The organism is Aquimarina litoralis, assembly GCF_019295435.1.
Lineage (GTDB): Bacteria > Bacteroidota > Bacteroidia > Flavobacteriales > Flavobacteriaceae > Aquimarina > Aquimarina litoralis_A.
This window is the reverse complement of the sequence record NZ_WEKL01000015.1, coordinates 1-57,671: the sequence shown is the minus strand read 5'-3', so window position 1 is coordinate 57,671 and position 57,671 is coordinate 1. Positions and strand designations below refer to the sequence as shown.

General features: G+C 33.9%; 35 protein-coding genes, 1 tRNA gene and 1 pseudogene (1 of these 37 running past the window's edge). 27 read left to right on the top strand and 10 right to left on the bottom strand.

The window, feature by feature from the left end; translation table 11 throughout:
• The 4 genes in view from GBO31_RS10080 to GBO31_RS10065 are tightly spaced (at most 54 nt apart) and all read left to right on the top strand, a layout consistent with a single transcriptional unit that may run on beyond the window.
• Window positions 1-506 carry the 3' portion of a DUF4097 family beta strand repeat-containing protein gene (locus tag GBO31_RS10080; RefSeq protein WP_219008208.1) on the top strand. Its footprint begins 253 nt before the window's first position, so 506 of the gene's 759 nt are visible here — the last part of the coding sequence; its start codon lies off the left edge, out of view; the stop codon is at window positions 504-506.
• A gap of 32 nt (window positions 507-538) precedes the next feature.
• Window positions 539-1,240 (top strand): DUF4097 family beta strand repeat-containing protein, encoded by a 702-nt coding sequence (locus GBO31_RS10075; protein WP_219008207.1) that lies wholly within the window; start codon window positions 539-541, stop codon window positions 1,238-1,240.
• Between the two features lie 54 nt (window positions 1,241-1,294).
• On the top strand, window positions 1,295-1,915 hold the full coding sequence (locus GBO31_RS10070) for a hypothetical protein (protein WP_219008206.1): 621 nt from the start codon (window positions 1,295-1,297) through the stop codon (window positions 1,913-1,915).
• Window positions 1,916-1,958: 43 nt separating this feature from the next.
• Window positions 1,959-2,570, top strand: coding sequence for a lipoprotein signal peptidase (locus GBO31_RS10065; RefSeq protein WP_219008205.1), 612 nt, complete (start codon window positions 1,959-1,961; stop codon window positions 2,568-2,570).
• Window positions 2,571-2,594: 24 nt separating this feature from the next.
• Here the strand turns inward: GBO31_RS10065 and GBO31_RS10060 are convergent, their stop codons facing one another.
• From GBO31_RS10060 to GBO31_RS10045, 4 genes are read right to left on the bottom strand one after another with little or no spacing between them, the layout of a single operon-like run.
• Window positions 2,595-3,164, bottom strand: a complete 570-nt coding sequence (locus tag GBO31_RS10060) for a 5-formyltetrahydrofolate cyclo-ligase (protein WP_219008204.1) — start codon at window positions 3,162-3,164, stop codon at window positions 2,595-2,597.
• 2 nt (window positions 3,165-3,166) lie between these two features.
• On the bottom strand, window positions 3,167-4,144 hold the full coding sequence (locus tag GBO31_RS10055; protein ID WP_219008203.1) for a succinylglutamate desuccinylase/aspartoacylase family protein: 978 nt from the start codon (window positions 4,142-4,144) through the stop codon (window positions 3,167-3,169).
• Between the two features lie 6 nt (window positions 4,145-4,150).
• Window positions 4,151-5,023, bottom strand: a complete 873-nt coding sequence (rimK, locus tag GBO31_RS10050; protein ID WP_219008202.1) for a 30S ribosomal protein S6--L-glutamate ligase — start codon at window positions 5,021-5,023, stop codon at window positions 4,151-4,153.
• Window positions 5,023-5,451 (bottom strand): ATP-dependent zinc protease family protein, encoded by a 429-nt coding sequence (locus GBO31_RS10045; RefSeq protein ID WP_219008201.1) that lies wholly within the window; start codon window positions 5,449-5,451, stop codon window positions 5,023-5,025. Before GBO31_RS10045 ends, rimK begins: the two co-directional genes overlap by 1 nt.
• A gap of 162 nt (window positions 5,452-5,613) precedes the next feature.
• On the opposite strand from GBO31_RS10045, the gene uvrC reads away from it, so the two are divergent.
• The 17 genes from uvrC to GBO31_RS09960 all read left to right on the top strand — a co-directional run bounded on the left by uvrC (window position 5,614) and on the right by GBO31_RS09960 (window position 45,924).
• Window positions 5,614-7,413, top strand: coding sequence for an excinuclease ABC subunit UvrC (gene uvrC, locus GBO31_RS10040; RefSeq protein WP_219008200.1), 1,800 nt, complete (start codon window positions 5,614-5,616; stop codon window positions 7,411-7,413).
• A gap of 4 nt (window positions 7,414-7,417) precedes the next feature.
• Entirely contained in the window at window positions 7,418-9,706 is a 2,289-nt protein-coding gene (locus tag GBO31_RS10035; protein WP_246615836.1) for a patatin-like phospholipase family protein, read from the top strand.
• A 178-nt stretch (window positions 9,707-9,884) separates the two neighbouring features.
• On the top strand, window positions 9,885-11,042 hold the full coding sequence (locus tag GBO31_RS10030; RefSeq protein WP_219008199.1) for a homogentisate 1,2-dioxygenase: 1,158 nt from the start codon (window positions 9,885-9,887) through the stop codon (window positions 11,040-11,042).
• Between the two features lie 151 nt (window positions 11,043-11,193).
• Window positions 11,194-12,333 (top strand): 4-hydroxyphenylpyruvate dioxygenase, encoded by a 1,140-nt coding sequence (gene hppD, locus GBO31_RS10025; protein ID WP_219008198.1) that lies wholly within the window; start codon window positions 11,194-11,196, stop codon window positions 12,331-12,333.
• A 402-nt stretch (window positions 12,334-12,735) separates the two neighbouring features.
• A complete protein-coding gene (locus GBO31_RS10020; RefSeq protein WP_219008197.1) occupies window positions 12,736-13,512 on the top strand; it encodes a DUF3108 domain-containing protein in 777 nt (258 codons plus the stop codon).
• Window positions 13,512-14,477, top strand: coding sequence for a tryptophan 2,3-dioxygenase family protein (locus GBO31_RS10015; protein ID WP_219008196.1), 966 nt, complete (start codon window positions 13,512-13,514; stop codon window positions 14,475-14,477). The genes GBO31_RS10020 and GBO31_RS10015 overlap by 1 nt, the downstream gene beginning before the upstream one ends.
• Before the next feature lie 8 nt (window positions 14,478-14,485).
• Window positions 14,486-15,742, top strand: a complete 1,257-nt coding sequence (locus tag GBO31_RS10010; RefSeq protein ID WP_246615835.1) for a peptidoglycan DD-metalloendopeptidase family protein — start codon at window positions 14,486-14,488, stop codon at window positions 15,740-15,742.
• Window positions 15,743-15,746: 4 nt separating this feature from the next.
• Window positions 15,747-17,384 (top strand): glucose-6-phosphate isomerase, encoded by a 1,638-nt coding sequence (gene pgi, locus GBO31_RS10005; RefSeq protein ID WP_219008195.1) that lies wholly within the window; start codon window positions 15,747-15,749, stop codon window positions 17,382-17,384.
• Window positions 17,385-17,559: 175 nt separating this feature from the next.
• Complete coding sequence (locus GBO31_RS10000) at window positions 17,560-20,841, top strand: TonB-dependent receptor (RefSeq protein WP_219008194.1); 3,282 nt, start codon at window positions 17,560-17,562, stop codon at window positions 20,839-20,841.
• Between the two features lie 309 nt (window positions 20,842-21,150).
• Complete coding sequence (locus tag GBO31_RS09995) at window positions 21,151-23,628, top strand: hypothetical protein (RefSeq protein ID WP_219008193.1); 2,478 nt, start codon at window positions 21,151-21,153, stop codon at window positions 23,626-23,628.
• Between the two features lie 23 nt (window positions 23,629-23,651).
• Window positions 23,652-29,621 (top strand): fibronectin type III domain-containing protein, encoded by a 5,970-nt coding sequence (locus GBO31_RS09990; RefSeq protein ID WP_219008192.1) that lies wholly within the window; start codon window positions 23,652-23,654, stop codon window positions 29,619-29,621.
• A 7-nt stretch (window positions 29,622-29,628) separates the two neighbouring features.
• Window positions 29,629-30,111, top strand: coding sequence for a hypothetical protein (locus GBO31_RS09985; RefSeq protein ID WP_219008191.1), 483 nt, complete (start codon window positions 29,629-29,631; stop codon window positions 30,109-30,111).
• 20 nt (window positions 30,112-30,131) lie between these two features.
• Window positions 30,132-30,548, top strand: coding sequence for a hypothetical protein (locus tag GBO31_RS09980; protein WP_219008190.1), 417 nt, complete (start codon window positions 30,132-30,134; stop codon window positions 30,546-30,548).
• Between the two features lie 191 nt (window positions 30,549-30,739).
• Complete coding sequence (locus tag GBO31_RS09975; RefSeq protein WP_219008189.1) at window positions 30,740-35,524, top strand: hypothetical protein; 4,785 nt, start codon at window positions 30,740-30,742, stop codon at window positions 35,522-35,524.
• A gap of 277 nt (window positions 35,525-35,801) precedes the next feature.
• Entirely contained in the window at window positions 35,802-37,790 is a 1,989-nt protein-coding gene (locus tag GBO31_RS09970) for a hypothetical protein (RefSeq protein WP_219008188.1), read from the top strand.
• A 6-nt stretch (window positions 37,791-37,796) separates the two neighbouring features.
• The gene (locus GBO31_RS09965) at window positions 37,797-45,395 is read left to right on the top strand and encodes a T9SS type A sorting domain-containing protein (protein ID WP_219008187.1); all 7,599 of its coding nucleotides are present in this window, start codon (window positions 37,797-37,799) and stop codon (window positions 45,393-45,395) included.
• Window positions 45,396-45,486: 91 nt separating this feature from the next.
• Window positions 45,487-45,924, top strand: coding sequence for a hypothetical protein (locus GBO31_RS09960; protein WP_219008186.1), 438 nt, complete (start codon window positions 45,487-45,489; stop codon window positions 45,922-45,924).
• On the opposite strand, the gene GBO31_RS09955 is transcribed toward GBO31_RS09960, so the two are convergent.
• Window positions 45,921-46,343 carry a secondary thiamine-phosphate synthase enzyme YjbQ gene (locus tag GBO31_RS09955; protein WP_219008185.1) on the bottom strand — a complete coding sequence of 141 codons (423 nt, stop codon included), beginning with the start codon at window positions 46,341-46,343 and terminating at the stop codon, window positions 45,921-45,923. The two genes, GBO31_RS09960 and GBO31_RS09955, sit on opposite strands and share 4 nt — an antisense overlap.
• A gap of 102 nt (window positions 46,344-46,445) precedes the next feature.
• Here GBO31_RS09955 and GBO31_RS09950 point away from each other — a divergent pair, with 102 nt between their 5' ends.
• Window positions 46,446-47,264, top strand: coding sequence for an HAD family hydrolase (locus GBO31_RS09950; RefSeq protein WP_219008184.1), 819 nt, complete (start codon window positions 46,446-46,448; stop codon window positions 47,262-47,264).
• Between the two features lie 284 nt (window positions 47,265-47,548).
• On the opposite strand, the gene lepA is transcribed toward GBO31_RS09950, so the two are convergent.
• Window positions 47,549-49,345, bottom strand: a complete 1,797-nt coding sequence (gene lepA, locus GBO31_RS09945; protein WP_219008247.1) for a translation elongation factor 4 — start codon at window positions 49,343-49,345, stop codon at window positions 47,549-47,551.
• 552 nt (window positions 49,346-49,897) lie between these two features.
• Here lepA and dusB point away from each other — a divergent pair.
• A complete protein-coding gene (gene dusB / locus GBO31_RS09940; protein WP_219008246.1) occupies window positions 49,898-50,890 on the top strand; it encodes a tRNA dihydrouridine synthase DusB in 993 nt (330 codons plus the stop codon).
• A 10-nt stretch (window positions 50,891-50,900) separates the two neighbouring features.
• Here the strand turns inward: dusB and GBO31_RS09935 are convergent, their stop codons facing one another.
• Together GBO31_RS09935 and rbfA are read right to left on the bottom strand one after the other, a co-directional pair.
• Entirely contained in the window at window positions 50,901-52,106 is a 1,206-nt protein-coding gene (locus GBO31_RS09935) for an ABC transporter permease (RefSeq protein WP_219008183.1), read from the bottom strand.
• A gap of 94 nt (window positions 52,107-52,200) precedes the next feature.
• A complete protein-coding gene (rbfA, locus tag GBO31_RS09930) occupies window positions 52,201-52,593 on the bottom strand; it encodes a 30S ribosome-binding factor RbfA (RefSeq protein WP_219008182.1) in 393 nt (130 codons plus the stop codon).
• Between the two features lie 126 nt (window positions 52,594-52,719).
• On the opposite strand from rbfA, the gene mce reads away from it, so the two are divergent.
• On the top strand, window positions 52,720-53,121 hold the full coding sequence (gene mce / locus GBO31_RS09925; protein WP_219008245.1) for a methylmalonyl-CoA epimerase: 402 nt from the start codon (window positions 52,720-52,722) through the stop codon (window positions 53,119-53,121).
• A 57-nt stretch (window positions 53,122-53,178) separates the two neighbouring features.
• A tRNA-Ile gene (locus GBO31_RS09920) sits at window positions 53,179-53,252 on the top strand.
• Window positions 53,253-53,433: 181 nt separating this feature from the next.
• Here GBO31_RS09920 and GBO31_RS09915 read toward each other — a convergent pair.
• Together GBO31_RS09915 and GBO31_RS09910 are read right to left on the bottom strand one after the other, a co-directional pair.
• Window positions 53,434-54,180: a LytR/AlgR family response regulator transcription factor gene (locus tag GBO31_RS09915; protein ID WP_343211302.1), complete on the bottom strand. Its 747-nt coding sequence runs from the start codon at window positions 54,178-54,180 to the stop codon at window positions 53,434-53,436.
• Window positions 54,177-55,175 carry a sensor histidine kinase gene (locus tag GBO31_RS09910; protein ID WP_219008181.1) on the bottom strand — a complete coding sequence of 333 codons (999 nt, stop codon included), beginning with the start codon at window positions 55,173-55,175 and terminating at the stop codon, window positions 54,177-54,179. The genes GBO31_RS09915 and GBO31_RS09910 overlap by 4 nt, the downstream gene beginning before the upstream one ends.
• Window positions 55,176-55,409: 234 nt before the next feature.
• Between GBO31_RS09910 and GBO31_RS09905 the strand changes: the two genes are divergently transcribed.
• Window positions 55,410-56,279: an ABC transporter ATP-binding protein gene (locus GBO31_RS09905; protein ID WP_219008180.1), complete on the top strand. Its 870-nt coding sequence runs from the start codon at window positions 55,410-55,412 to the stop codon at window positions 56,277-56,279.
• 12 nt (window positions 56,280-56,291) lie between these two features.
• Window positions 56,292-57,671 (top strand): annotated as a pseudogene (locus GBO31_RS09900) (hypothetical protein); the annotation flags it as partial.

Here is a 57,671-nt window from a genome sequence, read left to right as displayed (position 1 = left end):
AAAAAGAAGGAGGAACATTAACGATTAGAAATCTTAAAAGTGCTTATACAGGTATTTTAGAAATTTTCCTTCCAAAAAACGTGAATATTAAAATTGAAAAAAGTAATCTTGGAAAAATTGAAGCAGAAGGCTTTTCTTCAGAAATTGAAGCTTCAACAAATGTGGGTAATATTATATTAAAAAATGTCACTGGACCTATAGTAGCAAAAACTGCTACTGGAGAAATCAATATTGTATTCGATAAAGTAAGCCAAAGTTCTCCTATTTCATTAGTGTCAGCTACTGGTGCAATTGACGTGAGTCTTCCATCAAATACATCTGCAAATTTAGAGCTCAAAACAACCATGGGAGAAATTTTCACAGATTTCGACATTAAATTTCCAGTTCCAGAAAGCAATATGAAGCTTGTTAGTGGTAAAAGAACCATAAAAACAGAACTTAATAACGGTGGAGTAGAAATTAGTCTTAGATCTTCAACCGGAAACATTTACCTAAGAAAACAATAAAGAGGTCAAACATCAATCGAAAATCAATAATCATGAAAAATTTAGTAAACCTTATCGCATTTTGTTTTATAGTATTACAAACAAACGCGCAAAAAGTAATTGAAAAAGAAATAACAACATCAGCAGATCAAATACGGATAGAATTCAAATTTGCGGAAGACATCATTATCAAAACCTGGGATAAAAGTAATGTATATGTGAAAGCTGAAGTAGATATTAACGATGGAGAGTTCAATGACTATTTTGAACTTAACATAGATAACTCTTCTACTGTGTTGAACATAGAATCCAGCTACGGTGATTTATTCAAAAAATGGAATAAAAACAAAAAAGGCAATTGGGGACCTTGTAACAACTTAGATATGGATGCAAATTATACATTATACATTCCTGAAAATATGAAGTTACGTGTTAAAAGTATTTCTGGAAGTGTAGCCTCAGAAAACTACAACGGAGAATTGGAGATAGATATCATTAGTGGAAATATTGATATCAAAAAATACCAAGGAGATTTAACCCTAAAAACAATTAGTGGTACTATAGACGTACACATCGCTAAGTCAAGACTTAGAGCAGAAACAGTTACTGGAATGATCTATTCAGATAAAGATTTAGAGTTTGATCAAGGAAAAAACAGGGTTGTAGGAAGTAAAGTAACCGGGACTTTTGGAGATATTAAAAGTGAGTTGGAGCTCAAAACCGTAAGTGGTGATATTTTTATACGAAAACAATAGCTTATTTTTAAAAAAAAGCGCCTAAAATCAAGAAAAAAGCTACCTTAGAAAAGTATGAGGCAGCTTTTTTCTTTTTTAACACTACTCCTATTTTGGTCATCTGCACAATCACAATCAAGTTTTAGCAAAACTATTGATGCTACAGATATAACCGAGACCTTTTTTATTCTAGATAATACTTTTCAAATTGAAGTTACAAACACTTCCGAAAACAAGATTGTAATTAATGCTGTTGCTGAAGGTGAATATCAGAACCATGTTTTATTAAATGTAAAACGAGATCAACATATGCTTACCATTCTTGATGATATTCAACCTTTTTCTGAAAAACATAATGATAAATTAAGTGCCCATAAAGTAATAGCTTTGAAGGTCAACATACAATTACCAAGACATTTAGCCGTTACAATAACTTCAAAACTTGGTTCATTAGAATTCAATGGACACTTAAAATCCTTATTTGTGGAGTTAAATTCAGGAGATTGTTTAGTACAAAATTTTATCGGAAACGCTGTGATCAATACTTTAGGAGGAAATATAGAGCTACACACAAAAAATGCAAAGATCAAAACAGCAACAAAATCAGGTGTTATTTCCAAGGATAAAATTTTTGGAAAGCATCAGATTGAGCTAAAATCCATAACAGGAAATATAAGTGTCTACAAAACAAAATAAAACACTATTTTTGTCCGTCACTATTCTGAAATCAAAGAAATTTATGTCTCTAAAGAAATCTATTTTAGTCATTATCGTGGTTCTGCTAATTGATCAGATTTCCAAAATATATATCAAAACTAATTTTTCATTACATGAAGAAGTACCAGTTTTTAGTTGGTTTCGAATTGTATTTGTAGAAAACAAAGGAATGGCTTGGGGATTTGAGCTTCCAGGAAACTATGGTAAATTAGTTCTGACTTTATTTAGATTAGTGGCGATAACTGGAATAGGATACTGGCTTTATGATTCGGTTCGAAAAAATAGCCCTAAGATTTTAACCTTCTGTATCGCATTAATATTTGCAGGAGCTTTCGGAAATATTATAGATTCTATTTTCTATGGTCTTATTTTTGATGCAAGTACTACTACACAAATAGCACAATTCATGCCTGAAGCTGGAGGTTATGAAAGTGTCTTTTACGGTAAAGTTGTAGATATGATTCAATTTACATTTTACGATGATATCTTACCGGAGTGGATTCCATTTTGGGGAGGAAAGCATTTTTCTTTCTTTGATCCAGTATTTAATGTTGCTGACTCCGCTATAAGCATTGGTGTTTTCTTATTATTAGTATTTAACAAAAAAGCATTTCCAAAAAAGGAAGAAGCGTAATAACTGTATAAACAAAAGGTTTCTTTACGTATTAAAATCATATATTTTTAAAGGAGTAACACAATAGTCTAATCTTATATCTGTAGACAAGATCTCTTCAATTTTTTCTTCAGCAGAAAAAAAAGAGACTCCTATTTTAATAACTTGAGGATTGCATTTAGACAAAAACTTATCATAAAAACCTTTACCATAGCCCACTCTGTTTCCTTCTTGGTCAAATGCCAAAAGAGGAATAAAAACTATATCTATTTTAGATTCTGGAATAGGAATACCATCTACCGGTTCCGGAATTCCCCAGTTATTTAGTTTAAGTACCGTGTTATCAGTAAGTAATATATGTTCTAGACTATTATCTTCAAAATTACTTTTGGAAACAATAATGTTTTTATCCTTTCCTTGAAGAATATGGAGTATGAACTCTGTATTAATTTCCTTTTGTTTTTGGATGGAAAGAAAAATATGGTAAAACGATTTTTCCCATATATTCAATTTTAACAGGTTATTAGAAATATCAAGACTTAAATCATCTATCTGATCAACTTCTAACTTTGATCGTAATTCTTTATATTTTATTCTTAGCTCTTTCTTATTCATTTTTAGGAAGCTAATTGTGTTGTAATTCTGAAAATAGCATCTCCTTTGTATACAATTGGAGCTTCGTTAACATTTATAATATACCCTTGATTAGGTGCCTTTACAACATGTCTCATTTTTCCGTAAGGATCAGTAATAGTAGCCAACTGCTCTCCTTTTTCTACTAACTTTCCATATGGTATTTTAATATGTAATAACCCACTATATTTGGCTCTTATCCAAAAACTTTTCTCTATTACAATTGTATCATTAGTTGAATCAGAAATAGCAAATGATGGTTTTAGCATATCCAAATGACTTAATATTCTAAGCACTCCTAACACTCCCTCTTTAGCAATATCTCGGTTGCTGTTTTGGGATTTCCCACCTTCAAACAGCAAAATATCCACTCCTTTTTTTGCACAAGTTCCACGATATGAACCATCTAAGTTTTTAGATAATAAGGTAAAAGGAGCATTAAAAATCTTTGCTAAATTCAATAATCTTTCATTTTTTCCATCTACTCTAATATGAGGTGCATTAAACCTACTAGCGCCTCCTGTATGGAAATCTAAGCAGAAATCTGCTACTGGCAGAATTTCATTTACAAATTGATATGCAAAACGACTTGCCAAAGAACCGTTTTTAGTACCAGGAAATACTCTATTAAGATCTCTCCCATCCGGGAAAAAACGATTCATACTTAAAAAGCCAAATACATTAAGTACAGGAATACAAATAATTGTTCCTTTTGCAGGTTTATTAATTTTTTTTGAAATAATTTGCCTCACTACTTCTACTCCATTAATCTCATCTCCATGAATTCCAGCGGTAACTAAAACTGTTGGTCCTGGTTTCTTAGAACGTTCAATTATAATAGGAATTTCTACCTTTGTAGAAGTATATAGGTTAGCAATATTAAAGTTTATCGTTTTACTTGTTCCAAGCGGAATACCTTCTCCTAATATACTGAGAACATCTTTTTCTTCGGTCTTTTTCATATGATTCTAAACACTTCGTTCTATAAAACGAATAATTGTTTTAGCAATATCTCTTCCTGTGGCGGTTTCAATTCCTTCTAATCCTGGAGATGAATTTACTTCCAAAATTAATGGTCCTCTCTCACTCTGAAGCATATCCACCCCAGCAACACCAAGTTTTAACGCTTTCGCCGCTTTTATAGCTGCATTTTCTTCTTCGTCAGATAATTGAATAATCCTAGCACTACCACCTCTATGAAGATTAGACCGAAACTCGCCTTCTTTACCTTGTCTTTTCATAGCACCTACTACCTGGCCATCTACAACTAACACTCTAATATCTGCTCCTTTTGCTTCCTTAATATATTCCTGAACTATAACTCTTGCTTGCAACCCATTAAATGCTTCCAGTACCGATTCTGCCGCTGTTTTTGTCTCTGCTAAAACAACTCCCAAACCTTGTGTTCCTTCTAACAACTTGATAATTAATGGTGCTCCTCCCACATGAGAAATTACTTCTGAAACATCTTTAGAATAATTTGTAAATACAGTTTTAGGCAATCCCAATCCAGCTTTAGAGAGGATCTGCAGACTGCGTAATTTATCTCTAGAATTCACCAATGCTTGAGATTGCACAGTGGTAAAAACATTCATCATTTCAAATTGTCTCACAACCGCAGTACCATAAAAAGTAATAGAAGAACCAATCCTCGGAATTACTGCATCTACATGATCTAGTTTCTTACCTCGATAATAGATCTCAGGTTTTTTCTTCTCAATAACAATATCGCAATTTAACGGATCTATGACCTGTACATTATGTTTACGTTTTATCGCCGCCTGAACTAATGCATTAGTAGAATACAAACTTGCACTACGAGACAAAATTTTTATATTCATTAGGATTTTAGGTTATAAGACTGATCTTCTAATTGTGGATCTACCAAAAATTTTCCACTAAGAAATTTACGCCCAATTAAGACTGGAAAACGCATATCGTCTCGAGAAGATAAAGTTAATGTTATTGGTTGTGTAGAATTGAATAATGTGATTTTAGTTCTAATTGCATATCGAACTTCAACCTTTCCGTTGCTGCTTTTTACAGCGGTAATATCATAATTTTTAAAAGTAAATTTTTTACCATTATATTCAGGATGAGTAGGATCTAGAAAACGACACTCCAAAAGCTGACCAACTTCTTTAATCTCCTTACAATGAATAGATGAAGTATACGCTCCAGTATCGACCTTTACATCAATATCGTATAAATCTAAAAGTGGAAAATCTACCTTATCTGTTCTTCCAATTATTTTTTTCTGATCTTTCAAAAAAGTACCTTTAAAATAATATAAACACTAAAGTAATAAAAAACCAGATTCATTTTATAGTATAATTCCTTTTATGCTTGAATTCGGCTCTTGTTTTTAACATAATAATAGTATGAAGTGCATTTATTAATGCTAACAAAGCATTAAATTTACATTTGGAATATGCAACAACCCTCACTAGAAATACAACTAAAAACTTTACCAACAGGTCCAGGAGTTTATCAGTATTATGATAAAGATGATAAACTATTATATGTTGGAAAAGCTAAAAATCTCAAAAAAAGAGTCACTTCATATTTTACAAAAAATCATGATAATTATAAGACCAAAGTATTAGTAAAAAAGATCAATACAATAAGACATATTGTAGTAGAAACTGAAACTGATGCGTTATTATTGGAAAACAATCTTATTAAGAAACACCAACCTCGTTTTAATGTAATGCTCAAGGATGATAAAACATATCCTTGGATTTGTATAAAAAAAGAACGTTTCCCAAGGGTTTTTCCTACTCGTAATCTGATAAAAGATGGCTCTGAATATTTTGGTCCTTACACCAATTTTAAAACTGTAAATACGCTATTAGATCTTATTAAAGGATTATATCAACTTAGAACGTGCAATTATGATTTATCTGAACAAAAAATTGAAAGCGGTAAATACAAAGTATGTCTCGAATATCATTTAGGCAATTGCAAAGGACCTTGCGAAGGACTACAAGATGAAAAAGAATATCATCAAAACATAGAGGCAATTCGACAAATCGTAAAAGGTAATTTTAAAGACTCTCTGAATAGGTTTCGAAAGCAAATGATGATGCATGCCGAAAACATGGAATTCGAGGATGCACAAAGAATAAAGGAAAAGATTGACGTTTTAGAAAAATACCAAGCAAAATCGACAGTTGTCAATCCAAAAATCAGTAATGTGGATGTCTTTTCCATCATTTCTGATGAATCCTACGGCTATGTTAATTTCCTTCAATTATCCTATGGCTCTATCATTCGATCTCATACTACAGAAATCAAAAAGAAGCTAGAAGAAACGGACAAGGAATTATTGGAATTAGCAATCATTGAATTAAGACAACGATTCAATTCTAAATCCAAAGAAATATTTGTACCTATAAAAGTTGATGTTGGTGAAGATTTAAAAATCACAATTCCACAATTAGGTGATAAAAAGAAAATCGTAGACTTATCTTTACGAAATGCCAAGTATTATAGGCAGGAGCGATTCAAACAAATCAAAATTATTGATCCTGATCGACATGTGAAACGTTTGATGGCTCAAATGAAAAAAGATCTGAGATTACCAGAAGAGCCAAGACACATCGAATGTTTTGATAATTCTAATATACAAGGAACCAACCCTGTTGCTGCATGTGTAGTGTTTAAAAACGGAAAACCTAGTAAAAAGGAATATCGAAAATTTAATATAAAAACGGTAGAAGGACCTAACGATTTTGCTTCTATGGAAGAAGTAGTATATCGAAGGTATAAAAGGCTCTTGGAAGAAGAAGAACCTCTACCTCAACTTGTCATAGTAGATGGAGGAAAAGGTCAACTATCTTCGGGATTGAAAGCGCTAGAAAGTTTAGATTTAAGAGGAAAAGTTACTATTATTGGAATTGCTAAAAGACTGGAAGAAATTTATTATCCAGGAGATTCTATTCCGCTATACCTAGATAAAAAATCTGAGTCTCTTAAAATTATTCAGCACCTCAGAAATGAAGCACACCGCTTTGGAATTACTTTTCACAGACAGAAAAGAAGTAAAGCTGCATTGGATACAGAATTAGATTCTATTCCAGGAATTGGAGAAWAAACAGTAATAGAATTACTTAAACATTTTAGGTCTGTAAAAAGAATACGAGAAGCCACTAAAAAGGAATTGTCCGAAGTAGTTGGTGATTCTCGCGCAACCAAAGTATATAATTACTATCTTTCTAAAAAAGAATAAATTTTTGATCTGGCGTACCTCAAATAAGATTCTAAATGTCTCCTTGCTAATTGCGCTACTCTTTGCTACAAAAAACTTAAGCTCTCAAGAGATAAACGATACTATTCCTTCCAATATCACAAAAGATCAAGATGTTAAAGTTGGATTGGTATTAAGTGGTGGCGGTGCCAAAGGACTTGCCCATATTGGAGCTCTAAAGGTTATTGAAGAAGCTGGAATACGAATAGATTATATTGGAGGAACAAGTATGGGAGCTATCATTGGATCCTTATATGCTTCGGGATATAGCGCTAAAGAACTAGACTCTATTTTTAGAGCTGTAGATTTTAATGTACTAATCCAAGATGACTTACCCAGAAAAGCTAAAACTTTTTATGAACGTGAAGATTCAGAAAAATATGCTTTAACATTGCCGTTTGATAATTTTAAGATTGGTTTGCCGCGTGGATTATCTAAAGGACAGAACTTTTTTAATGAATTTGCTCGTTTAACCTCTCACGTCCATGAAATTGAAGATTTTAGTAAACTTCCTATTCCTTTTTTCTGCATGTCTACAAATATTGCTACTGGCGAACAAATCCTTTTAGATAAGGGATATCTTCCAGAAGCAGTTTCCGCAAGTGGCGCGTTACCATCCATCTTTAGTCCAATAGAATTAGATGGGATTTTAATGACAGATGGTGGAGTTTCTAATAATTATCCCATTAAAGAAATTCGCGAAAAAGGAGCCGATATCGTTATTGGTATAGATGTACAAGATAGTTTAATGCCAAGAAATCAGCTTAATTCTGTTACCAATATCATGTTGCAGATTAGTAATTTCAGGACGATTAATGCTATGAAAACCAAAATACCTGATACAGATGTATATGTAAAACCATCTATTTCAGAATTTAATCTAATATCATTTGATCAAGCAGATAAAATCATTGCAAATGGTGAAAAAGCGGCTTTTGCCAATTATGAAAAATTAAGAGCTATCAAAAGGCTTCAGAAAACAGCAAAGCCAAAAACAACAATTCCTAAAAACTCCGATACCCTTCTAATAAAAAGTTTAATAATTTCTGGAAACGAAAGATATACCAGATCTTATATAAAAGGTAAATTAAAACTAAGACTAAAAAATCCTAAACTAACAACCTATCAAGAATTGTATGAAGGCATCAACAACCTTTCCGCCACTGGGAACTTCGATAGAGTTAGTCATCGATTAATTGACAAAGATGGTGGTAAAGAATTAGTTTTAAATGTAAAAGAATCTGAAAATAAAATGTTATTGCGGTTTGCTCTTCATTATGATGATTTGTATCAAACAGCAGCTTTAATCAACTTCACTAAAAAAAGTTTATTGTTTAATAATGATGTACTTTCCTTGGATGTAGCTTTAGGAGACAACATACGGTATAATCTTGATTATTATATAGACAAAGGTTTTTATTGGAGTATTGGTGTAAAAAATAGTTTAAATCGGTTCAATCGAAATGTAGAATATGAATTAGTAAGAGATGATTTTAATTTACCAGATATCGAAGTAAACAAAATCAATTTAGACTATTTGGATTTTAAAACCCAATTCTATCTGGAAACCTTACTCAATCAAACCTTTTCATTTGGTCTTGGTGCTGAGTATAGAAGGTTTAGACTCATTTCAGAAACCATTGGTGAAGATGAAGATCAATTACCGCGTGTTGTCTTTGACAACAGTAATTACTGGAGTGTCTTATCCTATCTAAAATTTGATAGCTATGACAATAAGTACTTCCCTTCTTCCGGCTTTTTCTTTGATGGAAATATCAATTATTATTTGATCGATGACAACCCTAATAGTCAAAATAGCAATTTTGTCATTGCGAAAGCTGATTTTGGATATGCTTTTAAACCTATTAGGAAAACTTCAGTAAATCTTGGGCTGAGTGCTGGAAATCGATGGGAAGAGCAGAACATAAGAAGCCTTAATTTTTTTGTTGGAGGTTTTGGAGCTAGGATGATCAATAATAATATTCCTTTTTATGGATATGATTTTTTAAGTATCGTTGGTGATAGTTTCATTAAAGCAAATATGACTTTGGACTATGAAATATTTCCTAAAAATCACCTAAATCTATCTGCAAATTATGCTAATGTAGGTTCTAGATTATTTGATAACGGTGGCTGGCTTGAATCTCCTGAATACTCAGGATATGCTTTAGGGTATGGATTAGAAACTTTTGCAGGACCTGTACAGGTTAAATATTCATATTCTCCTGAACAGAAAGAAGGAGAATGGTATTTTAGTATTGGTTTTTGGTTTTAGCAAAATTTACAACAAAAAAATATAAATATTTACGATATTTGTAATACTATGACTTTGTATTGGCAGGATTTATTATTGCTACTACACTACCTTATTAAACGTAATCCGGAATAAGGTATCAGATTACTATTGCATTACTTTTTCAAACTTAATAGTTAACAATATAATCTTAAAAATCATGCCTTTTTATCATTCTTTAGGTACCATACCACCTAAGAGACATACTATATTTAGAAAACCTGACGGAAATCTATATTACGAACAATTATTCGGAACGATTGGATTTGATGGAATGTCTACCAACTTATATCATCATCATAGACCTACACAGGTAAAAGAAATCAAAGGGAGTTATAGTGTCGCTCCAGAAATTGCCATCAAGAATAATATCAAATCATATCGATTACACGGTTTTAAAGTAAATCCTGAAAAAGATTATTTAGAAAGCCGAAAAAATGTACTTACGAATAGTGATGTAAGTATTATTTTATCCGCTCCACAAGAATCAACTTCAGACTATTTTTATAAAAATACAGATGCTGATGAATTGATTTTTGTACATAGAGGAAGTGGTAAGTTTAGAAGTCATCTCGGAAACATTGACTTTAGGTATGGAGATTATATCCTAATACCTCGAGGAACCATTTACAAATTAGATTTCGATACTGATGAAAATCGTTTATTTATAGTAGAATCCAGAAGACCGATTTATACTCCAAAAAGATATAGAAACTGGTTTGGGCAATTATTAGAGCATTCTCCTTTTTGTGAACGTGATCTTCGTGCTCCTCATGAGCTAGAAAGCAATGACGAAAAAGGTGATTTTTTGATCAAAGTAAAAAAGCAAGACGAAATTTTTGACATGATCTATGCTACACATCCTTTTGATGTTGTAGGATACGACGGATTTAATTTCCCGTATGCATTTTCAATTCATGATTTTGAACCCATCACTGGTAGAATTCATCAACCACCACCAGTACATCAGACTTTTGAAACAGATGCATTTGTAGTTTGCTCCTTTGTTCCAAGATTGTATGACTATCATCCTGAGAGTATTCCTGCTCCTTATAATCATAGTAATATTGATAGTGATGAAGTTTTATATTACGTGGATGGTGATTTTATGAGTAGAAACGATATTGCAGCAGGCCATATATCTCTGCATCCTGCCGGAATTCCGCATGGTCCTCATCCTGGAGCAGTAGAAAGAAGTATTGGAAAAACCAAAACAGATGAACTTGCCGTGATGGTAGATACCTTTAAACCGCTAATGGTTACAAAAGAAGCTATGAAAATTGCCGATGATGACTATCATAAATCTTGGTTGGAATAGTTTAATAATACGTATTTTATGTTGAATTATAGAATAGACATATCTGCCCATTTAAGAGCTATGTGGTAGCATAGAAATTATCCAGACATTAAAAATTCTGGATCAAACAAGTTACACTTGAAAATTTCTAATTAACATTTAAAACAAAATTATGTCAACAAATACAACCTCTCAAAATTTAGAAAAAATAATCCCAGAAGCAGAAGACTTCTTACCACTTTTAGGAACTGATTATGTAGAGCTTTATGTAGGAAATGCAAAACAAGCTGCTTATTATTATCAAACCGCTTGGGGTTTTCAGCCGATTGCCTATGCAGGCCTAGAAACAGGATTAAAAGATCGTGTTTCTTACGTTCTTCGTCAAGATAAAATAACACTCGTACTTACCTCTCCATTGCAACCAGATGGTGAAATCAACAAACATATTAACGCTCATGGAGATGGTGTAAAAGTAGTTGCTCTTTGGGTAGATGATGCCACTAAAAGCTACGAAGAAACGACAAAAAGAGGAGCAGAATCCTATATGAAACCCATTACAAAAGAGGATAAAAATGGTACCGTGGTTTTTTCTGGTATACATACGTATGGAGAAACTGTTCACATATTTGTAGAACGTAAAAACTATAATGGAGCTTTTCTTCCAGGATATATTGCTTGGAATAAACCATACACTACGCAAGACACAGGTCTAAAATATATTGACCATATGGTAGGAAATGTAGGGTGGAATGAAATGAACAAATGGTGCGAGTTTTATGCAAAAGTTATGGGGTTTGCTCAATTAGTATCTTTTGATGACAAAGATATTTCTACAGAGTATACCGCACTAATGAGTAAGGTAATGAGTAACGGAAACGGAAGAATAAAATTTCCGATTAATGAACCAGCCGAAGGAAGAAAAAAATCTCAGATAGAAGAATATATTGATTTTTATAACGGTGCTGGAGTGCAGCATATGGCATTGGCAACTGATAATATTATAGAAACAGTGTCATCTCTTCAAAATCGTGGCGTAGAATTCCTAACGGTTCCCGCTACTTATTATGAAACTGTTTTGGACAGAGTTGGAGAAATTGACGAAGATCTCGAACCCTTAAAAGAATTGGGTATTTTGATTGATCGCGATGATGAAGGATATTTATTACAAATTTTCACAAAGCCTGTCCTCGATCGGCCAACCATGTTTTTTGAAATTATACAACGGAAAGGAGCACAATCTTTCGGAAAAGGAAACTTCAAAGCATTATTTGAAGCCATTGAAAGAGAGCAAGAACAAAGAGGTACTTTATAGATCAAAAATTTTCTTCAATTTCTTTTGAATAATTTCTGTAAGCTCTGTTAATAAATTAAGATTATTGAAAAATAATGGATTTCTGCCTAAATTTTTGTTAAATATCATAATAAAAAAACGTTTTCGTTTGATAATTATGCAAAAAAAGCTGATGTTTGTATTATAAGCGGAGTGGTTACCGCTTATACCAAAAACAATAATTATTCTCATAATTTAAGTTTTTAGTTGGTTAATAAAAGTAAAAGAGAGCTGTGGTGGCTCTCTTTTTTATTACTTTTTTTTCAGTATTTAGTAATACTACAAACTTTTATCTGTTTATATAATGTAGTACTTTTGGAATGGAAATTGTAAAAGCTTCAATAGTAGTACATATACGCAATTAAACAACACCCAAAATTAGTTATGAAAAGATTTCTTCTTTTATTGATAGTTTTATTTACAACCGCTCTGAATGCTCAAGAGAACCACAAATCTTTTGAAAATGGAGAATGGTTCAAGTTTAAAATCAGATATGGAGTTTTTACAGCAAGTTATGCAACTTTAGAAGTTAAAGATGAGATGCTTAATGGCATGCCGGTACATCATATTGTAGGAACAGGAAAATCATCTGGACTTTTAAGTGTATTTTTTAAAGTTGAAGATTATTATGAAACTTATATAGACAAAAAAGAAGTAAAACCTTATCGTTTCATTCGAAAAATTAATGAAGGTGGTTATACTAAGGATATAGAAATAAATTTTGATCACGAAAAAAAAGAAGCCTTGGTGTTTAATAAAAAACATAACACCAAAAACACCTTCACTATAAAGGACAATATCCAGGATATGATGTCTTCCTTTTATTATTTAAGAAATAATATTAACGTATCTTCGTTAAAAAAAGGTGATGAGCAAATTGTAAATATGTTTTTCGATAATGAAAACTATTTATTCAAGCTGCGCTTTTTAGGAAGGGAAATAGTAAAAATGAATGGCAACAAAATACGCTGTTTAAAATTTCGTCCAATTGTTCAGGCAGAAAGAGTATTTAAAGAAGAAGAAAGCTTAACTGTTTGGGTAAGTGATGATGATAATCGTATGCCTGTTAGAATAAAAGCAGATATTCTGGTAGGTTCTATTAATGCAGACTTAATAGCGTATAAAGGATTAAAACATCCTCTTAAAATAGTTATAGATTAATGGAAGAATCCATACAACCAGAAATTGCTGAAAAAATAAAGCAGCTTGAAAAGAAATTTAAAAACTCTGGTCAAGATCTAGGATCCTATCTGGATGGTCTTTTACATGACCGTTATCTTACTTACTGGGATTATATCCATTTAGACACTTTACTTAGTTTACAAATACCTCGAACACATTTTCCTGATGAAGAAATATTCATCATGTATCATCAGATTACAGAGTTGTATTTTAAATTAATCATACATGAGTTAAAGCAAATCATTGATGATAAGCTACAAACTGCAGAGTTTTTTACTAAAAAATTAGATCGAATTAATCGATATTTTAGAGTTCTAATTGACTCCTTTGATGTGATGATTAAAGGAATGGATAAAGATCAATTCCTAAAATACCGTATGTCTTTGTTGCCAGCTAGTGGATTTCAATCAGTTCAATTCAGGATGATTGAAATATATGCAACTCCTCTGGTAAACTTGGTAAACACGAAAGAAAGAGATCAATTTTCTGAAAACGATCCTTTAGAGGATGTATACGAACATTTATACTGGAAATCCGGAGCAACGGACATAAAAACCGGTGAAAAAACATTGACTCTTAAGCAATTTGAGTACCGTTATACGCCTAGAATGATGCGTATTGCACATCAAGTTAAACAGAGTACCATCTATCATAGATATCTGGAACTTCCAGAAAAAGAGCAAAATAATGTGCACCTTATTAATGCATTGCGTACTTTTGACACCAATGTAAATATTAATTGGTTATTAATGCATATGGGCGCCGCCTACAGATATCTTAATAGAGATCAAGGTCAGGTTTTAGCTACAGGAGGAACCAACTGGAAAAAGTTTCTACCCCCAAGTTTTCAAAGGATTATGTTTTTTCCTAATCTTTGGAGCGCAGAAGAAAAAGAAAATTGGGGTCAGCAATGGGTTACCCATCAATTTAATACCACAAAATAAAGTCAGAGTTGAAGAATTTAGGTTATATACTACTCGTTTTGGTAGTATTGATTTCATGCCAAAAACAAAAGAAAGCACCAGCTGTTGTTGTTCCAGAAACAATTGAAGAAGTAAAAGAACCTCCCACAATCAAGGAATTTGGATACAATCTTAATGATTTTACAGTAGTTAGAGATACTGTCCGTCCTGGTGATAGTTTTGGAGCTATTTTAGACAGTCATGGGATTTCGAGAGCTAAAGTTTTTGAAATTTCTAATAAAATAAAAGACACTTTTAATGTTGCACGAATTACCGCAGGAAAAGCATATACAGTACTAAAATCAAAAGACACTACAGAAAAGGCACAAGTTTTCGTTTATCAAAATGGATTGATTGACTATACTGTTGTCGATTTTAGAGATAGTATTACTGCAAGAAAAAGTGCAAAACCAGTAAAAATTGTAGAAAGAGTAGCCTCAGGAATTATAGAAAGCAATCTTTCACAGACTTTTGATGATATGGATCTTAGCTTTCTTGTAGCGTATAAAATGGCAGACATCTATGCCTGGACTATAGATTTCACGAGACTGCAAGCAGGAGATTTATTTAAAGTTGTATATACCGAAAAGTATATCAATGACACAATTCCTGCCGGAATTGGAGAAATTAAAGCTTCTTATTTTGAACATAGAAGTAAACCTATATATGCTTTTCGCTTTGAAGATGATAGCATTAATGGCACATCAGATTATTTTGATCAAGAAGCCAACAATCTTCGAAGAGCTTTTTTAAGAGCACCAGTTCAGTTTAGTAGAATATCTTCAAGATATAACCTTAAAAGAAGAATAAAATATTACGGAAATAAAATCCGACCCCATCGAGGAACAGATTTTGCCGCGCCTATTGGAACACCTATTATGGCTACTGCAGATGGAACTGTTACGAAGTCAGAACGTAGAGGTGGAAATGGTAAATATGTAAAAATTAGACATAATGCAACCTATGAAACTCAATACCTTCATATGAGCAAAAGAGCCGTAAAGGTTGGCGAATTTGTTAGGCAAGGAGAAGTAATTGGATATATCGGAATGACTGGTAATACTAGTGGTCCTCATGTTTGTTACCGTTTCTGGAAAAATGGTAGAGAAGTAGATCCATTTAAAGAAGACTTACCAGCTTCTAAACCCTTACAAGATAGTCTAAGACCTGCTTTTTACAAGCATATAGAACCACTGAAAACAAGATTAGATAGTATTATTTTTAAACCAAAACAAGAAATATTGTAACCACATGGCATTACCAACTATTAATCCCACCACCACAAAAGCCTGGGAAGCACTTAAAAACCATTATGAGAGTATAAAAGATACTCATCTGAAAGATCTTTTTGCTAAAACTCCTGACAGAGCAGACCTATTATCTGTTGAATGGAAAGACTTTTATATAGATTATTCTAAAAACAGGATTGACGAAACCACTAAAAAATTATTAGTTGATCTTGCAAAAGAGGTACAACTTGACAAGGCGATACAAAGCTATTTTGGTGGAGAAATAATCAATGAAACAGAAGAGAGAGCTGTTTTACATACTGCACTAAGGGTTCCTAGTGACCAGATTGTTCAGGTACAAGGAAAAAATGTAATCACCGAAGTATCAGAAGTAAAAGCTAAAATCAAAACATTTTGTGATCAAGTAATCCAAGGAGATCTAAAAGGATATACTGATAAGCCATTTACAGATATTGTAAATATTGGTATTGGCGGATCAGATCTGGGGCCCGTAATGATTACAGAATCTTTAGAATACTATAAAAACCATCTAAACCTTCATTTTATATCCAATGTAGATGGAGATCATGTACATCAGAGATTAAAAGAACTAGATCCGGAAACTACGCTTTTCATTGTAGTATCCAAAAGTTTTGGAACTCAAGAAACACTTTCTAACGCTATTACTGCTAGAAATTGGTTTATCAATCAAGCTACAGCTGAAGCTGTAAGCAAACATTTTGTAGCGGTTTCTAGTAATGTTCAAAAAGTAGTAGATTTTGGAATAGCAGAAACTAATATATTTCCGCTATGGGATTGGGTAGGCGGTCGATTCTCCTTATGGAGTGCGGTTGGACTATCGATTAGTTTATTCATAGGATACGAAAACTTTGAATCTTTATTAGAAGGAGCTCATGAAATGGATGAACATTTCAGAACAACTAATTTTGAGGATAATATTCCTGTAATCCTAGGTTTACTAAGTGTTTGGTATAATAATTTCTTTGAAGCAGAAAGCGAAGCCATCATTCCTTATTCTCAATATTTACATAGATTGCCTGCGTACTTACAACAAGGCATTATGGAAAGTAATGGTAAAAGTGTGGATCGTGCTGGAAATCTAATCGACTATCAAACTGGAACTATCATTTGGGGAGAACCTGGAACCAATGCACAACATGCCTTTTTTCAACTCATACATCAAGGTACCAAATTAATTCCTGCTGAGTTTATTGGTTTTAAAAAACCTTTATTTGGAGATAAAGATCATCAGGATAAATTAATGGCTAATTTCTTCGCGCAAACAGAAGCCTTAATGAATGGTAAAACAGAACGAGAAGTTCTGGAAGAATTACAATCCAAAAATCTTTCTGATGAGAAACTAAAACAGCTAGTACCGTTTAAAGTTTTTTCAGGAAACAAACCCACAACTACAATTCTTATTGACAAACTCACTCCAAAAAGTTTAGGAGCGTTAGTTTCGATGTACGAACAGCGAATTTTTGTGCAAGGAGTCATCTGGAATATTTTTAGTTATGATCAATGGGGTGTGGAACTAGGTAAGCAATTAGCTACAAATATTTTAAACGAAATCGATAAATCGCAGATTTCTGACCATGATTCGTCAACGAAAATGTTAATTAAAAAGTACTTAAGCTAACTATTTTCCGGTTAACAACTTTTTAATATTTTCAATTATCTGAAAACCAATGTGGTAAAAATTTGAGTTACCTTAAAACCGTTAAAATTTTATGTAAAAATTTTAACGTTTAGATAAACTTAGATTGCGCAAAGATTCGTTCTTTTGCGCCAAACAATTAACGCAATTCATGATAATGAAAAAGATTACATTTTTATTCGTTGTAATTCTTTTAGCAACAGTGGCAGAAACTTTTGCACAAGGAGTTACGACATCGTCGATTAATGGTAAAGTTACCGATAATAATGGCGGTGCATTACCAGGAGCGACTGTGATAGCAGTTCACGGTCCGACAGCTACGAAGTATGCAACAACAACTGATTTTGATGGATTTTATCGTATTCAAAATATGCGTGTTGGGGGACCATACAGAATCACTATCACTTATGTTGGATTTAAAGGATTTGTACGAGATGGATTATTTCTTCAGTTAGGACAATCTGAAAGAGTAAGTAAACAACTTGAAGAAGCGACAAATCAATTAGATGAAGTTGTGATTACGGCGACTGGAAACAGTATTTTTGATTCTAACAAAACTGGAGCTGGTAGAAAAGTATCACAACGAGAAATTAGCACATTACCGAATACTTCAAGATCGGTTGCCGAGTTTGTAAGAGTTACTCCTCAAGCTCAGTTAACTGAAGGAAATGATGGCTTTTCTATATCTATTGCTGGGCAAAATAATAGATTTAACGGTATTTATATTGATGGAGCAGTAAATAATGATGTTTTTGGATTAGCTGGATCAGGAACCAATGGTGGACAAACGGGTATTAATCCATTTTCAATCGATGCTATAGAATCTTTTCAGGTTAACGTGGCTCCTTTTGATGTAAGACAATCTGGTTTTGCGGGTGGTGCTATTAATGCAATTACACGTTCAGGATCTAACAACTGGGAAGGATCAGCTTATACTTTCTTTAAGAATCAAGACTTAGTTGGTAAAACACCTGTAGATCTTGTTGGAGAAGGAGAAGAAAGAGAAAAACTTGGAGAATTTACAGCTTTAACTTATGGAGTTAGAGTAGGAGGTCCTATTGTAAAAGATAAATTATTCTTCTTTGCAAATTTAGAAAGAGTTGATAATGAAACTCCTGCTCCTTTTAATATATCAAATTATAGAGGGAATTCAAGCGCACAAGATCTTGCTAATCTTAGACAAACTATTTTAGATCGTTATAACTATGATGTTGGAGGATACGAAAACAACGCTTCTACCCTACTAGGAAATACGTTTACTGTTAGACTAGACTGGAATATCAATGACAACAACCAAATCTTTATCAAAAATAACTATGTAAAATCTGAAAACCTTGAAGGAAGAGGATCGTCAAACGGAACGATCAACTTTAGCAATGGATCAGAGTTTTTTACAAGTGTTGCGAATACAACTACTCTAGAATGGAACTCATCCATCGGAAATAAATTTTCTAATAACCTAATTTTAGGGTACTCAATTGTTAGAGATGATAGAGACCCTGATGGAGACCCATTCCCTACTGTATTTTTAGATGATGGAGATGGTGGGATCAATTTTGGTGCTGAGCGTTTTAGTACAGCAAACCTATTAGATCAAGACGTATTTACTTTAGCAAACAACTTTAGTATCTATGCTGGAAGACATACGGTAACAATCGGTACACAAAATGAATTTGCTAAAACAAAAAATTTATTCTTCAGAAATAACTTTGGGCGTTACAGATACTTCGATGTTTTTGATGATTTAAATAACGACGGAGAGGATGAATTTGTACAAAGTGGTGTTACTAGTTTCTTAAATAATGAAGCTGTAAGTAGATATGATTATAACTACTCATTAATTCCTGGTGGAGGAATTGGAGATGCATCAACCGGTGCTGCAGAATTCCAACGTTTTGTTTTAGGATTCTATGTACAGGATGAAATTCAGTTTACTGATAACTTAAAAGTAACTGCAGGTTTAAGAGTAGATGTTCCTTTCTGGGAAGATGGATTAACCAATGAAGATTTTAACACTAGAACCGTTGCATTATTAGAAGCAAATGGTAAAGATCTTCAAGGAGCGAGAGTTGGTAAAGCTATAGACCCAAGAGCTCATCTTGCACCAAGAGTTGGTTTTAACTGGGATGTAAAAGGTGATAACACAACTCAAATTAGAGGTGGTTTAGGAATATTCACATCTAGAGTACCATTAGTTTGGGCAGGTGGAACTTATAACAACAATGGAGTTACACAAGGTGTTAGTGATGCTAGAGATTTTGCAGATGATATATTCTTTAACCCAGATGTAAACACACAACAAAGACATATTGCATCAGGACCTGGTAATTTTGGTGGACAAATTGATTTATTTGCGCCAGATACTAAACTACCGCAAATTATGAAATATAACCTTGCAGTTGATCAAAAGTTACCTTGGTGGGGATTAATAGCATCTGTAGATTTATTATATCAAGATAATATTACGCAATTACAGTACGAAAATCTGAACATAAGAAATACTACAGAAACCTTAAACAACGGACCTGATGACAGACCACGTTACAATCTTTTTGATAGAATTGATAACACATATGGTTCTGGTATTTATCTTGCTTCGAATACAGGAGAAGGATTCTCATATAACGCTTCGGTAACTATTACCAAACCTTTCCAAAACGGTTTCCAAGGAAGTCTTTCTTATACTTACGGAGATTCCAAGAATATTTTTGATGCTACGTCTTCACAGAACAGTTCGCAGTGGAATAATCAGGTAACTGTAAATGGTAAAAATGCAAGAATTCCTCTAGCTCGTTCTAATTTCTCAGCTGGTCACAGAATTATCAGTAACGTTTCCTATGAATTAAAGTGGAATGACAATATCAAAACAACTATAGGATTAGTATATGAAGGATCACAAGCCGGACCATTCTCATATACTTACGGAAATGAAAATAATGAATTAATTCTTGCAGATGATTTTGATGATGGTGCATTAATCTATGTTCCTAATAACGCAAGTGAAATTCGTTTTGCAGGTACTCCAGAAGAGCAAGCTGCTCAATGGGAAGCTTTTAATAATTATATCGCTAATGATGATTATTTAAGTGACAGAAGAGGACAATACGCTGAACGTAATGGAGACAGAGGTCCTTGGAATCATATATTTGACCTTAGATTTATTCAAGACTTCTCAATGAAGATTGGTAATAAAACACATGGATTACAGTTTACAGCGGATATCCTTAATTTTGGAAATCTGTTAAACAAAGAGTGGGGAGTAAGAAAGTTTATATCTAATGAAGTAAACCTTTTAGATGTAGTAGATATAGACTCGGATAATGTTCCTACTTTCAGCTTAAATCAAAATGTAGTTGATGATGTAGAACAAATTGATGATTTTGGTAATCAATCGTCAAGATGGCAAATGCAGGTTGGTTTAAGATATATATTTAACTAAGGAAAAGTTAAAAACCAAAATAGTAAAACCTCGCTCTAATGGAGCGAGGTTTTTTTATATCCCTTTGTTATACCAGTTCTCATATGAAATGGTATTAATTACCATCTTTTTAAAAAAATCGATATATACATGGTAACATTATCGTCCTTAAAGACACTTACTTATAGAAAAGTCGGAAAAATAGCTCAAAAACTAAGCTGCAAGTAAGAATAAGATTACATATTCTGTTAAAGTTCTGAAAGTTAGAATTTTCCCTTTGTTAAATGTTAAAAAAAACTTAAATTCGCCAACCCCAAATCAAGCCCCATATTGAATAAAAGATTACTTTATTTACTGGTTTTACTCACTTCTCCCCTTCTTGGCCAAGATCTTGGTCAAATTGGAAAGGCTCCTTTAGTTAAAATTAACGGGGGAATTTCTGCAAATTCTGTGTATTATAACGGCACTGCTAATAGAGAACCTTTTACGTATTTTCTCAATGGTAATTTAAATTTTAACATTAGCGGAATTTATAACATCCCTTTATCCTTTTCTTATACCAATCAGGATTTTGCCTATAGTACACCTTTTAAAATTAACAGACTTAGTATACACCCTTCTTATAAATGGGTAGCGACACATATTGGAGATGTTGCGATGACTTTTTCTCCATATACGGTGAGCGGACACCAATTTACCGGTTTTGGAACAGATCTTACACCAAATGGTCCATTTAAGATTAGTGCACTATATGGTAGGTTTTTAAAAGCAACCGAATACAATGCCGAAGTACCCGAAGCAATCCCTGCATATAAAAGAATGGGATACGGATTAAAAACCTCATATGATTTCAATAGATTTAATATCGGTTTGATTTTTTTCAAAGCAAAAGACGAAGCGTCCTCTTTAGAAATTCCGATACCTGATGATCTCAATATTGATCCTAAAGAAAATTTAGTAATTAGTTTAACCTCTTCCGTAGAGATTACCAAAGGATTGAATTTCAATCTAGAAGTTGCCCAAAGTGCGGTGACAGAAAACCTAAACGACACAGGAACAGATTCCAACAGTAATATACTTGGGTTCTTAATCGATGAAAAAGCTTCTACCGATTATTATACTGCTTTTAATGCAGATATAAATTATGCCTTTGGAAAAGGTAGTCTAGGTATTGGTTATGAACGAATCGATCCACAATACAGAACTTTTGGAGCATATTTTTTTAATAATGATCTAGAAAATATCACCGCAAATGCTACACAAGAATTGTTTAACGGTCGTGTATCGCTTGCCTTAAATGCAGGACTACAAAGAGATGATCTTAAGAATGAAAAAGAATCTCAATCGAATAGAATTGTCGCTGCATTGAATACAAATATCAAAGCCTCTGACCGATTAAATATTGCAGCATCTTATTCTAATTTTCAATCCTTTACCAATATTCGAACAGCATTTGACATTATTAATGAAGTTGATCCTGTAGAAAATCTTGACACCTTGGACTTTAAGCAGGTATCACAAAACGCCTCTCTAAACCTTGGCTATATCCTTTCGCAAAGCAAACAAAAACAACAAAATATAGGTTTGAATCTGACATATCAAACCACTAAAGACGAACAAGGAACAGCAGATGAAACCAATAACCAAACAGATTTTTACAATTTAGGAGCCAACTATTCCATTGCTTATCCAGAAAGCGCATTAACCGTAAACGGTGCAGTTAATGCTGCCTATAATGTCATTGAAGAAAATGATGCACTAACCTATGGTCCAACACTATCTGTTAATAAACAATTCTTTGATAAAAAACTAAGAACAGGATTTTCTGCTTCTTATAATCAAAGTTTAGCCAACGGAACTTCACAAGGAAATGTTACTAATTTTAGAGCTAATGCTGGTTATGTATATAAAGAAAAGCATAACCTAAATCTCAATGCACTAGCCTTGTTTAGAAATAGCTCTACTACTGCAAGTTCAAACGACTTTACAGTTACCCTTGGATATAGTTATTCCTTTGATGTCAAAAAACCTGATTTGCGATTCAGAAAAAGAGACCCTAACTCTTCAAATAATAAAAAGAATGCTCAAAAATCAAAAGATACACTTCAGCAGTTAGAAGAACAACTTGATAAACAGAATTACTATAGATTCCGTTATCGAGGAGAAATTTATGATAACAATGCCTTGGCAGTAGCTGATCAGATTGAAGCGATAGCAAAGAAAGAATATTATGATAATGAAGAGGCTTTTGCAAAAGATAAAATGAAAATGCTTTTTGCTGCTCTAAAGGAAAATGCCAAAACCGATGAAGACTTCAAAAACTTGGCAATTGATTTTCTAGATAGTATTTACTTACGAAAAGATTACATCCCAGTATACCAAAACGGATTACAAACCACCTTATTGAGTTTACGAAAAGAGCTGGTCAACAAAGATCAAAAAATGAAGGATGTATATGCCAAAGCAAAATTTGAATTAGAAAACCATCCACTTCACTCACTAAGTGAATCCGAAAGAAATACAGCTTCAGAAGAAGCGCAATTCGAATACATGAAGATCAATACGAAATATAAAGTGGAAGGTGAAAAATTTGAAGCATATCTCTTCTTACGAATCGAGGTTGACAAATTATTAAATGGTAATAGACTGATTACCAAAAGTACTCACACTAAAAACATAAAGGAACTGACTCAGGAAACCACTTTTGGAATGTATTCCGAGAAAAAAGATTTAGAAAAAATTAACATATATTTAGAGGAACAAATTATCATCTATTTTGACAAACTATATCGTAGTTCTGATAACTAGACGGTAATTACCCCAAATCGCGTATGAAGAAATTATTATTGATACTAATAGCACTATTACAGCTAAATTTTGTCTTAGCACAAACTTTTCCTGTCCGTGTTACTTCACAAGCAATTCCTCCTTATCCTACCAATTTGTCAGGATATGCTAATTCAGGAATTGTAAATAGCCCTTTAAGAGTTCAATTAGTACTAAGCGATGTTACTGCATCCAGCAGAGAAATTCGATTAGCAGTTTCTATAGAAGGTAACGGAATCAATGCAACTAGTGCGCCAGTAGTCATCGGAGCGCCAACCTTGATTCTAGATGGTGGTATTCCTCTAAACTTAACCATAACAGAATTAGCCCCTTATTTCGAACAACAGAATTTACAAGGCATATCTTCAGTACAGTATAATAGTCCACTACCTGATGGATCCTACAGGTTTTGTTTTGAAGTATTTGATGCATTTACCGGTAATCGATTGTCTTCAAAAAATTGTGCTTCCATTTTTCTGATTAATAACGATCCCCCATTTTTAAACAAACCTGATAACGAAGCCAAAATAAGTGAACAAAATCCAACGAATATTATTTTTCAATGGACACCAAGACACATCAACGTACCGAATGTCTCTTATGAATTTAGTATTGTAGAAGTTTGGGATCCTTATATTGATCCACAAGCTATTTTTGTAGCATCGCCACCATTATACCAGGAAGTTACGACCAATACCTCCTTGCTATACGGACCTATTCAGCCTTTGTTATTAGCAGGTAAACGATATGCTTGGCGGGTAAGAGCATTTGCTACCAATAATGGCGAAGAAGTTTCAGTATTTAATAATAATGGAAATAGTGAAATCTTTTGGTTCGATTACCAAGCTAGTTGTGAATTGCCCACAAATATCCAAGTTCAGGATGTAAGTATGACCAATGCCACTATTAGCTGGATTGGGCATCCAGATCATTTAGATTATACGATAAAATATAGAGAAGCAGGTAGTAATCGTTGGTATAGTAAAACTACACCTAGAGATTATGTGACCATAGACGAATTTAAAGCAGACACCGTTTATGAGTATCGAGTTATCGGAAACTGTACTCAGAATAGTTTTGGAGAATCACCAGTTGATACCTTTAGAACACTTAGTGAAGAATTAGCAGAGTACGCCTCTTGTGGTATTCAGCCAGATCCTGTAGATCTTTCGAATCAGGAACTACTTACAGAACTTTTTGTGAATGATGTTTTTACTGCAGGTGACTTTCCCGTGTACGTAAAAGAAGTTTCTGGTGCCACTTCTTTTACAGGAGAAGGATATATCAGCACACCTTGGTTGGCAACAGTTCGTATTCCTGTGAAATTCCAGAATATCAAAATCAATACCGATATGAAATTGGTAGACGGTTTTGTAATCACTACCTATGATCCTAATTGGGGAAGTATCATAGATGGAGATGCAGTTGTGGATGTTATTCTTGGAGATGATGGAGATATTCAAGTTATAGACGTCGATGTAGATATTGTAGATGTTCAAATCGATGAAAATGGTGATATTATAATCATTAGTACTGATGGTCCTATTCCTGACACCTTCGATGGTGGAAATGATATCATATTTGTTGATAGTACCGGTGAAGAGTGGCGTGTAGATGCCGATGGTGATATATCACAAGGAGAACAAGCAGAAGGAGGACCCGCTACTTCCGGAAATACCGATGGTGTAAATAACAGTGGTGTTAATGAAATTACAGCGAGTGATGTTACCGTTACTTTTAACAATACCAAGGGATATTATAGTTTTGATACCGTACCTGAAAATGCAGGAGGTTCTATCGCCAATCAATATGATAAAGTACCTATCTCTGGTGGTGGCGAGTATTACATACCCTATAAAGCGATAGCAGCGTTACCTAATCGTCCAACAGATTTCTTAACGGCAGAAGTGTCATTTGGAACAAGTGATTACAGTGCATCTGATATTATTTTTAAAACCAAAGAAGGAACCAAAGTACAAGCCAATTGGGACAGTGATAGTACAACCGCTACCTTATCCCTTAAAAAAGCTTTTGATTTTGCTAAACAACAAATCATAGCTACTGTAAGACCAAAAGATTCTACTGATAAGTACACAGTAGCTGGTACAGCGAATCTATGGCATTTGGCCAATCAGGATGTAGCTACCATCAATGTAAAATTAATCTCGGTTAATGGTGCTAGTTTATCTGGCATCGGTGAGCGTATCAATGAAATTTACAATCCAGCTGGCGTTCGATTTAATGTTACTTCTGCATCACCATTATCTGTATCAGATACCACTTTAGATGTTGGCGATAGTAGTTTACTATCGCAATATACCAAAGGTGAAAAAGCATGGATTAGCCAGTTTAAGACGTTACCAGGATATCAACGTGACACTTATTATTTATTTGTTACGGATATTCCTCCTTCTGATTCAGGTACTGAAGGGTTTATGCCACTAAAACGACAATTTGGTTTTGTCTTTGCCGGAGATGATAAAGGCCGAACTGCAGCCCACGAATTGGGGCATGGCGTATTTGGATTAGAGCATCCGTTTAAAAAATATAATACTACCGGAATAACAAATCTCTTGATGGATTATGGTACTGGAGTGCGCTTATCTCATATGGATTGGGAAAAAATGCATGCACCAGGTATTCAGATCTACTGGTTCCAAGGTGATGAGGATGGGGAATACGCAAGTTATCAATACTTAGTAGGTTATAACGTTGTTCCAGAATTATTTAGTTCTCATCTTGAAAACTTCTCTGGATCTAGTATTTCATTTGTTTCTCCTACTGGCAAAATAATTTCGATTCCGTCTACGGCTAAAGATGTTACCTTTATCAATAAAGGTTCTTTATTCGCATTTACAATTACCAAAAATGGAAAAGAAGAACGATACGTTGGTGCTAAAAGAGTTAAAAATGGTGAATCCAAATTCGCAGGATACCTTAAAGAAACTGGAAATAAAAATAATTGGAACGAAAGAGTATATCAAGACATTTTATCAAGAGATCTATCTCAACAAGTTACAGTTTATCTTGGTAAATTAAAAAAGACCTCGGAATCTTGCGGTATAGATATCTATTCTAAAGCTCATCCAAATAATGCCCATCCAACGGAATGGAATAGTGGAGGAAATGATGACCTTATTGTTAATACTGAATATACCAATGGTTTAAGTCCAATTGGGCCAACCATTAATTCTCCCGAAGCCTGTGATTTATGTTCTGAAGGAGAAAAATTCTATAGCCTCCATGCGGATATAAATGATGAAAACATACGAGAAATTGTATTAAAAGTTTCTAAACTTATTTGTGATCCAAATGTGGATACAACCTTTTTTGAAGAATTTTCCAAAAATGGCTACAAAAACCTTCTAGACTGGCAAAAACAATTCTATAGTGAAGGTATGTGGCCAAATGATTATGAAGCATATAAAGCTTTTTATGACTCATATAACAGATATATCGAATACTATCTAGAAGCAAAAACAATTGTACAAACAAGTACAGATAAAGAAGCTCTTCTTAGAGTAGCATATAACCTTTCTTTAAATCAACTGGAAACACTAAGTGCGGTAGAGAAACTTAGTATGCTTAAAATAATGACGAAAGGATTTGTTGGAGGTTATTGGTTTGGTTTAAATTATAATATTGAAGCACTTGCGCTAAAAGTTATCAAATCTGTAAATAATGACAGAGGTGAAACGGATCAATCGAGATTATTTCTTGAAGGTTTGCTAAGTGAAAATTACAAAGTTGGAGATAAATACTTATATGAAAACCTTTTTAAGAAATTAGACGATTATTTTGGTAAGGATAATTTTTCCGAACTCATATTAAGATTCACTAAACTTTCTTTAGAGACTTATTCTGAAAATCCTTCAAAAATTACTTTAGAATGGGGAGCAAGAAACGAAAGTTTTATCCTGAATTATGTTGTATCTGACAATGATTATGAATTTGACTTTGAAGGCAAACAGGTTTTTGTCACAGGAGAGTGTCTACAAAAAAGATACACTGTTTCTAGAAATGGGGAAAGTGTTGAAAATGGATGTAACGAATATTTATATGACAATTACCCTTTACATCCATTTAACGATTTTGTAACACTTACTATCTTAGAAAGCACGAATATCTTACCATCATTTATGTGTGGCAACCCTAATGTTCAATGGTGTGGTAAAGCAATAAAAGTTCCAGCCGTTTTTCTTCCATATCTACAGGAAAAGAAAAGCACTCAATCATTTGAAAACTGGGGAATTAACACAATTGTAATAGCGGGAACTGTTTTAAGTTTTGGGGAAGTTGCTGCAGCTAGAGCCACTGGTCAAATTGCTTATTGGGCAATTGCGGATTTAACTTATACTTTTTCAAATGATGCCGTACGAGTACTTTATGACAATTTTGATGATAAAACGGATAACGAAGAATTTAAAGATTACCTAAAATCCGGATGGGATGGTATAGGCTATATTTTCCTAGCCAAATCAGCCGCAGACGTTACCGGACTTACAGCTGCCGCTACAAAAAAACAGTTAGCTAGAGGGTATGCTGCCATTAAAACATATGGAGAAGATGAATTTTTTGATGTTTTCGAACAATCCTTAAGAGAGGCATCAGCTGAGCTTGCAGAAGAGCAAATTAAAGCAATGTCTAATGATTTAAGAAAAACTGTAAATCAATTAGAAAATGAAATTCCAGATTTAATTCAAGAAGAACTAGAATTTTCAAGAAAACTTTATTCAGGAACAGGAAACTTTAAGGATTTACTCAAAAATAACATCCTAGAAAAATTAGGAGATAATCAAAAATATGCAGATTTAAAAAATTGGATTAACAACTTAGAAGATGGAAATCTTCTTAATAAGCTAGAAACTATATCCGGGAAGGTAGATGAGAATGGGATTAGCGATATTTCGAGACTTGGAGATGATTTTAAAGATTTAACTGGTATAGGAATTGATTTCAATGATATCGAGTTACTATCTGCTTGGGGAGCGTTAAGTAAGTCCCCTGTTATTAGGGCTAAACCTGATAACTTAAGAATTTTAAAACAAGTACACTCTAGATTTGAATATGGAGGAAAATCATCATTTGAAGGTATTAATAGCTTATTAAATGAAGGCAGTCAAGCAAGTCGACAAAAAATCATTAATGGCCTAAAAGAAGTTGACGAAATTTTTGATTCTTCTTTACCTGTAAAATTTAGTGGAATCAAAAAGGGCGATGTAAAAGTTACTATAGTAGATGCCAATGGAAAAGGACAAGAAGTAGCAAGAATTATTGACAAAACTCTGGAGAAGAAAAAATTCATCGAAAATGGAGATGTAGTTGGAAAATATGATGGTGATGATATTTTAAGAAATGGTGATGAGATTGGGTTTAAATTGGCTAACTCAGCTGAAAACTTAAGTTTTGCCGAAAAATCGAAATTATTTGTTAAAAATGAAAATGCCTTACTAACATATAATAGAAATGATGGTACATTTTTCATGCAAAAATCACCATCAAACCAAGATTTAAGCACAGGATATCCTGATGAATTAACATTTAGTTTTAAATATAATTCTGGACCAAATGCAAATAGTAAAGATGTCTTTGGAAAAATCGCAATGACAGAAGATGGTTTCTTAGTAGGTAATATTAAAAAACCTACAAAAATGAATAATGAAAAAATTAAAGGCATTACCGAAGATGCTTTTGATATGGCCCTATTCCATTTTGGTAAATCCGACGTTAATGGATTAAAGGCATTATGGGTAAGAAATGCTAATCTCTATCCTGATTTGCCGGATAATAAATCAATAAATTTGATAAAGTTTGAGGAAGCTTTGGAAACAATGGAAGAATCTAAAGCTGTTTTTGAAACAGTTACTGGTAGGTATTCTAAATCGAGAGACTTCAGCAAAGTAAAGGAAATTAAAAAGCTTACTGAAGCAGAAGATGGGGTATATGGATATGAAGTTATTTTCACAAAACAATAAATACAAGATGAAAAATATTGTTGATGATATTACGAAATACGATATAGATGGCTCAAATTACGAGTTAATGGTTCATAAAATTATTGATCCTCTTTTTGAATTTCTAAAGGACTACATAATAGAAGAGTTGAAAATCCTTAATAAAGTTCGATCCTCATTTAGGATGGGTAATAATGAACTAAAGGAAATTGGAATTTCGAATTATGAAGAGTTTAGAAAAAAAAGAATTCAAATAATTAAATCTTTTGAAGTGTTAAAAGAACTTTCTCCCAATTTAAAAACATTGTCAGCGGTAGATGATTTAATTAGAAGAAGTGTTATCCGAGATATTGCAACAAAAATTCCTGTAGCACCTAAAGATTATTTAAATGAAAGTGAGATAAACGAATACGATATTGATTGGATAATTAGAAAAACAAAAGATTTTTTCGGAAAGTTCGTGCAAACATATTCATCTGAACGAATTTTTTATTTATTAAAAACAAATTAAAAAATCAGAATACTTAAATAATGTCAGCATACTTAATAATTATAGAAATATTGCTATTAGCTCTTATGGTTTATGAGAGTTATAAATACTTCATTTTTAAGTATCGATCGATTTTAGTCGAAGCTACTATTAAAGAAATCGAAGAATATGAGGTTTTTCAAAGGCCTTCAACCAAAGCCTTTGAAGGTCAAAAAAAAGCAGTAAAAGTTATGCTAGAATATACGTTGAATAAAAAAACATTCATTAAAAAGGAGCGAATAAAAAAAAATATTATAAACGCAAAAGTTGGTGATACAATAAAAATAAAGGTGGTTAAAAATGACCCAGAACAATGCAGTTTAAAACCTGATTCTATTCGCTTTAGAAGAATGGTATTAACAATAATGACTCTATTAGTTTGGTCAGTTTTGGTATTTATTATTCAAACCACTAGTTAAAAAAATAATATCATTAGAACCTTTAAAAAAACAACTATAGATAGTAACAAATGGTCTAAAAACCAAACATAACTAATAAAAGAAATAACTCTTTTAAAGACGGAAGAAAAAAGAATATAGAATGACCCAAAGAAATTTTGAGAATTATCAACGAAATGATTTGGCGAATTCCAAAATATAAAACCCAAAATATGAAGCAATATTACCTACTATTGTTATTACTACTCTCCATATTTCCTTCCCTGGCAAGTACGGAAGACGGTGAGGATAAAAAAAGTACTTCAGAAGAAGTAGCTCCTGCACCTTTGCCAGCCATGATGATGAACCGTTCTTTTGCAGATTTGGATATCAAAATCGAAAAAGATATACAAACCCTGATCAAAAGTTCTGAAGGGCAAGACTTCTGGCAAAATGAATTATACGATCGTTTCGAAAGCGATAGTACCATCAATAACCTAAGAGGAAAAGCAGAAGCTGTTATCGATGAACTCATTGAAGGTGATAAGTTTCTGGAGTCACTAAAAGAATACTTAACAGGTCAGCAACCTGTAACCTTACCCATTGGAATCAAGAAAAAAGTAGGTAATTCTGATTTCATCATGGGAGTAAGCCAGATTAAAATTGGTAAAGAATATTCTGAGCTAGAAGTCTTTGTTCGATTAATGCTACCACAAGTAGATGATACCGGTAAACGGCGTCAATTATTTTTTGGTGCGCAAGGTGTAAAACTATCCCATAAAGGAGGATTGTTTGGGGAAGCAGATCTGGTATTACTTGGGGATGTCGGAATACCTTTCCAAGGGAAAGAGATTATGATGGTCTTAAAAGGTGGTGATCTTGGAACCGGTGATTTAAGTAAGAAAACCTATGTAACTATAGATTGTGATGGTTTTAAAGAATTAGGATTAGCTGTAGATGTAGAGTTTTCACGAAATAAATTATTACCGGTTAATGCAAACAACAAAGTTGATAACACACCTATTCCTGGCACCAATAGACTAAAAAAGGTAACCACTAGCTTCGAGTTGGTAGCAAGTGATTGGAACGATATTTTAGTAGAAATTGATATGCCTAGATTCCAGGTGCCCTCTTTAAAAAATACCATTTTCGAATTAAATACTGCCATTTTTGATTTTAGTGATCTTAGGAATTCACCGAATATGCAATGGCCTAAAGATTATCAGCAAACCTATTTAATTTCTGGAGAAGAAGATCTATGGCGAGGAGTATATGTGCAATCTGTAACGGTAGTACTACCAGAACAGTTTCAAAGAAAAGGCAGTAATGAACGGATTAGTTTTGGAGCAGAAAAATTATTGATTGATAACAATGGTGTTTCTGGTAATTTCAAAGGAGAAAACATACTACCAATTAATCAAGGAAACGCGGATGGGTGGCAAATTTCTGTAGATCGATTACAAGTTAATTTTGTAGCTGGTAGCCTTGCTGGAGCTGGCTTTGGAGGTGCAATTGTATTACCTGTAACCACAGAAACAGTTTCAGGTACACATACCGAAATAACGATTGATGAAGATGGAAATGAACAGAGCGAACTTATCGGTTTGGATTATCAATCGAATAGTACAACCGTTTTGGTATACAATGCATTAATCGACCCAGTTAACGAAGAATATGTACTCAATGCCAGTCCGGCTCATACAATAGCCTTTGATATTTTTAAAGCAAAAGCCACACTTACCAAAAATAGTTTTGTGGAACTGCGGCTTACGGAAGGGAAGTTTAGACCCAAAGCTGTATTACATGGAAATATGGCAATCAAAGGTTCTAATAATGGATCTTCTTCTGCCACAGCTACTGCTGATTTTGAAGGAATTACTTTTCAAGATTTTCAGCTACAAACAGTCAGTCCGATTATCAAAATTGGACATGCAGGATATACTGGTGAAGTAAAAGTTGGAAATTTTCCGGCTACCATTTCAGATATAGGCATACGCGCCGAAAATACAGTAGCTGCTTTGGATTTTACAATAGCTATTAATCTAATGGATAGCGGAGGTTTCGCTGGAAACGCAAGTTTATCCATAGAAGGAAATTTAAATCAAGGAGAAGGTTTTGAAAAATGGAAATTTAAACGAATCAAACTCCGCAGAGTTGAGATCGAAGCCGACATTGGATTCAAAATAGAAGGTTTTGTAGAATTCAGAGAAGATGATCCCGTTTATGGGGATGGTTTCGCAGGCATGGTTACTGCAGAATTCAAAGGTGGAATTGTAGTTACCATCAGTGCTACTTTTGGAAAAACAGATTTCAGATATTGGTATATAGATGGATTAGTAAAAGGCCTTAATATAGTAGTTCCAACTGGCCTTGCGATTACTGGTTTCGGTGGTGGAGCCTACTATCGAATGAAAAAAGATGGATTTAGTTCAAATCTTGGGTTAGGGTCTTCTGGAGCAAATTATGTGCCGGATCGAGATTCTGGGCTTGGAGTAAAAGCAATGATGTTATTTTCTGTTGCAGGAGGTGAAACACTTGTTAATGGTGGTTTTGGTTTTGAAATAGCATTTAATAGTAGTGGTGGAATTAATAGAATGAGCTTATATGGTGAAGCTCACTTGATGCAGGAACCCGAATGGAATGACGCAGGTTCTGAAATCACCGAAAACTTTGAAGGTATTGTAGAAAACGAATCTCAAATGCCCGATGCCGCTGAAAATGAACTGAAGCAAGCGGATCTTATGGAAGCTTCCAAAGCTATCTATCCAGCAACTATGGAAGGACAAAAAGGACTAAATGCATATGTAGCCATTGAATTTGATTTTGTTCGTAATACTTTTCATGGAACATTTGAACTCTATATTGATCTCTTAGGTGGATTATTTCAAGGAGTAGGTAACGGTGGACGTGCTGGTTGGGCTGTAGTGCATTTTGGTCCAGGAGAATGGTATATCCACGTGGGGACTCCACGAGACCCTGTTGGATTAAAAGTGGGGATTGGAAGTATCGCACTTACATCTAAAAGTTATTTTATGATGGGAGATTATCTACACCCTTCCCCTCCACCAGATCAAAAAGTAGCACAAATTCTAGGTTTAGAACTTGAAGAACTCGATTATATGCGTGATGAAAATGCCATTGCTGGTGGTCGTGGTATCGCATTTGGTTCTAAATTCGATTTTGATACAGGAGATATGACATTCTTAATTTTCTATGCCCGATTTAATGCTGGTTTTGGATTTGATATTATGGTCAAAGATTATGGAGAAACTATTTGTAGAGGAAGTGGGCAAATCGGAGTTAATGGATGGTATGCAAACGGACAAGCATATGTATACCTACAAGGTTCACTTGGAATTAAAATCAAATTTTTTGGTATTAGAAAAAAAATTCCAATTATTGAAGCGGGTGCTGCCACTTTAGTCCAAGCAAAACTTCCAAACCCTGTATGGTTAAGAGGATATATCGGTGGATATTTTAATTTACTCGGAGGGCTTATCAAAGGAAGATTTAGATTTGAACTTCAATTTGGAGAAGAATGTGATATTATAAGTCAAGGAGCACCATTAAATGATTTTAAAATTATTGCGGATATAAAACCCCGAGATGAAAACACGGATATCGATGTATTTGCTGTACCTCAAGTAGCATTTAATATGCAAATTGAAGAACCCTTTCAACTTGAAAATGACACTGGAGAAATAAGTACTTACCGATTTAAATTAGATGAGTTCTATCTCAAGAAAGAAAATGGAGAAGAAATAATAGGTACTAAGAATCTTAATGAAAATAAGGACTTATTAAGTTTTACTTCAGAAGAAATATTACCATCCAATACGAAAATGAAATTGCATGTATCTGTAACTTTTGAAGAAAAGATAAATGGTACTTGGGCTGGAATTACTCATAATGGACAACCTCTTAAAGAAGTTGAAGATGTAACATTTACAACGGGAGAAGCTCCTGATCATATTCCAGAAAATAATATTGTATACACATATCCAGTGATTAACCAAAAGTATTTCTTTCCGAAAGAATACAATAATGGATATATAAAATTAAAAAGAGGACAATCTTATTTATTTGATTTACAACCTGGATGGTCTCAAAAGGTATTTTTTACTGATGATTTCGATCAAACCTTACAAACATCAATCTCATATAATGCAGGAGAAAAGAAAGTAATAATTCCATTACCTGATCTTCTAAATTCAAAAGAGTATCAGCTAAGGATTCTTACACTACCACCGAATGCAACTAACAGCTCAACATCAGAAAATTATTCCACTACTGACTTTGATGATGGAAATAATACTGTGGAGACCAAAAGTGTGAATATTGAAGGGTTAACAACAAATCCGGATACTATTGAAGCACTATCATACGACTTCAATACAAGTGCGCATAACAGTTTCAAGGAAAAAATGAATAATAAAAAGGTAACTGAACCTTTACGTGAAATTATTTATGCAGATGTACACAAGCTAAAAGCAGTAGTCAATAATAGTGAATCATTTGATTTAACAGAATTGGTTGGTACCAAATATTCTGAAAATACTCCACTTATGATAGTAGAAGCTAACTTAAATGATGAATATTACCGAAATGAAATATATCCTTTAATATACCAAGACTACCCTAAACGTTCTGACTTTACGATTGATAGAGACCCTTCGATACTTGGGATACCTCCATCGAAAGGAATGGATCAGTTGACTTGGTATCAAACATACTTATCACAAAATGTAAATATTGATTATTTGAATGAACGATTACCACATACTTATAATTTACCAATATATTACAAAAATGACTTTGTCGATATTCGATATAAAGTAGTAAACGCTTTTACACGAAATCCTGAGGCATTTCAAAATCAAATTGCAGAATATGATTATTTAATAAACGGTGTATTCCCTTACATTAAACCTGGTAATTACGAAGCCATATATAAATATGTATTACCTGGAGGTATTCAAGGAACCTCAGCTAATTTTAAATACGTAAATCCAAATTAGCCCTTCGACAGGCTCAGGGTGACAAAAAAGCTAAAAAACTAGAAACAAAATGTCAGACTGAGCCTGTCGAAGTCCAGATCAAGACAAAAAGTTGAAAAATATAAAAATGAATCAAAAATTAATTACAGTAATAATAAGTAGATTCCCCCTTCGAAGGCATGTGCTGAGCTATGTCGAAGTAGGCTTAGGGGGATGTTCATTCTCAAGGATTATATTTCTCCTTATACTCTTTTCGTTTTTTACACCAAAACTCTCTTTTGCGCAAACAAAAGAAGAAGTGCCAGAAGTAAGAGTTATTGCAAGAGCGCAAGAAGATCGAATTTTACTCAGATGGACTTTAAATACTCCTGTATCCTGGCGTAAAGGAAATCGATATGGATATACATTGGAACGTTATACAGTTTCAAGAAATAGAAAAACATTAACTAAACCAGAAAAAATAATTATTGGTCAGAATTTTAAACCACTTCCCGTATCGGATTGGAAAGGTATCGCTGAAACTAGCGATAATGGAGCAGTTATGGCGCAAGCATTATATGGTGAAAGCTTTTCTGTTGAAGGAGGAGGAGGAATGGCTTCTATCATTAATCGAGCCGAAGAACAACAACAAAGATTTGTTTTTGCCTTATATGCTGCTGATCAAGACTTTGAAATCGCTAAAAAAGCCGGATTGGGATATATAGATACCACTATACAACCTAATGAAAAATATTTATACAAAGTAATCGCCAATATTCCCGAAACTGAATTAAAAACTAAAGAAGGTGGTGTATTCATTGGGATATTAGATTATGAACCATTACCAGAACCAGTAGATTTTGTAGGAATTTTTCAAGATGGAGCCACTCTGTTAAGTTGGAACTCCAAAATTCTAAAAAACACCTATAATAGTTACATCATAGAAAGATCAGAAGATGGGAATTTTTATAAAAAACTAAATGATGTGCCTTACTCATCTGTCAATAAGGAAGCATCAAAAAAAGATTCCAGAACTTTATATCTGGATTCAATTACAAATAATCTCAACTACTATTATAGAATAAAAGGAGTGACATCATTTGGCGAATTTGGTCCCTATTCAAATATTGTTAACGGAGAAGGTAAAAAGGTATTAAAATATGTCCCTCACTTAATTTCAAAAAATCTCAAATCAGAAAATGAGGTGGAACTAACTTGGGATTTCCCTGAAGAAGGAAATAAGGATATTACAGGATTTACACTAAAAAGAGCAGATTCTGATCAAGGAGGATACAAACCTGTTATTACAGAAATATCTCCTAACACTAGAAAAGTTTCCTATAATAAACTTAGAGCTACCAACTATTTCAAGATTACAGCAATAGGGAAAGAAAACAACCAGAGAGATTCTTTTTCGATGTTGGTACAACCTATAGATTCAATCCCTCCTAAAAGACCTGTTGGTCTGGAGGGAGTTATAGATAGTACAGGAATAGTACAATTAAAATGGACGCCAAATACCGAAGAAGATTTAATGGGATATCGTATATATAGAGGAAATCAAAAAAATGAAGAATTTTCTCAATTAACGCAGTCTCCTCATGTAAATTTTACCTTCAAAGACACAATAAAAGTAGATAACTTAAACTCTAAAGTTTATTATCAACTAATAGCAGTAGACAAAAGGTACAATATGTCCAAACCTTCGGAAGTATTAACCTTAAAAAAACCAGATATAATTCCTCCAACTTCTCCCGTTTTTACGTCCTACTCTATTGAGAATGGAGTAGTACAACTCGAATGGGCTAATAGCTCTAGTGATGATGTAGAAGCACACTATATCTATAGAAAGGCTAAAGACGATAGTAACTGGCAATTTATACATAGTAGTGATACGAATAAAAAAACTACTTTTGCAGACAAACAAGTAGAAGAAGGGAAATACTATAGTTATACTATTTTGGCGAGAGATATCAGTGGCTTAGAATCTCAACCATCGCCTCCTATTTCTGTATTGATCCCAAAAACTACATTAAAACCAGCGGTAAAAGGCTTTTATGGAAATGTAAACACCTTTGACAAAACCATTTTATTAAGTTGGCGATATAAAGAAGCAGAGGTATCGAGTTTTGAATTATTCAGAGCTGTCAATGAACAACCCTCTTCTCTATACAAAGTACTTCCTGCTGGTACAAAAAGGTTTAGCGACACAGGCTTAACTATCAACTCTTCATACAAATATATCATTAGGGCAGTGTTTTTTGATGGAACATATTCCAAATCAAAAAAAATCGTAATAAAATATTAGTTAAGTATGCTGAGAATAATATTGTTTTTCATTGTTTTTGTAACTGGCTCTTTACAGGCACAAACCAAATATACTTTTCGATTTTCTCGTCCAGGTGGAGGTCCTGGTTCTTTTTATAATGGAGGGATTGAAACAATGAGATATAGAGTATATAGAGGAAATACCCTATTAGTAGATAGTGGTACACAAACCAGAACTATTCCTAGCATTGAATTTGGTGGTAATAAAGATTGGGAGGTATTTGACGTCGTACCAACCAGAGTTGTCGTTTCTTGGCGTACCAGCTATTTAGATTTATTCAACTGTTATTATACAGATGAGGAAATATCGATTACTGGTGTAGAATGTAATAATTACCCTGTTAACTGTACCTCGGTTACAGTATTTTCAAATAATGTTTTAGTGCAACCAACAGATGATGTTGTATGTCGAAAAGAAACCATCTCGTTAACTTCCAATACCTGTGTTTCAGAACAAGTAGTTGGGTGGCATTATAGTCTGGATGGAGTAAACTATGAAAACACATCAGTTACCACTCTATCAACCAATAATACAGCACAATTAGATCTTACAACTTTAAATATTCCACCATCTTATACTGGGAAATTATACTTTAGAGGAGTAATATCCATAAGTACTGGATTGTTTCAATCTATTACAATGGATTCTGATGTTATTGAATATAATCTGATCCCTTGTTCTCCAGAATTAGATCCTAATATAAGTCCAAACCCTGAACCAATCAATCCAATCTGTAGTGGAGATACAAACGGAAGATTTAGAATGACGTTTGACAGAGATATTGGTTCGCAAGAATATATTTCTGCTCCTTTGGATAAACTAGAAGTTGGTAATCAATGGATTCAGCAGACTCCATTGGTCTCTATTAATCCTGGAGATCTAAATGCTAGTTTAGAATATACTTGGCCTAATGATTTAGCACCAGGGCGCTATAGAGTTAAGTATCAATCTATTTTCAATGGTAGTCAAGTAGGTTCTGATTCTCCTTACTATGAATTTACCATAGGAACGCCAACTGCTGTTACATTTAATACATCATCAAACAGTCCTTCCTGCGTTTCAGGTCAGGGAACATCAAATAATGGAAGTATAACAATTAGTGGAGTAAATGGCGGAACACCCCCATATAAGTATAGTATTAATGGTAGTAGTTTTACAACTTTTAGCGGAAATAGCATTACACTCGCAAGAGGAGCAGGAACGTATTCAATAAGAGTAAAGGATAACAATGATTGTGATGCAACTTCCGGTGGAAACACCTCAATTTCTGAAACCATCAACGCAGCTACAGCAATCACCATTGCCAATACACCACCTGTAAATGTTACCCAATTTGGAGGAACTAATGGTAGTATTTCTCCTGGTGTTTCTGGAGGAACCACTCCGCCACTCACCTACAGCTGGACAGGACCCAACGGATTTTCATCTAGCCAACAAAATATATCTGGTCTACGAGCAGGAACGTATACACTTACTGTTAGAGATAACCCTGAAGGCTGCAGTACCTCTAGAAGTTTTATAGTTACAGAACCTAATCAGTTACTATTTAATTATCCGGCTAGCATTACCTCTGTAGATTGTAATGGAAATACAACCGGAGCGATTTCAATTACTGCATCTGGTGGTCTACCAGACTATAGATTTGAACTCCTAAAAGACAATGGTTCCGGTACTTTTACAACCACAGGTGATCAACTAGATACCTCCAACCTTACGACAGCTACCTTTTCTGTCACTGGATTAAGTGGAGGTGATTATAAAGTACGACTTACTGATAATCGTAACAATTCCAATCCTGATGTGGTTATTGAATCTATCACTCTTACCATACAAGAACCTGATCCTTTTCAAATCCAAAATATCAATCCTATTGATGCGCTTTGTAGAGGAGAAGCTAATGGTAGCATTGAATTAGATATCATTGGAGGAACAGGAGTTTATGAAATCAGTATGACGAAAAGCGGTGATGCCGGATTTAATAGAGTGATTAGTAACATTCCCAACAATAGTTTAGGATATAGTATTGATAATTTAGCAGAAGGAACCTATACTTTAACCCTTACCGATAGTAATTCATGTACGGTTATCAATCCTACTGTAGATCGCATAATCACAGTAGGAGAACCCACAACTGAGGTAAGTGTAAATACACTAAGTGTTGCCAGTCCAACATCTGGAAACGCTGATGGTAGTATTTCGGTTCAGGGTCAAGGAGGAACTGGTGGCGGCTATACCTATCTATGGAATACCGGTGCAACTACTTCATCTATTAGTAACTTAGCTGATGGAAATTATAGCGTAACCGTTAGAGATGCTAATGGATGTCCTGCAGTTGAAAATTATACACTGAACGAACTAGATGTAACCATTACCATAACACCTGGAGAAGAAGTTTTTTGCGATACGGATACTGCTGGATTCACTGCGAACCCGACTGGAGGAGATAATAATTATTCATATAATTGGTACAACCAAAATAACCTAACCAATAGCATTGGCACAAATCAAACTATTAACGGACTTACAGATGGAAATTATGTAGTTATTGTAAATGATGGAACTGGTGCTTCTGTCACTTCCGCAGCAGTAAATGTAAATATACCAGATCCCGTAGTTATTACTTCGGTAATCCCAACAGAAGTGAATTGTTTTGGTGGCAATGATGGAACACTAACGATCAATGCAACGGGTGGAACAGGCGTTTTAGAATATTCTATCGATAACGGAAGTACGTATCAAACAAACAATACCGATACCTTTATATTTACCAATTTAGCTGCAAACACTTACGAAATCATCGTAAAAGATGCTAATAATTGTGAATCTTCTGTATTTACCGAAACGGTAACCGGGCCAACTAATCCGATTACGATTCCCGGAACAGAAACTGATGTTACTATTTTTGGTCAAAATACAGGAGCCATTACAATCAACCCAACAGGTGGAAATAGTGGATATACCTATAGCTGGACAGGTCCAAATGGATTTTCTAGTACAGATAAAGATATATCTAACTTATTTGCCGGAACCTATACAGTTACTGTACGAGATAATCGTTTTGGTAGCACTTCTGATAACAGTGGTTGTACAGCAAGTCAAACTTTTACTGTTTCAGAGCCAGATGAATTATTGGTAACTATAGCTTATGAAACACCAAGTAGCGATTTGAAATGTAATGGTGATGATAATGCTCGTCTGTTGGCAACTGTATCTGGAGGAAACACTCCATATACGTATAATTGGTTTAAAGAAACTTTTGTAGGCTCTGGTATTTTCGATCCTTTAGCAGATACAACAGCATTATTAATGGGAGTAGATGAAGGAAATTATCGAGTAGAGATAGGTGATCCTAATGGAGCAATGACTTTTGATGAATTTTATGTTGACCAACCAGATCCATTAGGAATAAGTATTGCTGAAACTGAAATAAACTGCTTTGGTGATGCAACAGGTGCTATCGATATTACCGTTTCTGGAGGTACAACTCCTTATACATACCTCTGGTCTAACGGAGAAACTTCCGAAGATATTTCAGGGCTTCTAACTGGAGATTATTCAGTAATCGTTACAGATGCTAATGACTGTATACTTTCCTCTACTACCATTAACATTGAGCAACCTGCAGCGCCTTTAGAAATTACAAATGAAACTATTCAAGAGCTTTCTGGTTTTGAAACTAGTAATGGAAGTATTGATATTACCGTTTCTGGAGGTACAAGCCCTTATACTTATGAATGGCGTGTACAAGGAAATACAACTGTAATAGGAAATGCTAGTCTTATTGAAAATCTTGCTTCAAACACCTATGAAGTTACCATTATAGATGATAACAATTGTATCTTAATCCAAGATTATTTTGTAGATCAACCAGACCTTTTAGAAATCACAAATATACAATTGGATAACCCTTTGCAATGTTTTGGAGATACTACAGTATCCTTAACAGCAACCGTAGCAGGTGGTGTAACTCCTTATAATTATAGATGGTACAATACACTCAATCCAACTACTGATTTATCCACTACTAGCACCATTACTAACTTAGGAGAGGGAACCTATATCATTGAAATTATAGATGCCAACGGAAATCAAACTTCAGAAACTACAACGATTGTAAACCCTCCTTTATTAGAAGCGTCCTTTACTTCTGAAAATGTTTCTTGTAATGGTGGAAATGATGCAAGTATCGATATAACGGTTACTGGTGGTACTGGAGCATATAGCTTTTTCTGGAGTAACGGAGCTAATACTGAAGATATTTCTGGGCTTAGTATCGGAACATATGATCTTACCATTAGAGATGCTAATCTTTGTGAGACGACACTAAGTGTTACGATCACAGAACCTCTTGTTGGGTTAAATATTGCTGATTTTACAATCACTGATGCCTCAGGAAATGGACTTAGTAATGGAAGTATTGAAGTTGTAGCAAATGGCGGAACTCCTGCATATACCTATAATTGGACTGATAATACGAATACTCCTATCGGAACCAATAGCAACATACTAAACAATGTAGAAGCTGGAAGCTATTTCCTAACACTTACAGATACTAATAATTGTATTCTTGGACCAATAGAATACATCGTTGGCGAACCAGATCCTCTTTTAGTTACTATAGATGAAACTTCTATTGCTTGTTTCGGTGAAAATGGAGAATTATTCGCTATTGTTACTGGGGGAGTAACCCCTTATTCTTATGAATGGTTTGATAGCACTGATACTGTAATAAGTACAACTAGTAATACAGGACCAATTCCTACAGGTCAATATAGAGTGGTGGTTACGGATGCGAATTTAAACCAAACGGAAGTGCCAAATATAGACTTAACGCAACCTGATTTACTAGAAGTAACAAATATTGTAGTAACTGATGTAAGCTGTTATAATGGTAGTGATGGAAGCATTGAAATCACTGTTGCAGGTGGAACAGGTGCTTATTCTTATCGATGGAATACTTTAGGATCCACTACTAATATTTTAGACGGAATACCAGAAGGAGCATATCAAGTAACTGTTACCGATGAGAATACTTGTTCTGTAGACAGTCAAATAATCAACGTAGGTCAACCGGTAGTGTACGATATTATAAATACTGCAATAATAAGACCTTCTGGAACCGGAACTAATGATGGTAGTATCTCTATCACTATCACTGGTGGTGTTGCTCCTTTCACCTACCAATGGACTGATAATAATGCCGCAATAGTGCAGTTAGAGTCTAATACAACTTCAATTACTAGTACACTATCCAACCAATCAGAGGGTGTTTATAATATCCTTATTACAGATGCGGATGGATGTACAATTACAGATACTTATAATCTTGCAAATCCAGGAGAATTATTAGTAGAGATAACTCAAACACAAGCCGTTAGTTGTTTTGGCGGAAGTGACGGAATATTAGAGGTTATTACGACTGGTGGTGTCGGAGGAAACACCTATCAATGGTTTGATGCTACTAATAATACAGAAATCGGAAATAGTAATATATTAAATGGAATTGGCGCTGGTTCTTATTACATTATTGTAAGCAATGCTGAAGGAGTTAGCGAACAAAGTGCCATATTTAATGTAACTCAACCGTTGCCTGTAACCGGAAATCTTGTTGGAGATGCTCCCGATTGTTTTGGCGGATCTGATGGTAGTATTACCATTACCGCTTCTGGAGGAAATAATAGTTACTCCTATAGATATAGACTAATAAACGGGGTTTATAGCAATTGGATTCCTTTTGATAATGGAATGACTACTCAAATTACGAATCTTGCTGATGGAATTTACCAAGTGCAATTACAGGATAGTAATGGATGTTTTTATGAAGATAATGGAAATATTGGTGTATTATCCATACGACTAAATCAACCTGATCAGCTTATTCTGGATTCAGTAGTATTGACTGATCCGACAGGTTTTGGATTAACGAATGGAAGTATTGCTACCACAATTGCTGGTGGAACACCACCATATACCTACCAATGGAATGATACGAATGGAATCCTTAATGAAACTTCTTCCGTACTTACCAATATTGGTGCAGGAACATATACTATCGCAGTAACTGATGCATTAGGATGTCAGACTTCTCAAAGCTTTACATTGAATCAACCTGATCAGTTATTGGTAACTACCGATATCGTAAATGTAATATTATGTAATTCGGATACAAATGGAAGTATTAGAGCAATAGCAACAGGAGGAATCGGAACCTATACATATCAATGGTTTGAAGAAGGTAACAATACAGTTATCGGAACTGATGCGCTTTTAGACAATATTGGAGCAGGAACTTACTATGTTATTGTTACAGATGCTAATAATAATACTGTTCAAAGTCCAAATATAATAGTTACTGAACCTGATGAACTTCTAATTAGTTTATCTGCTGACTTTATATTATGTGGTGATGGCAATGATTGGAATATTGAGAGCAGTGTTACCGGAGGTACCGCTCCTTATAGCTATTTATGGGATGGAGGAAATGGAACCGCTCCTAATTTAGTAGATGTACTTCCAGGAACTTATGTAGTAACAGTACAGGATAGTAGAGGATGTAGTCAAAGTGCAACGATTACGCTAACACCTCCAGAACCGCTCACTAATAGTTTTGTAACTAATGATCCAACTTGTTTTAATGGAAATGATGGAACTATTGATATAACACCAACAGGTGGAACACCTCCATATACTTTCTTCTGGGATAATGGAGCTAATACAGAAGACCTATCAGGACTTTCATCAGGATCATATTCTGTAGAGATTTTTGATAGTAAAGGATGTTCTATAATTCAAGATTTTGAGCTTATTGATCCTGATGAGTTGATCATAGATCTTGGCCCTGACAAAACCTTATGCCTTGGGCAGTCCTATACGGTCGATGCTGCTATTTCTGATCCTGGCGCAACTTATTCCTGGACAGGAGACAACGGATTTACAGCTACTTCATCAGAAGTAACCTTATCCGAAAGTGGAAGTTATACTGTTTCTGTAACGACTTCACTTGGATGTATAAGTATCGATACGATAGAAATTATAGCATTAGAGAATGAAATATCTGCAGAATTCTTGGTTTCTACAGACTTATTCGTCAATGAAAGCTTTATTATTGTCGATGTTAGTAATCCTCTTCCAGATACCTTGGAATGGATTCTTCCAGAAGCTGCACAACAAGTTGATATTACGGACCGCTATGCAGAAATCATGTTCTCAGAAGAAGGTGAATATATCATCACTTTAAGAACAACTATTGGAGATTGTGAGACATTCTTTTCTAAAACAATTACAGTTAGAGAAGCTGTTTTTGATCGAGATGATGAAAATCAAAGTGGATTGCAACAATACTTGATGTATCCAAACCCTACCAAAGGGAACTTTACAATCGAGTTATCTTTTGACAAAGAAACTCCTGTAGACGTTAAATTATTTAGCATAGCAAATAACAGTTTGATCTACCAATATAGTGATGAACAACAAACAGCATATACAATTCCCTTTAATCTGGAAGGAATTGTTCCAACTGGATTGTATTTTGTCCTATTGGAAACTCCGGAAAAAAGTTATGTTCGCAAAATTGTTGTAGAATAATTTTGATGAAGCTATTACAAAAACCTCACTCAATTAGAGCGAGGTTTTTTTATGCATAATGTTTACCTTTGGATAAACTAAACATATCATTATGTACGAAGCAATACAAATCGTTCACTCCTATTGGGCATATCTAGTTGTTCTTATTGTAACTTTAGCAACTATCAATGCGCTTATCGGTTTTTTTACAAAAAGAGAATATGCGCCAAAAGATTTTAGAATATCTCTTTTTGCGTTGATCGTAACTCATATACAATTACTTATTGGGATTGTCATATTTTTTGTATCCCCTACCATTATGTGGTTTAAAAATGTACCCGTAAAAGATATTATGGGAGATCCTTTGCTTCGTTTGTATAATGTAGAACATCCGTTTACGATGATAGTAGTTGTTACTTTGATTACAATTGGATATTCAAAACATAAAAAGAAGTTGACTTCCACGCCAAAATTTAAAATGTTGGCTATTTTTTATACAATAGCTTTTGCTGCAATGTTATATATGATTCCTTGGGCAAATTGGTTCTAAGAACCAAAAGCTGTAAGTACTAATTTTCTGGAACCGCCATAATCTCTGTGTTCGCAAAGATAAATTCCTTGCCATATTCCTAGGTTAGGTGTACCCTTAGTGATGGGTAATTGTATAGAAGTTCCCATTAAGGAAGCCTTGATATGTGCTGGCATATCATCAGCACCTTCATATGTATGTAAATAATAAGGTGCATTTTCTGGAACCATTTTGTTCATATGGCTTTCAAAATCTTGTCTTACCGTCGGATCTGCATTTTCATTAATGGTCAAACTTGCAGAAGTATGCTTGATAAAAACCTGTAATTGTCCAATAGCAATCTTGCTAATCTCAGGAATTTCAGAAAGCACTTCCTCTGTGATTAAATGAAAACCCCTTGKATAAGGTCTTAAGTGTATTTCTTTTTGAAAGAATTTCATAGGATATGGATAAAAAAAGCAATTTAATACAAATTTTACAGTAATAATCGAACGTCTTATTGCAAACTCTAATACCTTTACAGGGATTTTAATCAATATTCTATGGATTTATCCAAAATAAAATTAGTCGCTACAGATATGGATGGAACGCTTCTCAATTCTAGAGGAGAAGTAAGTCAGTCCTTCTTTTATCTATTTGATGAATTAAAGGAACTAGGTGTCACCTTTGTTGCTGCAAGTGGTAGGCAATATTATAGTATCCTACACAAACTAAATGCGATTAAAGATGATATGATTGTCATAGCCGAAAATGGCGCTTTGACAATGCATAGAGATCAGGAATTGCAGAGAACCGAAATTGATCGAGATACCTACTTGGAGCTATTAGAAATCACACAAAAATTAGAAGGTTCACAAGTGATTCTTTGTGGTCGTAAAAAAGCATATATCGAAGATTATGGAAAACCATTTGAAAATATGCTCAATGAGTTTTATGGCAAATATGAGATTGTAAAAGATCTTTCTGAAGTTATTGATGATCAATACTTAAAAATTGCTATTTGCAACGAAAAAGGTTCTGAACAATATTTATATCCAGCCTTAAAACATCTAGAAAATAGATTAAAAGTCAAAGTCTCTGGTAAAGTATGGCTAGACTTATCTCATAATGACGCTAATAAAGGACATGCACTGAAGAACGTTCAAAAAAGCTTAGACATCTCTAAAGAAGAAACCATGGTTTTTGGGGATTATAACAATGACCTAGAAATGATGTCTAGAGCTACCTATAGTTTTGCCATGCAAAATGCCCATCCTAATGTAAAGGAAGTGGCGAATTACATGACAAAAAGTAACGATGAGAATGGTGTAGAATATATGCTTTCTAAAATGATAGCAGCAAAAAAACAAACTACACTATAGATTTTGATTTTGATAAGATTATCTGCTATGATCTTAAGATATGCAAGCTAATACAATAGATATAATAAAGAAGTAAACGTATATCGGTTGTCTAGTTAAAAACTTCTGCATAATAATAGGGGTTATATGAATTAAGTTTTAATGAATATAGAAATTATATTGGGGAGCTATATTCGCGAGCAAAGATATAAAAATAAAATAAAAAACGCACTTTAGCTTAAAAAAGTGCGTTTTGTCGTATTTTTTATATTGTTGAAAGAAGCCTTTTTCTTACTTCAGCTAGTTTAATCATTCAGTTTTAAAACTGCCATAAATGCTTCTTGCGGAATTTCAACATTACCTACCTGACGCATACGCTTCTTACCCTTTTTCTGCTTTTCTAATAATTTACGCTTTCGAGAAATATCACCACCATAACACTTAGCAGTTACATCTTTTCTTAACGCTTTTACAGTTTCTCTTGCAATAAATTTTGCTCCAATAGCAGCTTGTATTGGAATATCAAATTGTTGTCTAGGAATAAGATCTTTAAGCTTTTCGCAGATCTTTTTACYAATTGTATAGGCATTATCTTTATGTAATAAAGCAGATAACGCATCTACAGTATTCCCATTTAATAAGATATCCACTTTTACTAATTTAGAGGTTCGCATACCTATCGGAGTATAATCAAACGATGCATATCCTTTAGAAACTGTTTTTAGTCGATCATAAAAATCGAATACAATTTCTGCCAATGGCATATCAAAAGTAAGCTCCACACGCTCAGTAGTAAGATACGTTTGATTTGTAATCTCACCTCGTTTTTCAATACATAATGACATTACAGATCCTACAAAATCAGCTTTGGTAATAATAGAAGCTTTTATATATGGTTCTTCTACTCTATTCATAGCAGAAGGATCAGGTAAATCAGATGGATTATTTACTACAATAATATCATCAGGGTTCTTATTTGTAAACGCATGGTAAGATACGTTTGGTACCGTAGTAATTACGGTCATATTAAACTCTCGCTCTAAACGTTCCTGAATGATTTCCATATGTAACATCCCTAAAAATCCACATCGAAATCCAAAACCTAAAGCTGCAGAACTTTCTGGCACAAAAACTAAGGAAGCATCATTCAACTGCAATTTTTCCATAGAAGCACGAAGTTCTTCATAATCCTCAGTATCCACAGGATAAATACCTGCGAATACCATAGGTTTTACATCTTCAAAACCTTCAATAGCATTTTTTGTTGGCGTTTTTGCATCAGTAATAGTATCTCCTACCTTTACTTCTCTAGCATCCTTTATACCTGTAATCAGATATCCAACATCTCCTGTCTTAATATCTTTTTTAGGCACCTGGTTTAATTTTAAAGTACCCACTTCATCTGCAGAATAAACTTTCCCAGTAGCTACAAATTTAATTTGCTGCCCTTTTTTTATTTCTCCATTTACTACCTTAAAATAGGTTTCTACTCCTCTAAAAGAATTATAAACCGAATCAAAAATCAATGCCTGTAATGGCTCATTAGGATTCCCTTCAGGAGCTGGTACTCTTTCAATAATGGCATTCAGAATTTCTTCAATTCCGATTCCTGTTTTTGCACTAGCAGGAATAACTTCTTCAGGATCACAACCCAATAGGTCTACAATATCATCTGTAACTTCTTCAGGATTCGCACTTGRCAAATCTATTTTATTCAGTACCGGAATAATTTCTAAATCATTATCCAACGCAAGATATAGATTGGATATCGTTTGCGCCTGTATACTTTGTGCAGCATCTACAATCAACAAAGCACCTTCACAAGCGGCAATAGAACGAGAAACCTCATAAGAAAAATCTACGTGTCCTGGAGTATCAATCAGGTTTAAAATATACTCCTCACCCTTATACTTATACTCCATCTGGATTGCGTGACTCTTGATCGTAATTCCACGCTCACGTTCCAGATCCATATTGTCCAATAACTGATTCTGAGCCTCTCTAGCGGTAACAGAACCTGTATAATCCAATAATCGATCAGCTAGCGTACTCTTACCATGATCAATATGCGCAATAATGCAAAAATTTCTTATGTTCTTCATCATTCTTTTTTTTGGCGGGCTAAACCGGGTTATCCGTTGTATCTTTTTTGTTTTTCCATCGCTTTTTCCCTAGTAAACTGCCTCTGGGCAAGCCTTGGAACATTCAAATCTCGATTATCGAGTAAACAAAAAAGGATGTCACTTCTATCCCTGCCCGAATACATTCAATGCTTTTATAGGCCCAATATATCTGTTCAAATCACAGAAAATCAAACTCCACAATGTGGATAAATCATTGAGTTTGCAAATATAATCGATTTTAGAAGGTTTATATCATCAATACTTGATTTTTAAATGATTCTCGTTTCAGATTTAATCTTATACCAGTTCTTATATGAAATTACTGAAATGTAAAATTGAGCTATTTTGGATTTAGACAAGGAAGAAAATTTATGGATAGCCTTAGCTATCGATACATTTTGTGACGAAGCATCAAGTCAAAAGAGACAATTTTATACGGTCATTTCATATGAGAAATGGTATTATAATGAAGATTCGTTAGAATTCGTACTTTTGCAGAGAATTACGTTTAATATTTATCAAACAGAAGTTTTGGCAAAGATAGGAGACATTGATGTAGGAGAATTTCCTTTACTATTAGCACCGATGGAGGATGTAAGTGATCCACCATTTAGAGCATTATGTAAAGAACAAGGAGCAGATGTTGTATATACTGAATTTATATCCAGCGAAGGATTAATTCGAGACGCAGCAAAGAGTGTGATGAAGTTGGATATCTATGAAAAAGAACGTCCGGTTGGTATTCAAATTTTTGGAGCCAATTTGGATTCTATGCTAAAATCTGTTGAGATCGTAGAAGCATCAGGACCAGATATCATAGATATTAACTTTGGATGTCCTGTAAAAAAAGTAGTAAGCAAAGGAGCTGGAGCTGGTATCTTAAAAGACATCGATCTAATGGTTTCTCTAACCAAAGCAATGGTCGAACATACCAAACTACCGGTAACAGTAAAAACCAGATTAGGTTGGGATCATAATTCTATAAAAATTGTAGAAGTAGCAGAACGTTTGCAAGATGTAGGCTGTAAGGCCATTTCCATTCATGGACGTACAAGAGCCCAGATGTATAAAGGAAATGCAGATTGGAAACCTATTGCAGAAGTAAAAAACAATCCCAGAATGCATATTCCTGTATTTGGAAACGGAGATGTAGACAGTCCTGAACGAGCCGTAGAAATGCGAGATCAATATGGATTGGATGGTGCAATGATCGGTCGTGCTAGTATCGGATATCCATGGTTTTTCAAAGAAGTAAAACACTATTTCAAAACGGGAGAACATTTACCACCTCCAACCATTGAAGAAAGAGTAATTGCAGCACGTAGACACTTACAAATGTCGATTGATTGGAAAGGAGAAAAATTAGGCGTTTTCGAAACCCGAAGACATTATACCAATTACTTTAAAGGAATTCCTCATTTTAAAGAATATCGTACCAAAATGGTCACTAGCGATGATTCTAAAGATGTATTTGCCGCTTTTGATGAAGTGCAAGAGAAGTTTGCAGGATTTGAGTTCGCTTAACTATAAGTTTCTAGAAGCGTATTAAGCGCTGATTGATTCTACTAGACGCTAGTAAAGAAGCTACGATACCGATCACGGTAATTGTTAGAAAAACGATTACAAAACTTACCACTGTAATTTTTGTAGGATACGGCAATGTTGGTGTAATCATCAACAAGCCAAATTGTTGCTGACATACAATGATGATAAAACCTAACAGAAGTCCTAATAAAGCACCTAAAATAGTCATCAAAGATCCTTGAAATAAGAATACCTGTCTAATTTTATGCAAATTAGCACCTAGGTTATATAAAGTCTGTATGTTTTTCTTCTTATCAATGATCATCATAATAATCGCTCCTGCTACATTAAACAGCGCGATGATCGCGATCAAGGTGATAATTAAATACGCTGCTAAGTTTTCAGTATTCAACATTCGATATAAAGTATCATTCAATTGAATACGGTTTTTTACAATCACCTCGTCTTCAAACAGTGCAATTAATTGCGCTCTGATGGTGTCCTCATCTGTATCAGGAGACAATTTTAACTCTACGTTAGTAACCTGATCTTTAGGTAAGTTTAATAAGTCTCTTGCCAAACCAATCGTAGAAAAAACGTATTTCTTATCTAAATCTTCATTCACTGCATAAATTCCAGTGTTCACTACTGCTTTTTTTCGAAAGGCTTTTGATGGATCTTTCGGAATTCCCTTTCCCGGTTTAGGAACATAGATATTTAAGAAGTTGGTATAGATCTGCTCTACTCCCATTCCTAATTCTCTACTGATTCCATAACCTGCCACTACTTGTGCATCATTTCCTGTTAACCATTCTCCGGCAAATACGATACTATCCGTTGTAATAACCTTGTTATAACTGGTATCTACACCTTTGATGAAACCTGTTTTTTGCTTGTCTTTAAACTCCAAAAACACACGTTCTTCAATAACTTCCGAAAAACCTACCACACCTTCCATAGCAGCTAATTTCTTTTTTTGATCTTCGGTAATGGTAAATGTTTTTCCACTTGATGGAAATACTTTCAGATCAGGATCAAAATACGAAGAAAACTGTAGGCTAAAATCTTTCAAACCTGCAAAACCACATAAAACCAAGAATAAGGACATCGCTCCTATAACTACACCAGCTGCTGCAATACCTGTAATGATATTAATTGCATTACTACTACCCGGTGAAAACAAATACCGCTTGGCGATGTATAAAGGAAACTTCAAATTATTTGGTGCAAAATCTTAATCAGCTATTTTTTAATAAAGATAACAGAATATGTGGTTATAACTGCTTTATGTATTGTATTAACTTAAAATATTACTTTTTCTTACGTTTTGGTAATAAATCCGGATTTTCTAAAGGGTTTTCTTCTCCCTTAATGGCTCTTTCGATATTGTCAATATACTCTAAAGAATCATCAATAAAATAGGATAATTCCGGCATACGACGCAGTTGATTTTTAGTGCGCTGGGCTACCTGATGTTTGATTTGTGATTTTACAGCATTTACTTCTTGTAATACTTTTTCTCCTTCATTATGAGGAAACACACTCATATATACTTTGGCAATGGATAGATCTGTGGTAACACTCACTTTGGTTACAGAAACCAAAATACCCTGTACTCCTGCTTCACGTAATGCAAGTTGTATTACATCTGCTACATCACGTTGCAATACGCCTCCTATTTTTTTCTGTCTATTTGTTTCCATATCTGCAAAAATAGCTAATTATGCGATGTATTGATTTTCTTTTGATAGAAAATCCTTTGCATACAGCTATTTTGTACTTTTATCCTCGTTATCTAATAATTATTAAAATTTAAACTTGTGAATCATATCAACAAAATTGAACATATAGGCATTGCTGTAAAAGATATCGAAAAGGCCAATACACTTTACGAACAATTACTAGGTGTTGCTCCGTATAAAGAAGAAACTGTAGAAAGTGAAGCGGTGATTACTTCTTTCTTTAAAGTTGGCGAAAACAAGATCGAACTTTTGGCAAGCACCAGTGAAGATGGCCCTATTGGAAAGTTTATTGCCAAAAAAGGCGAAGGCATCCATCATATTGCTTTTGATGTAGACGATATTGAAAAAGAATTAGAAAGACTGGAAAAAGAAGGATTTCAATTGATCAATAAAACCCCTAAAAAAGGAGCTGATAACAAGCTAGTTGCCTTTGTACATCCTAAAACAACAAATGGTGTTTTGGTAGAGCTTTGTCAAGAGATCAATTAAATTATAAAAAATGTTTGGCGTGTTTATATCAATTACTTAAATTTGCCCTCCGTTTTAGGTCCCATAGCTCAGCTGGTTAGAGCACCTGACTCATAATCAGGGGGTCCTTGGTTCGAGCCCAAGTGGGACCACGTAGTGGAAAAGTCCTTGCAATTAGCAAGGGCTTTTTTTGTGGAACAAAGTGAAACAAATCTTGGGTGAGAAGTTTATCCTGAGGGAGGTACGACTCGAAGGAAGCCCAAGTGGGACCACCCAAAAGCCTTAGTGAAAACTAGGGCTTTTTTTATTGAACCTTATAAAGTTAAACCAAGCCTATTTTAGAAACTTAGCCAAATTTTGTTTGTAAACACTTCCTACAGGAATATGTTTGTCGCTAATTTTTATACGATTTCCTTCGATAAAATCAATTTTTCTAATCGCTATGATATAAGAACGATGCACTCTTACAAACAAGTTTTGAGGTAGTTTGTTTTCAAAATTCGTCAGTCGGTCTAAAGTGATAATTGTTTTATCTTCTACATAAATCTTTACATAGCTACCCACACTTTCTAAGTATAAAATAGTATCTAAGGCTACTTGATGTGTTTTTTTATCTCCTTTAATAAAAATATGTTCTTCATAATCATTGGGAAGCGTAGAAATGACTTTAGGTGAAGTATTGACCGTCATCTCAAGCTCACTTTTGCTTTTAGAAGTCTCTAGTAATTTTTTTTGTTGAGCCGCTTTATTAACAGCTTTTAAAAAACGCTCAAAACTAAAAGGCTTTAGTAAATAATCCTGAATAGCGAGTTCATATCCCTCCATTGCGTATTCTTGATATGCCGAAGTAATAATAATCAAAGGAGGATTGGTTAATGTTCTTAAAAAGTCTAAACCTTTTAATTTTGGCATGTTTATATCTAAAAATATCAAGTCAACCTGATTTTCATTTAAATAATTGATCGCCTCAAAAGCAGAATAACACTCCTTTTCGATCTCTATAAATGAAAGATTATCACAATAATTATTAATGACGCTATGCGCAAGTGGTTCATCATCTACTATTAAACATTTCATCATACATATAATTTTAGGTGAACACTAAATAGCGTTTCGTTTCTAACAATTTTAAGTTCGTGCGTATCAGGATATAGTAATGCTAATCTTCTTTTCACATTTTCGAGACCGATTCCTTTTTCATGTTTTTCTGTAGTAGTACCAAAATTATTTTCAATATAAAAATGAAGTACATTCGCTTCATTCTTTAAGCTGATATTAATAAACGCTTCTTTATCTAATAAATCAAAACCGTGCTTAAAGGCGTTCTCAATAAACACAATTAAAATCATGGGCGCAATTTTAATATTGGTATCACGGATGTCATTTTTTAAAGTAATCACACCTCTTTTATGATGCCTCACTTTTTGCAGCGCAATAAAGTTCTCCATATAGGTTACTTCGCCTTCTAATGAAACTTCTTGTTCTTTGCAATCATAAATGGTATACCGCATCATTTCTGATAACTTCAGGATAACAGAAGGGGTTTGATCAGATTTTTCTAAAGACAACGCATATAAATTATTGAGTGTATTAAAGAAGAAATGAGGGTTGATTTGATTTTTTAAAGACGACAGTTCTAAATGCAATTGATCATTCTCTATTTGTTTTATGGTCGATAATTGAATAAACCATCGATATGCGATATGCAGTAATGTGGTAATAATTAACAATAAAACAGTTCCTATAATACCTACGCCATAATTGGGTTCTTCATTAGGTTCATTAAACCAATTTCGATCCATCCAAGGCTCTCCATATCCTAAAACAAATCCCCAAATGGCCACTAAAGCAATAACAATAATTCCATACATAAGATATTTCTTTTTGACAAGAAAATTCGGAATCAACCAATAGATATTGAAATACACTGGTGGTGCTAACAAAAGAAAAATACTCGATGCAGTTTGTAGAAAGAACTCTGGTAAAACATCTACCGAAAGGTTTTCTTTTGAAGAAAAAACCATGAGCATGGATAGTAGGATAGCAATACTTAACAATAGTATTAGATGTATCACAAAGCGCTTTTTATGTATCGTAATCATACGACAAAAATAGAATTCACTACTTGAACAACCTATTCTAATCAATGAAAAGCTAAAATTCATCCATGAACTTGTGGTTTTTGTAAATGAACTTAGTTGATTGATGATTCACACCTTTTTACGATCTAAAAGTAGGAGTTCGATAAATTAAATAGTTAGAGATCAGCAATTAGAATTTATTTGTTTCCTAATCAAAAACGGAACAAAATGAATCTAATACTCAACAATTTAAATAAAACCTATGCTAACGGAGTCAAAGCATTAGACAATCTTTCATTAGAAATATCTAGCGGTATGTTCGGCTTATTGGGTCCTAATGGTGCGGGAAAATCATCCTTAATGAGAACCTTATCCACATTACAAGAAGTAGATAGTGGTTCTGCATTTTTAGGAGAAATAGACATCATAAAAAATCCTATCGCTCTAAGAAAAGTGCTAGGATATTTACCACAAGAATTTGGTGTTTATCCCAAAATTACGGCTAGGCAATTATTAGATCATATAGCCATACTAAAAGGAGTATCTGCAAAAAAACAGCGCAAAGAACTCGTAAACTACTTATTACAGAAAGTAAACCTATATGATAAACGCAATAAAGAGGTAAAAGGATTCTCTGGAGGAATGAAGCAGAGAATAGGTATTGCACAAGCATTAATTGGCAATCCAAAACTGATTATTGTCGATGAGCCTACTGCTGGTTTAGATCCTGGCGAAAGAAATAGATTTCATAATCTTTTAGCCAAAGTTGCCAATGATGTTATTGTTATCCTTTCTACCCACATTGTTGAAGATGTTAGAGAACTATGTCAAAATATGGCGATTATGAATCATGGTCAAATAATTTGTCATGGCAGACCTCAACAGGTTATTGATGAACTACATAATAAAGTTTGGGAAAAACTCATTCATCATCACGAACTAGAAAGCTACCATAATACCCATACCGTAATTTCTAATAAAATGGTTGGAGGTCAACCTTTAATCCATGTACTCAGCGCTGAAAAACCATCTGAAGGTTTTCAGCAAGTACCTCCAACACTAGAGGATGTGTTCTTTTCGAAAATTAACAACAATTAAAATTCCACCACTATGACTATGTTTAAAGCATTCTTATTACAAGAAATCATCACTGGTTTTAAAAGACCTATGCTGTATATATTCTTGTTTATTTTTACCGTGATATCCGCAATGGGTGCCGTTAATGTGGATATTACTTTTGGAGGTGCCACAGGAACTGTTTTCAAAAATGCTCCGTATGTAATCAGCATGTATACTGCTAATCTAAGTATCATAGCACTGCTCATTGCAACGGCATATTTTAATAATGCTGCTTTAAAAGATTATCAAAACAATTTTGCAGGGATCTTATTTAGCACATCCACACATAAAGCAAGTTATTATTTCGGTAGATTTTTGGGTAGTTTATGTTTAGCAACAATTCCTTTATTAGGTGTTTTTGTAGGATTTTCTATAGGCACACAAATAGGTCTGGAATCTGGAATGGAAACCACTAAAAAGATCAGCACTTTAGCTCCTTATGTATTTGTCAATAACTTCCTATTGTTCGTTTTGCCAAATATTTTTGTTTTTGGAGCAATCATTTTTGCGATTGCCAACAAATGGAAAAGCACCATTATTTCATTTATTGCCACGATTATCATTATAGTGTTGTATTTACTTTCTGGCACATTTATGAATGATATCAGCACAGAAGGTTTCGCTGCATTGACTGATGTAACAGGATTAAGAGCTTATACTATAGATACTAAATACTTTACTCCAATAGAGAAAAACACAGAAGTAGTCTCTTTTTCTGGCTGGGTACTTATCAATAGATTGCTTTGGATGTCTATAGCAATAGCTACCATCATGATTTCTTATTTTTCTTTTTCGTTTGTTCAAAAACAACAAAAAATCAAAGGATTAAAAAAGAAGGTCAATCATATCAAATCTTCGCAAACCTTTTATTTGCCTACCATCAATAGCCGTTTTGATATTCATACATTCTGGTTACAATACAGTAGCTTTTTTAAGAGTAATCTTTATACAATTTTAAAAAGTAACACCTTCAAAATACTACTCTTTTTTGGAGTACTTATTTTACTCAACAAACTACTAAACGGATTCGAATATTTGGGATTACAGTCGTATCATGTCACCAGTAAAATAATAGCTTTTAACCGTCCTATTAGTATGATCATGGGAATGATTATAGCAGTCTTTTTTAGTGGCGAATTGGTATGGAGAGAAAGAAAAAGTAACATCAGTCAGGTAATTGATAGCACTCCGCACTCCTCATTAACCGTTCTTTTGGCTAAAATTAGTTCATTAATCGTGATCAGTATATTGTTTGATATCCTATTAATCATCATAGCCGTTTTATATCAACTATTTAATGGATACACCAACTTAGAAATCACTGTATACCTACAAGATTTTTTATTTACTGGATTACCCACCTATGTTATT

Excerpts from the sequence above, each read along its gene's own strand:
- GBO31_RS10030 (WP_219008199.1), top strand. The coding sequence starts at position 9,885 with ATGCCTTTTTATCATTCTTTAGGTACCATACCACCTAAGAGACATACT.
- GBO31_RS10070 (WP_219008206.1), top strand. The coding sequence starts at position 1,295 with ATGAGGCAGCTTTTTTCTTTTTTAACACTACTCCTATTTTGGTCATCT.
- GBO31_RS09965 (WP_219008187.1), top strand. The coding sequence starts at position 37,797 with ATGCTGAGAATAATATTGTTTTTCATTGTTTTTGTAACTGGCTCTTTA.
- GBO31_RS10055 (WP_219008203.1), bottom strand. The coding sequence starts at position 4,144 with ATGAAAAAGACCGAAGAAAAAGATGTTCTCAGTATATTAGGAGAAGGT.
- GBO31_RS10020 (WP_219008197.1), top strand. The coding sequence starts at position 12,736 with ATGAAAAGATTTCTTCTTTTATTGATAGTTTTATTTACAACCGCTCTG.
- GBO31_RS09985 (WP_219008191.1), top strand. The coding sequence starts at position 29,629 with ATGAAAAATATTGTTGATGATATTACGAAATACGATATAGATGGCTCA.
- GBO31_RS09980 (WP_219008190.1), top strand. The coding sequence starts at position 30,132 with ATGTCAGCATACTTAATAATTATAGAAATATTGCTATTAGCTCTTATG.
- GBO31_RS10075 (WP_219008207.1), top strand. The coding sequence starts at position 539 with ATGAAAAATTTAGTAAACCTTATCGCATTTTGTTTTATAGTATTACAA.
- GBO31_RS10015 (WP_219008196.1), top strand. The coding sequence starts at position 13,512 with ATGGAAGAATCCATACAACCAGAAATTGCTGAAAAAATAAAGCAGCTT.
- GBO31_RS09990 (WP_219008192.1), top strand. The coding sequence starts at position 23,652 with ATGAAGAAATTATTATTGATACTAATAGCACTATTACAGCTAAATTTT.
- GBO31_RS09950 (WP_219008184.1), top strand. The coding sequence starts at position 46,446 with ATGGATTTATCCAAAATAAAATTAGTCGCTACAGATATGGATGGAACG.
- GBO31_RS09905 (WP_219008180.1), top strand. The coding sequence starts at position 55,410 with ATGAATCTAATACTCAACAATTTAAATAAAACCTATGCTAACGGAGTC.
- GBO31_RS10065 (WP_219008205.1), top strand. The coding sequence starts at position 1,959 with ATGTCTCTAAAGAAATCTATTTTAGTCATTATCGTGGTTCTGCTAATT.
- hppD (WP_219008198.1), top strand. The coding sequence starts at position 11,194 with ATGTCAACAAATACAACCTCTCAAAATTTAGAAAAAATAATCCCAGAA.
- GBO31_RS10000 (WP_219008194.1), top strand. The coding sequence starts at position 17,560 with ATGAAAAAGATTACATTTTTATTCGTTGTAATTCTTTTAGCAACAGTG.
- GBO31_RS09975 (WP_219008189.1), top strand. The coding sequence starts at position 30,740 with ATGAAGCAATATTACCTACTATTGTTATTACTACTCTCCATATTTCCT.
- rbfA (WP_219008182.1), bottom strand. The coding sequence starts at position 52,593 with ATGGAAACAAATAGACAGAAAAAAATAGGAGGCGTATTGCAACGTGAT.
- GBO31_RS09960 (WP_219008186.1), top strand. The coding sequence starts at position 45,487 with ATGTACGAAGCAATACAAATCGTTCACTCCTATTGGGCATATCTAGTT.
- GBO31_RS09915 (WP_343211302.1), bottom strand. The coding sequence starts at position 54,180 with ATGATGAAATGTTTAATAGTAGATGATGAACCACTTGCGCATAGCGTC.
- rimK (WP_219008202.1), bottom strand. The coding sequence starts at position 5,023 with ATGAATATAAAAATTTTGTCTCGTAGTGCAAGTTTGTATTCTACTAAT.
- pgi (WP_219008195.1), top strand. The coding sequence starts at position 15,747 with ATGGCATTACCAACTATTAATCCCACCACCACAAAAGCCTGGGAAGCA.
- GBO31_RS10060 (WP_219008204.1), bottom strand. The coding sequence starts at position 3,164 with ATGAATAAGAAAGAGCTAAGAATAAAATATAAAGAATTACGATCAAAG.